The sequence below is a fragment of the Streptomyces sp. NPDC032161 genome (assembly GCF_040636995.1).
Classification (GTDB): domain Bacteria; phylum Actinomycetota; class Actinomycetes; order Streptomycetales; family Streptomycetaceae; genus Streptomyces.
Genome location: NZ_JBEZVN010000020.1, coordinates 1 through 57,671, shown reverse-complemented (window position 1 = coordinate 57,671; position 57,671 = coordinate 1). Strand labels below are relative to the sequence as shown.

37 protein-coding genes and 2 pseudogenes (1 of these 39 running past the window's edge) are annotated in these 57,671 nt (G+C 69.6%); 23 read left to right on the top strand and 16 right to left on the bottom strand.

The features are described from left to right. Positions 1 to 377, bottom strand: the beginning of a protein-coding gene (locus AB0E67_RS26135; protein ID WP_362031042.1) for an acyltransferase domain-containing protein. The gene continues 499 nt to the left of window position 1, outside the view; the window shows 377 of its 876 coding nt (coding positions 1–377); it begins with the start codon at positions 375 to 377; its stop codon lies off the left edge, out of view. Positions 378 to 672: 295 nt separating this feature from the next. Here AB0E67_RS26135 and AB0E67_RS26130 point away from each other — a divergent pair, with 295 nt between their 5' ends. Continuing rightward, positions 673 to 3,993 (top strand): BTAD domain-containing putative transcriptional regulator, encoded by a 3,321-nt coding sequence (locus AB0E67_RS26130; protein WP_362031040.1) that lies wholly within the window; start codon positions 673 to 675, stop codon positions 3,991 to 3,993. A 237-nt stretch (positions 3,994 to 4,230) separates the two neighbouring features. On the opposite strand, the gene AB0E67_RS26125 is transcribed toward AB0E67_RS26130, so the two are convergent. Next, the gene (locus AB0E67_RS26125) at positions 4,231 to 5,319 is read right to left on the bottom strand and encodes a LacI family DNA-binding transcriptional regulator (RefSeq protein ID WP_362031038.1); all 1,089 of its coding nucleotides are present in this window, start codon (positions 5,317 to 5,319) and stop codon (positions 4,231 to 4,233) included. Between the two features lie 229 nt (positions 5,320 to 5,548). On the opposite strand from AB0E67_RS26125, the gene AB0E67_RS26120 reads away from it, so the two are divergent. From AB0E67_RS26120 to AB0E67_RS26075, 10 genes and pseudogenes are all read left to right on the top strand, one after another. Next, entirely contained in the window at positions 5,549 to 7,009 is a 1,461-nt protein-coding gene (locus AB0E67_RS26120) for a cytosine permease (RefSeq protein ID WP_362031036.1), read from the top strand. A 49-nt stretch (positions 7,010 to 7,058) separates the two neighbouring features. Next, positions 7,059 to 8,831, top strand: coding sequence for an adenine deaminase C-terminal domain-containing protein (locus AB0E67_RS26115; protein ID WP_362031034.1), 1,773 nt, complete (start codon positions 7,059 to 7,061; stop codon positions 8,829 to 8,831). Between the two features lie 23 nt (positions 8,832 to 8,854). Further along, positions 8,855 to 9,886 carry an adenosine deaminase gene (add, locus tag AB0E67_RS26110; protein ID WP_362031032.1) on the top strand — a complete coding sequence of 344 codons (1,032 nt, stop codon included), beginning with the start codon at positions 8,855 to 8,857 and terminating at the stop codon, positions 9,884 to 9,886. Between the two features lie 648 nt (positions 9,887 to 10,534). Beyond that, a pseudogene (locus tag AB0E67_RS26105) lies at positions 10,535 to 10,663 on the top strand (DNA-binding protein); the annotation flags it as partial. A gap of 20 nt (positions 10,664 to 10,683) precedes the next feature. After that, entirely contained in the window at positions 10,684 to 10,860 is a 177-nt protein-coding gene (locus tag AB0E67_RS26100; RefSeq protein ID WP_362031030.1) for a hypothetical protein, read from the top strand. A 19-nt stretch (positions 10,861 to 10,879) separates the two neighbouring features. Continuing rightward, positions 10,880 to 11,962: a protein kinase family protein gene (locus tag AB0E67_RS26095; RefSeq protein ID WP_362031028.1), complete on the top strand. Its 1,083-nt coding sequence runs from the start codon at positions 10,880 to 10,882 to the stop codon at positions 11,960 to 11,962. A 328-nt stretch (positions 11,963 to 12,290) separates the two neighbouring features. After that, positions 12,291 to 13,277 carry an FtsK/SpoIIIE domain-containing protein gene (locus AB0E67_RS26090; RefSeq protein WP_362031026.1) on the top strand — a complete coding sequence of 329 codons (987 nt, stop codon included), beginning with the start codon at positions 12,291 to 12,293 and terminating at the stop codon, positions 13,275 to 13,277. 218 nt (positions 13,278 to 13,495) lie between these two features. Next, positions 13,496 to 14,750 (top strand): annotated as a pseudogene (locus AB0E67_RS26085) (replication initiator). Beyond that, positions 14,743 to 14,928, top strand: coding sequence for a helix-turn-helix domain-containing protein (locus AB0E67_RS26080; RefSeq protein ID WP_362031025.1), 186 nt, complete (start codon positions 14,743 to 14,745; stop codon positions 14,926 to 14,928). Before AB0E67_RS26085 ends, AB0E67_RS26080 begins: the two are co-directional and overlap by 8 nt. Next, positions 14,925 to 16,193, top strand: a complete 1,269-nt coding sequence (locus AB0E67_RS26075; protein WP_362031023.1) for a tyrosine-type recombinase/integrase — start codon at positions 14,925 to 14,927, stop codon at positions 16,191 to 16,193. The genes AB0E67_RS26080 and AB0E67_RS26075 overlap by 4 nt, the downstream gene beginning before the upstream one ends. Positions 16,194 to 16,345: 152 nt before the next feature. Here AB0E67_RS26075 and AB0E67_RS26070 read toward each other — a convergent pair whose 3' ends face one another. Both AB0E67_RS26070 and AB0E67_RS26065 read right to left on the bottom strand, forming a co-directional pair. Continuing rightward, positions 16,346 to 16,606: a hypothetical protein gene (locus AB0E67_RS26070; protein ID WP_362031021.1), complete on the bottom strand. Its 261-nt coding sequence runs from the start codon at positions 16,604 to 16,606 to the stop codon at positions 16,346 to 16,348. Positions 16,607 to 16,692: 86 nt separating this feature from the next. Then, on the bottom strand, positions 16,693 to 23,451 hold the full coding sequence (locus AB0E67_RS26065; RefSeq protein ID WP_362031074.1) for a polymorphic toxin-type HINT domain-containing protein: 6,759 nt from the start codon (positions 23,449 to 23,451) through the stop codon (positions 16,693 to 16,695). 1,215 nt (positions 23,452 to 24,666) lie between these two features. Here AB0E67_RS26065 and AB0E67_RS26060 point away from each other — a divergent pair. Beyond that, a complete protein-coding gene (locus AB0E67_RS26060) occupies positions 24,667 to 28,899 on the top strand; it encodes a LamG-like jellyroll fold domain-containing protein (protein ID WP_362031019.1) in 4,233 nt (1,410 codons plus the stop codon). 65 nt (positions 28,900 to 28,964) lie between these two features. Here AB0E67_RS26060 and car read toward each other — a convergent pair whose 3' ends face one another. From car to AB0E67_RS26045, 3 genes are all read right to left on the bottom strand, one after another. Beyond that, positions 28,965 to 32,369 carry a carboxylic acid reductase gene (car, locus tag AB0E67_RS26055; RefSeq protein ID WP_362031017.1) on the bottom strand — a complete coding sequence of 1,135 codons (3,405 nt, stop codon included), beginning with the start codon at positions 32,367 to 32,369 and terminating at the stop codon, positions 28,965 to 28,967. Positions 32,370 to 32,589: 220 nt separating this feature from the next. Continuing rightward, positions 32,590 to 33,789, bottom strand: coding sequence for a cytochrome P450 (locus tag AB0E67_RS26050; protein ID WP_362031015.1), 1,200 nt, complete (start codon positions 33,787 to 33,789; stop codon positions 32,590 to 32,592). 259 nt (positions 33,790 to 34,048) lie between these two features. Further along, positions 34,049 to 34,822: an SDR family oxidoreductase gene (locus AB0E67_RS26045; protein ID WP_362031013.1), complete on the bottom strand. Its 774-nt coding sequence runs from the start codon at positions 34,820 to 34,822 to the stop codon at positions 34,049 to 34,051. 633 nt (positions 34,823 to 35,455) lie between these two features. Between AB0E67_RS26045 and AB0E67_RS26040 the strand changes: the two genes are divergently transcribed. Then, the gene (locus AB0E67_RS26040; protein WP_362031011.1) at positions 35,456 to 36,544 is read left to right on the top strand and encodes an NADH:flavin oxidoreductase; all 1,089 of its coding nucleotides are present in this window, start codon (positions 35,456 to 35,458) and stop codon (positions 36,542 to 36,544) included. Between the two features lie 114 nt (positions 36,545 to 36,658). On the opposite strand, the gene AB0E67_RS26035 is transcribed toward AB0E67_RS26040, so the two are convergent. Both AB0E67_RS26035 and AB0E67_RS26030 read right to left on the bottom strand, forming a co-directional pair. Next, complete coding sequence (locus AB0E67_RS26035) at positions 36,659 to 37,588, bottom strand: LysR family transcriptional regulator (RefSeq protein WP_362031009.1); 930 nt, start codon at positions 37,586 to 37,588, stop codon at positions 36,659 to 36,661. A gap of 719 nt (positions 37,589 to 38,307) precedes the next feature. After that, complete coding sequence (locus AB0E67_RS26030) at positions 38,308 to 38,649, bottom strand: DUF6086 family protein (RefSeq protein WP_362031007.1); 342 nt, start codon at positions 38,647 to 38,649, stop codon at positions 38,308 to 38,310. Between AB0E67_RS26030 and AB0E67_RS26025 the strand changes: the two genes are divergently transcribed. Next, entirely contained in the window at positions 38,648 to 39,442 is a 795-nt protein-coding gene (locus AB0E67_RS26025; RefSeq protein ID WP_362031005.1) for a class I SAM-dependent methyltransferase, read from the top strand. The two genes, AB0E67_RS26030 and AB0E67_RS26025, sit on opposite strands and share 2 nt — an antisense overlap. Positions 39,443 to 39,883: 441 nt before the next feature. Further along, positions 39,884 to 42,316, top strand: a complete 2,433-nt coding sequence (locus AB0E67_RS26020) for a SpoIIE family protein phosphatase (RefSeq protein ID WP_362031003.1) — start codon at positions 39,884 to 39,886, stop codon at positions 42,314 to 42,316. 94 nt (positions 42,317 to 42,410) lie between these two features. Here the strand turns inward: AB0E67_RS26020 and AB0E67_RS26015 are convergent, their stop codons facing one another. The 3 genes from AB0E67_RS26015 to AB0E67_RS26005 form a co-directional block, all read right to left on the bottom strand. Further along, complete coding sequence (locus tag AB0E67_RS26015) at positions 42,411 to 43,256, bottom strand: alpha/beta hydrolase (RefSeq protein WP_362031001.1); 846 nt, start codon at positions 43,254 to 43,256, stop codon at positions 42,411 to 42,413. Next, on the bottom strand, positions 43,256 to 44,188 hold the full coding sequence (locus tag AB0E67_RS26010; protein WP_362030999.1) for a VOC family protein: 933 nt from the start codon (positions 44,186 to 44,188) through the stop codon (positions 43,256 to 43,258). Before AB0E67_RS26010 ends, AB0E67_RS26015 begins: the two co-directional genes overlap by 1 nt. Positions 44,189 to 44,259: 71 nt before the next feature. Further along, positions 44,260 to 45,756, bottom strand: a complete 1,497-nt coding sequence (locus tag AB0E67_RS26005; RefSeq protein ID WP_362030997.1) for a bifunctional 3-(3-hydroxy-phenyl)propionate/3-hydroxycinnamic acid hydroxylase — start codon at positions 45,754 to 45,756, stop codon at positions 44,260 to 44,262. Positions 45,757 to 46,046: 290 nt separating this feature from the next. Here AB0E67_RS26005 and AB0E67_RS26000 point away from each other — a divergent pair, with 290 nt between their 5' ends. Further along, the gene (locus tag AB0E67_RS26000; RefSeq protein ID WP_362030995.1) at positions 46,047 to 46,697 is read left to right on the top strand and encodes a TetR/AcrR family transcriptional regulator; all 651 of its coding nucleotides are present in this window, start codon (positions 46,047 to 46,049) and stop codon (positions 46,695 to 46,697) included. A gap of 26 nt (positions 46,698 to 46,723) precedes the next feature. Here AB0E67_RS26000 and dmpG read toward each other — a convergent pair whose 3' ends face one another. The 3 genes from dmpG to AB0E67_RS25985 are packed head-to-tail and all read right to left on the bottom strand — an operon-like array spanning position 46,724 to position 49,514. Then, positions 46,724 to 47,749, bottom strand: a complete 1,026-nt coding sequence (dmpG, locus tag AB0E67_RS25995) for a 4-hydroxy-2-oxovalerate aldolase (protein ID WP_362030993.1) — start codon at positions 47,747 to 47,749, stop codon at positions 46,724 to 46,726. Further along, entirely contained in the window at positions 47,749 to 48,693 is a 945-nt protein-coding gene (locus AB0E67_RS25990; RefSeq protein WP_362030991.1) for an acetaldehyde dehydrogenase (acetylating), read from the bottom strand. The genes dmpG and AB0E67_RS25990 overlap by 1 nt, the downstream gene beginning before the upstream one ends. After that, positions 48,690 to 49,514, bottom strand: coding sequence for a fumarylacetoacetate hydrolase family protein (locus tag AB0E67_RS25985; protein ID WP_362030989.1), 825 nt, complete (start codon positions 49,512 to 49,514; stop codon positions 48,690 to 48,692). The genes AB0E67_RS25990 and AB0E67_RS25985 overlap by 4 nt, the downstream gene beginning before the upstream one ends. A gap of 69 nt (positions 49,515 to 49,583) precedes the next feature. On the opposite strand from AB0E67_RS25985, the gene AB0E67_RS25980 reads away from it, so the two are divergent. Then, positions 49,584 to 50,351 carry an IclR family transcriptional regulator gene (locus tag AB0E67_RS25980; RefSeq protein WP_362030987.1) on the top strand — a complete coding sequence of 256 codons (768 nt, stop codon included), beginning with the start codon at positions 49,584 to 49,586 and terminating at the stop codon, positions 50,349 to 50,351. 111 nt (positions 50,352 to 50,462) lie between these two features. On the opposite strand, the gene AB0E67_RS25975 is transcribed toward AB0E67_RS25980, so the two are convergent. Continuing rightward, entirely contained in the window at positions 50,463 to 51,227 is a 765-nt protein-coding gene (locus tag AB0E67_RS25975) for an IclR family transcriptional regulator (protein WP_362030985.1), read from the bottom strand. A 78-nt stretch (positions 51,228 to 51,305) separates the two neighbouring features. Between AB0E67_RS25975 and AB0E67_RS25970 the strand changes: the two genes are divergently transcribed. From AB0E67_RS25970 to AB0E67_RS25945, 6 genes are all read left to right on the top strand, one after another. Beyond that, on the top strand, positions 51,306 to 52,460 hold the full coding sequence (locus AB0E67_RS25970) for a cupin domain-containing protein (RefSeq protein ID WP_362030983.1): 1,155 nt from the start codon (positions 51,306 to 51,308) through the stop codon (positions 52,458 to 52,460). Next, a complete protein-coding gene (locus AB0E67_RS25965; RefSeq protein ID WP_362030981.1) occupies positions 52,457 to 53,290 on the top strand; it encodes a fumarylacetoacetate hydrolase family protein in 834 nt (277 codons plus the stop codon). Before AB0E67_RS25970 ends, AB0E67_RS25965 begins: the two co-directional genes overlap by 4 nt. Next, on the top strand, positions 53,290 to 53,934 hold the full coding sequence (locus AB0E67_RS25960; RefSeq protein WP_362030979.1) for a maleylpyruvate isomerase family mycothiol-dependent enzyme: 645 nt from the start codon (positions 53,290 to 53,292) through the stop codon (positions 53,932 to 53,934). The genes AB0E67_RS25965 and AB0E67_RS25960 overlap by 1 nt, the downstream gene beginning before the upstream one ends. A gap of 17 nt (positions 53,935 to 53,951) precedes the next feature. Next, complete coding sequence (locus tag AB0E67_RS25955) at positions 53,952 to 55,217, top strand: FAD-dependent monooxygenase (protein ID WP_362030977.1); 1,266 nt, start codon at positions 53,952 to 53,954, stop codon at positions 55,215 to 55,217. A 179-nt stretch (positions 55,218 to 55,396) separates the two neighbouring features. Continuing rightward, positions 55,397 to 56,059, top strand: a complete 663-nt coding sequence (locus AB0E67_RS25950) for a lysophospholipid acyltransferase family protein (protein WP_362030975.1) — start codon at positions 55,397 to 55,399, stop codon at positions 56,057 to 56,059. Positions 56,060 to 56,564: 505 nt separating this feature from the next. Further along, positions 56,565 to 57,671: Hsp70 family protein (locus AB0E67_RS25945; protein ID WP_362030973.1), on the top strand; the 1,107-nt coding region annotated here is incomplete at its 3' end.

The window sequence follows — 57,671 nt, the reverse complement described above, 5'->3', positions numbered from 1 at the left end:
GCCGTCATCCCGCCGCCGGTGGCCGCGGCCATGAGTTCGCCGCGCCGCTTGACGAGTCTCAGCCCCGTCTCGAAGTCGAAGACCCCGGCGGCGAGGAGCGCGTTGTACTCCCCGAGGCTGTGTCCGAGGTAGCAGTCGGCGGGCGGCTCCTCGCGCCGCTCGCGCTCGAACGCGTGCAGCGCGTTGACGGTGTAGAGCGCGGGCTGTGTGCACTCCGTGCGGGAGAGCATGTCGTCCGGATTGTCGCGGCAGAGCGCGACGAGGTCGTAGTCGAGGAGGTCGCAGGCGTACCGCGTGAGGCCGGGGTAGCGACCGAAGACGTCCGCGCCCATGCCGCGGAACTGCGAGCCCTGCCCCGGGAAGAGAACCGCCAACACCGTTGTGCCTCCCTGGTCCGCGCCGGATGGCCCACGCCACCGGCGGCGCCGTGCCCATGCTGCGCCACCCCCCTTGCCGCGCGCTGGCCGGAATTCTGTTGCCGGTCCCCGGTGCCCTCCGCTTCCCTTGCCATTCGCTTGCGGATCACTTGCCGGTTCCCCGGATATATCCGGGAAACGGCCGCCTGATCGCTTACCGGCCATTCACCGGGCGCGATTCACCGGAAGCAACATCCGCTGTTCTAGGATCAATTCACCGGGCGCGTCTCAAGCGTGAGAACGAATGGGGCCGAGTATGTCTGCACGTCGGATAGGGATCACAGCGACGCCCCCGCGCCCGCCCGCCCCCGACGGGCCGGTGCTCCAGGTCCTGGGGCCGATGTCGGCGCGGTACGCGGGACACGAGGTGCCGCTCGGACCGCCGCGCCGCCGGGCGCTGCTGGCCCTGCTGCTCATCAGACTGGGCCGGGTCGTCCCGACGTCCGCCTTGGTCGAGGGGCTCTGGCGGGACGATCCCCCGCTGCGGGCGGTCGCCACGCTGCAGAGCCATGTCTCCCATCTGCGCCGGTCGTTGGCCCCGGCGGGGGGTCCCGGTGGTGCCTCGGTGCTGCGCTACCAGGCCCCGGGATACGTGCTCCAGCTGCCGCCGGATCAGGTCGACGCCCAGCGCTTCGAGCAACTCGCGGCTTCCGGGCGGCAGTTGCTGGCGCGTGACCCGCTCGCCGCCCGTGACCGTCTCACCCGGGCGCTCTCCCTGTGGCGCGGCGCCCCGTACGCCGAGTTCGCCGCCCACCAGCCGCTCGCCGACGAGAGCACCCGGCTCGAACAGGTCCGCCTCACCACCCTGGAGGCATCCGCCGAGGCCGCGCTCGCGCTGGGGAGGCCCGCCGAGGTGGTGACCGAACTGGAGCGCGAGGCGCGCCAGCACCCGACGCGGGAACGTCTGGTGGGGCATCTGATGACCGCCCTGTTCCGGACGGGCCGCCAGGCGGAGGCGCTGAAGGTGTACGAGTGGACGCGGGGCCATCTGGTGGAGGAGTACGGCGTGGACACGACCGCCGAGCTCCAACGGCTGCACGTGGCACTCCTTCGGCAGGAGCTCGGTGACGAGGAGCCGGCCGGGGCGCCGGGGCGGTGGGCCGCGTCCGGGAGCGCGGGGGTCTCTGTCGGGGCCCCGCCGGTGTCCGGGGCGGCGCCCCGGGCGGTGGCGACCACGGCCCGTTCCTGTGCCGTCGGCCCGGCGGCCCGGAGCCGCGCCCCCCGGGTCCGGCCCATCCCCTACGAACCTTCCCCGCGCAAGCCCGGTACGGCGCCGCCGATGACGGGCCGGGACCGGGAGCTGCGACGCCTGGTCGTGGCGACGGCCGGTGCCGCCGACGGCCGCGGCCATCTCTCCTGCGTGTTCGGATCCTCGGGGCTCGGCAAGACCCATCTCGTGATGGAACTGGCCCAGCGGATCCGGGACGGGGACAGCGACATCGAGACGGTGCGGGGCAGTTCCTTCTCCGGGGAGGGCGTCCCGCCGTACTGGCTCTGGACGCAGGTGCTGCGCCTGCTGTCGACCTCCCGGCCCGACGCCTTCCAGGAAGCCGCGGCGCCCTTCGGAACGCTGCTCGCCCCCTTGCTGCCCGGCTGGCGCGGGGCCGGGACGAGCGGTGGGCAGGGCTGCGAACCGGAGGGTTCCCGGGACCCGTTCCGGGTGCACGACGCCGTCTGCGAGATCCTGTTCGCCCTGGCCGCGCGTCGTCCGCTGGTGCTCCTGCTGGAGGACGTGCACTGGGCGGACACCGCGTCCCTGGAGGTTCTGCGGCTGCTCGCCACGCGCCGTCAGGGACAGTGCCTCAGCATCGTCCTGACCGGCTGGGACCTGGAGGCCTGGCCGGACGCCTCCCGGTTCCGGTTGATGACCGAGGTGCTCAAGGGCCCCCGTACGGAGATCCTCCGGCTCAGCGGACTGGCCCGGTCCGACGTCGCCGCGCTGGTCCACGCCCAGGCCGGACCGGGTGTCGACGAGCGGCTGGTGGACGCGTTGCACCGCCAGGGCACGGGCAGCCCGTACTTCGTCCTCCAGATGCTCTCCTACCTCGGCGGCGCGAGGGACCTGCGCGATTCAGGCGCCACGGACGAACTGCTCGGCCTCGTCACGGCGTACGCGCGCAAGGTCCTGCGCCAGGAATTCGCCATGCTGCCGGAGCCGTTCCTGCTGCTGCTCCGCCTGTGCGCGGTCGTCGCCCCCGACATCGAGGTGGACGCGTTGTGCCGTGCCTCCGACGGCAGTTCGGCCATCGCGCTGGTGGAATCGGCGATCCGGTACGGTCTGCTGGCCCCGGACCCGAACCGCCCCGGACGATTACGTCTCGGCTGTCCCCAGGCCCAGGAGGTGCTCACCGCCGAACTGACCGACGAGGCACGCGAACGATTGCACGCCCGGTACGCCGAGGCCCTGTCCTCGCGGCTGGATGCGGAGAGCGCCCCCGAGGAGGCCGACCGCGTCGCCCACCACGCCTGGCACGCCAGGGGCGCCATGCCCGCGCAGCGCGTCCTGCCCTGGCTGCTGCGCGCCGCCGCGAACGCGGAGCCGCGTCTGGCATCGGACGACCGCGAGACATGGCTGCGCCGTGCGATGCGGATCGTCCGCCTGCTCCCGGACGACGCCTCGGCCCGCGAGCTGGAACACCGACTGCATCTGGAACTCGGCCAACTGCTTGCGCATGTACGCGGGTTCGGGGACACGGAGGCCGAGGCTGAGTTCAACCGGGGCCGCGCCGCGGAGGCGGGCACCGCCGACGACCCTGCGGCCCTGTCGATGCTCGGCGCCTCGCTCCTCGTCCGCGGCCGCTACGACGAGTCCCGTCAACTGGCTCTCCTGCTGCGGGACATCGCGGAGCGGACCGACGAACCGACGGCCCGGCTCGGTGCGGCGTACGGCGAGGCGACCGTACTGTTCGTCCGCGGCCGGCTGTCCGAGGCGCTGGCGGAGCTGGAGCACGGCGTCGGGCTGGCCGACCGCTACTCCCGCGAGGGACGGCTTCCGGAGCGGATGTACCAGTCCGACCCGCGCGTCTACTTCCGGTGCTACGAGGTGCTGGCCCGCTGGCTGACCGGCGACCGGGACACGGTGGCCGAGCAGCGCCGCGGCCTGCTGCGGCTGACGCGGTACGACAGCAGGCCCTGGGACCGGATCCACGCCCTCTACGCCCATGCGGTGGTGGCCACCTGGGAGGGCGATGTCGAGACGGCGCGGTCCTCCTGCGCCGAGGGCATCGGGCTGGCCGTCGAGCACGGTCTGTACTACTGGAAGATGATGCTCCGCCTGCCGCTGGGGTGGGCGCTGGCCCACTCCGGGCGGGGCGAGGGGATCGCCGAGATGAAGGACGCGCTCGCGGAACTGCGCCTGAGCGGCACACGCATCCGCCAGCCCCTCCACCTGGGCCTGCTCGCCCAGGCCCAGCACCACGTGGGACAGGCGGAGGAAGCGGTGGACACGCTGCGCACCCTGCTCGCGGTCGTCGAGCTCCGGAGCGAGTACGTGTACCTCCACTCCGCCCTGCCCGCCACGCGCCTGCTGCGCGACCTCCTGGGCGGGGGCGTCGCCGAGCCGTCCCTGCGCGAGTGAGCCGCGGGCGACCGGAGGAGCGGTGCGCGCCGGAGCCGGGCCCCTGAGCCCACTCGGCGTCCACCCCTGCGGCGCCTCGGAGACAAACGTCCGGCTGGACGCCCGCACGGCCCGGCGGGGACCGCCGGGCCGTGCGGGAGCGCCGTCGAGGCGGGGGCCGGGGATCCGTCGGCGCCAGGACCGCCCCGGTCCGGGCCCTGCCGCCGCACCGGGTGTCCTCGGGCGCCGTCCGGAGCCTCAGTGCTCCGTGCGCACCGGCCGGGTGGAGGCGCGCGGCAGCAGCCTGGCCGGGACGAGACGGTGTTCGGGCCGGGCTCCGGCCGGCGGTGGCCGCCGTATCACGTCGATCAGCAGCTCGGCCGCCTGTCTGCCGATCTCCTCCGGGGCAAGGTCGAGCGCCGTGAGCTCGGGGCGCGCGCTGCGCGCGAACTCCCCGTCCGCGCCCACCACGATCTGCACGTCGTCGGGAACGCCCAGGCCGAGTTCGCGGCAGACGGCGAGGGTGGCGAAGCCGAACTTCTCCATCACGACGTACAGCGCGTCGGGCCGGTCCGGGCGGGCGAGCAGGCGGTGCGCGGCGGCGGTGGAATCGGTCCCGGACTCGGCCCGGTCCATGAGCACGGGACGGCCGGTTCGCCCGCACCAGTCGCGGTAGGCGTCGGCCGCGTCCTCGTCGTAGGACTGGCCGGTCGATCCGGTCAGCAGTCCGATGCGGCGGGCGCCGGTGGCGGCGAGATGGTCGAGGGCGGCGACGGCGCAGGTGGACAGCTCGTTGTCGACCCAGGGGAAGGCGTCCTTGCGGGACAGGTCACGCCCGGTGGTGACGACGGGGACGCCCATGCCGGAGAGACGGCCGAGCAGCGGATCGTCGGTGAGCGGGTCGATGACGATGGTGCCGTCCAGCGGCAGCGAGTCGAAGGGGCGCCCGTCCAGGGACGGCGGGACGAGCACGAGGGAGTAGTCGTGCGCCATCGCCGTCCACGTCGCCGCGTTCACGATCTTGACGAAGTACTCGATGTCGGTGATGCCGCCCTCGACGGCCGTGCGGTGGGTCAGACCGAGCAGCCCGGTACGGGCGCCGCGCAGCCCGCGCGCGTTGGGATTGGCGCGGTAGCCGATCTCCGCGGCGACGGCGAGGACCCGCTCACGGGTGTCGGCTCCGACCCGGCCGACCCCGTTGAGCGCGTGCGAGGCGGTGGTGACGGAGACACCGGCCCGGCGGGCGACCTCGCGCAGCCCGCCCCCCTTGGGCGCGCCCGGCGTGCGGGAGGCGGCACGCGCGTTCCGGGGCCGGCCGAGCCCCGTCGGCTCTGTGACATCTGACATGGCGTCGAGCTTACCGTTTGACTGCCAAAACGTTTAGGCAGTACCGTCCGCTGCGTTGCCAAAACGTTTGGGCAAGCCTCCGTGAATACCCGGGGCGCGCCCAGCGGACTGCCGACCCCCTCGCACACCGTCGTGCGCCCCGTGTTCCGGCCTCGCCGGACCTCCCCGTACATCCCCCGTCCCGTCCCCCCAGGCCGGGACGCGAGTCCGCAAAGGACGCCTGCCGACCATGGCCGAGGCCACCACCGCCGCTCCGCCCGGATCCACCGGGACCACCCCGCCCACCGCCTCCACCGCGTCCGTCTTCACGGTCGAACAGCGCGGCATCGACGCCGTACCCGCCGAGGAGCGCCAGGGCGGGCCCAGCCGGCTCCTCGGGCTCTGGGCCGGGACGAACACCACCGTCTTCACGGTCGTCTACGGAGCGCTCGTCGTCTCCTTCGGCCTGTCCTTCTGGTACGCGGTCGCGCTGATCGTCGCCGGCAACGTGCTGGGCTTCGCCGTCACCGGTCTGACCAGCCTCCAGGGCCCGCGCACCGGCACCTCCACGCACTCGATCTCGCGGGCCGCCTTCGGTCCGCGCGGCGGAAAGCTCCCCGCCCTGCTGAGCTGGGTGATGCTCGTCGGGTTCGAGGCGGGGGGCATGGTGCTGATCGTGCTCGCCGGGCTCGCGCTGCTCGACCAGGCCGGAGTCACCGCCGGTACACCCGTCAAGCTGCTGGTCATCGCTGTCGCGGCAGGTCTGCAGATGCTGCTGCCGCTGGCCGGCTACCACCTGATCATGAAGGTGCAGAAGTACTTCGCCTGGATCTTCGCCGCGATGTTCGCGGTGATGGCGTTCCTCGTCTTTCCCAAGGCGGACTTCGCGGGCCACGGCGAGGCGCCCTCCCTCGTCACCGTCTCCCTGGTCCTCGCCATGGTCACCGCGTCGGGCGGCCTGTCCTGGGCCGACATGGGCAGCGACTACTCGCGCTACCTGCCCGCCGACTCGGCGCCCCGCAAGGTGTTCGCCTGCGCCGCGCTCGGCGGCATGGTGCCCAACATCCTGCTCCAGATCCTCGGCGCCGCCGTGGCCACCGCGACCACCAACGCCGCCGACCCGATCTCCGGCCTGCCGGAGATCCTGCCCGGCTGGTTCAGCACGCCGTACCTGCTGCTCGCGATCGTCTCGCTGCTCGCCGTGAACACCACGGACATGTACTCCTCCGGCCTGAACCTCCTGGCCGTCGGCCTGCCGATCAAGCGCTGGATGGTCGTCTTCATCGACCTGACGCTGTGCACCGGCATCACGCTGTGGGCGGTCTTCTCCGCCGACTTCTACACCCTGCTGTCGAACTTCCTGAGCCTGATCGTGCTGTGGCTCGGCCCGTGGGCCGCCGTCTACCTGACCGACTGGGCGCTGCGCCGGGGCCGCTACGACGTGCCGTCCCTGTTCCCCGGGGAGACCGGCCGCCGGGGCATCTACTGGCACCGGGGCGGCGTCCGCCCGGCCGGTCTGCTCGCGGTGCTGCTGGGTCTGGCCGCCGCCGTGCTCTGGGTCGACTCCACCGTCTTCGTCGGCCCGCTCTCCCGCGCCGCGGGCGGCCTGGATCTCTCGGTGTTCGCCGGGGCCCTCGTCGCCGGCGTCGCGTACTGGCTGCTCGCCCGCCGCGACGTCCGGGCCGAGGCCGAACTGTCCCCCGCCGCCTGATCCCTCACGCCTTCCTCTCCGCCCTCGTACCACTTCTGGAGCCAACCGCATGAACCAGCCCAGCCTCCGCGCGCTCATCGACGCCTCCGAGGGCGTCGTCAAGGCCGACCGCGTCATCAGGGGCGGACAGCTCGTCAACGTCTGCACCGGCGAGATCTACCCGGCCGACGTCGCCATCACGGGCGACCGGATCGCCGCGACCGGCGACGTCTCGGCGTACGAGGGCCCGGACACCGAGATCGTCGACGCGACCGGCAAGTACCTGACGCCGGGGCTCATCGACGGACACCTGCACCTGGAGTGCTCGAAGCTGTCGGTGACGATGTTCGCCGACGCCGCCGTCCGCCACGGCACCACCTCGGTCGTCTCCGGGCTCGACCAGTTCCTCGTCGTCGCAGGCCTGGACGGGGTGCGTGAGGCGCTGCGCGAGGCGGATGCGAGCCCCATGAAGATCTTCTGGGGGGCGCCGTTCAAGACGCCGTACACGCTGCCCGAGACGACGGTCGGCTTCTCCTTCGGGCCGGACGAGCACGCCGAGACGCAGGACTGGGCGGACTGCTTCGGCGTGTGGGAGACCGTCGCCGAGTTCGTCCTCAACCGTGACGAGAAGGTGCTGCGCGCCCTCGAACTCGCCCACCGCAACCGTCTGCCGATCTTCGGCTGCGCGCCCATGGCCGCCACCACCACGATCAACGCGCTCTCGGCCGCGGGCGTCCGGCTCGACCACGAGAGCTACACCGCCGAGGAGGCACTGGAGAAGCTGCGCGCGGGCATGTCGCTGCTGATCCGTGAATCGTCGGTGGCGCACTTCATGAACGAGAACGTGCGCACGGTCACCGAGTTCGGCGCCCAGTCGCGGCGCGTCGGCTTCTGCACGGACGACATGCACGTCGCCGACATCCTGCGCGAGGGCCACCTGGACAAGCTGGTGCGCATGGCGATCGCGGCGGGCGTGCGGCCGGTCGAGGCGATCCAGATGGCGACGCTCAACTGCGCGGAGATGTACCGCGTCGACCACCTCGTCGGCTCGATCACGCCGGGCCGCTACGCGGACGTGCTGATCGTCGACTCCCCCGAGTCGTTCCAGGTGGAGCGGGTGTTCGCGCGCGGCAAGCTGGTCGCCGAGGGCGGCCGGACCATCGAGGCGCCGCGGGCCCCGGAGCGCTCCGCCGCCCTCTCCCCCGCCTTCCGGGTCGCCCCGGTCACCGAGGACTCGATCGGTGTCGCGACCGAGGGCGACGAGGCCCGGGTCCTGGTCGTCGAGATGGACCGCACCGTGCCGTTCGTGCGCAAGGGCGTGGAGATGACGCTGCCGGTCGTCGACGGCAGGGTCCGCGCCGACCTCGCGCAGGACGCCCTGTACGTCACGGTGTCGGAGCGCTACGGGAAGAACGGCGGCGGCACCGTCACCGCGATGATCAACGGCTTCGGCCTGCGCTCCGGCGCGATCGCCTCGTCCGCCGCCCCCGACGACAACAACATCGTCTGCGTCGGTGCCGACCGCGCCGACATGGCCCTGGCCGTGAACCACCTGGCCGAGCACGGTGGCGGCCAGGTCGTCGTGGACGGCGGTGAGATCAAGGAGTTCCTGCCGCTGCCGGTGGCCGGCATCGTCGCCGACCTCGCCCCCGAGGAGATGGCCGCCGCGGAGGACCGTCTGGAGGCCGCCGCTCGCGCGCTCGGCTGTGAACTCCCCTCCGCCTTCGGCTACCTGATCTTCCTGGAGATCACCGCCATCCCGGAGTACGCCGTGACCGACCTGGGTGTCGTCAACTACCACACCCAGGACGTCGTCGACATCCTGAACCCTGCCGCCAACTGACGTATCCAGTCGAGGAGTTCACCATGACCACCGAACCCGCCCGCGTGGACGCGTTCATCGCCGGCCTGCCCAAGTGCGAGCTGCACCTGCACATCGAGGGCACCCTCGAACCCGGCCTGAAGTTCGCCCTGGCGCAGCGCAACGGCATCGAGCTGCCGTACGCCGACGAGACCGCGCTGCGCGCCGCGTACGACTTCCACGACCTGCCCGGCTTCCTCTCCGTCTACTACGAGGGGATGTCCGTGCTCCGCACCGAGCAGGACTTCTACGACCTCGCGGCGGCCTACGCGGCCAAGGCGCACTCCCAGAACGTGCGCTACGCGGAGATCTTCTTCGACCCGCAGGCGCACACCGCGCGCGGCATCGCCTTCGACACCGTCATCCGCGGTCTGACCCGCGCCCTCGACGACGCCGAGCGCGCCACCGGTTTCCGGGGCCGCCTCGTGATGTGCTTCCTGCGCGACTTCCAGGCCGAGTTCGCGATGACCACGCTGGTGCAGGCGCTTCCCTACAAGGAGTGGATCACCGGCGTCGGCCTGGACTCGGACGAGGCGGGCAACCCTCCGGTGAAGTTCCGCGAGGTCTTCGCCCGGGCGCGCGCCGAGGGCTTCCGGCTGACGATGCACTGCGACGTCGACCAGAAGAACTCGACGGAGCACATCCGCCAGGTCATCGAGGAGATCGGCGTCGACCGCATCGACCACGGGGTGAACGCCCTGGAGGACCCGTCGCTGATCGAGCGGATCCGCGAGCGCGGCCTCGGCCTGACGGTGTGCCCGATCTCCAACGCGCATGTCACCGACGGCATGAAGGCCGCCGAGATCCGCGCCCTGCTCGACCAGGACGTCAAGGTGACGGTCAACTCCGACGACCCCGCGTACTTCCCGGGCTACGTCGCGGAGAACCTGGCCGCCCTGCGCGAGCCCGCGTCCCTCTCCGACGCCGACCTGGTGCGCCTCCAGCGCAACGCGATCGAGATCTCCTGGGCCGCCCCCGCCGTCCGCGAGGAGTTCCTCGCCGAGCTGACGGCCTACGCGGAGCACGGCGGGGTCTGACCCACCGTCGGCCGGTCGGCCGGTTCGCCGGAGATCCCGGCGGACCGGCCCTCGACTGCGAGCGTATGCACCGCCCGGGTGCCGACCACTCTGTTTGGCTCGGCACCCGGGCGGTGCAGTCGACGAGCCGCTCGGACAGCGGTGGGTCGACGTGTCCTCCCGGATGGCCAGAACACCGGCCTGGTCCACTTCCACGGCGTCATCCGGCTCGACGGCTCCGACGGCAGACGCAGCCCCCAGCCACCTGTGCCGCCACCTCACAGGGCCGCGTTCGGTCGAGTCGGACGCGAGCGGTGAGCGCGAACTCGCCTGGAACGTACAGCTCGACATCCGACAGATCGCCGCCTTCGGCACCAACGCCGGACTCACCGATCAAGCGGAGTCCGCCTCCGCGGCCAAGTACGCGGACGCCTCCCACACCCCCTCGACCGTTCCCTGTTCTGCCGCCTCCGCCAGGGCCGTGGCGCCATCCTTCTGCCCCACCGCGCCCCGCTCTCCTGTATCACGTGCGACGGAACCGGCCCGGCCCCTGCCCGCCTGGCCGTCGCCTGGCACGTGCGGCAGGGTCATCCGCACCTGCTGCTCGCCGCCACAGTCTGGCACCGCAGAGAACTCGCACGGCAGTTCATCGCGGAAGGAGGGCTGCTGATGACCGCACATGAACCGGTCCCGCCCCGCCAGCCGGAGAGTGCGCCGGAGGAACTGCTGACGGTGCCACAGGTCATGGCCCGCCTCCAGCTCGGCCGCTCCGCCGTCTACGACCTCCTCCGCACCCGCCTCAACGAGCAAGCCGCCTGATGACCACGCCCCGAGACACCAACCCCTCCCGCCGCGTGCGCGGCAACGGCGACGGAACAGTCTACCGGCGCAAGGACGGCCGCTGGGAAGCCGTGGCGCTTCAAGGGGAGTACGTTGGCGACGACTTCCGGAGTCACGTCGGTTTGCCTGCCGTGATCGACAACAGTCAGTTGTGATGTCAGTCTGGAGCTGCTCATGGATGTGATCGAGTCAGGGCATGCCGCGCGAGTGTTCGCGTATGCGGATGTGGGCGCACGGCTGTCCCTGATCAGTGACCGGCGGCTGGAGGATGCCGTAGCTGCCGCAGCGAGTATCGGCTCTGGCATCGGCGGCAGGTCGGCTGAGATGCAGGTGACGGGGAGGCGCGTCTTCGTCAAGCGGATCCCGCTGACCGACATGGAGTTGCAGCCAGAGCACGTACGGTCGACCGCTAACCTCTTCGATCTTCCCCTTTTCTATCAGTACGGGGTGGGATCGGCGGGGTTCGGTGCCTGGCGTGAGCTGGCAGCGCACATCCTGACAACAGGCTGGGTGCTGAAGGACGAATACGCGGGATTCCCGCTGCTGTATCACTGGCGGGTCTTGCCGGACAGTCCCCCCACCAGCTTCGCCGACGAGTTCGGGGGCGTTGAGGGGGCCGTGGCGCATTGGGACGGGTCGCCAGCGGTGCGCCGCAGGCTGGAAGCCATCGGACGGTCATCCTTCAGCCTGGCGCTCTTCCTGGAGCATGTGCCCCAGACACTCGGCGCGTGGCTCGGCGAGGCACGGAACGTGGGCTGGCAAGAACGGGGAGGCCAGTCGCCCTACCTATGGGTCGAGGATGCGCTGCGGCGGGGAACGGAGTTCATGGGTGCGCGCGGGATGGTCCACTTCGACGCGCACTTCTCCAACCTGCTCACCGACGGCCGGCAGGTGTACTTCGCTGACTTCGGGCTGGCCCTGAGCCGCGACTTCGAACTCTCGGCGGAAGAGGACACCTTCCTGGCCGATCACCTCGTGTACGACCGTTGTTACGCACCGGGCCACCTGCTTCGCCATCACCTTCCCGACAGCGTGCGTGGTGGCGCCGACCACGGGACCTTCCTGCGCGAATGGGTCGCAGGCCACCAACCCTCCGGCGTTCCGGAAGACATCTGCGCGATCATCGGCCGTCACGCACGGCACGCGATCGTCCTGGACGACTTCCACCACCGCCTGATCACACAAAGCAAGGGCACCCCCTTCCCCGCAGCCGAGGTCCAGCGAGCGCTGAGCGGCGCATCGTCGTTGGGAAGGTGAGAGCCTGCCGCACCGCTCTGGTCAGCTGGCCCTGGCGCGTTCGGCTTCCCTTCGCGTTCGGCCAGAGTCTAAGAGCAGTTCTGTCTTGCAGTCGTCGAGCTCCGTATAGCTTCCGCCCGGGGCTTCTGCCATCAGTGAGGGACGGGGCCGGCGCGGTGGGGGTGAGCGGCGACGAATGTCTCGTTTCGGTCGCGGCGCGGAGGCGCGGGCAGGGGCTGTCCTCGCTGGCGGGAGGAAGGCGATCCATCCTTTGGGGCGACCGAGGCCGTAGGTCGGGGCTTGCACGTCCTCCTCGCGGTAGGTGGCGGCGATGCGCAGGAGGCGGGCCGTGGCCTCGGCGGAGTCCCTCGTCCAGCCGTGCTCGGTGGTGCGGCGCATCCGGATCAGCCAGCCCAAGCCCGGAGTGATCGTCGCCCGGGGATTTCGGCGGGAGCCGCTGGAGGCTGTGATCCGCTCACCACTGCTCGGTCCCGACGGCTCCCCGGTGTGCCGACCGGGGCAGTTCGTCTCCACCGATGACGTGCTCCTCGGCTGGCACGAGGACGGCACCCCGATCGTGCTCAACCTCGCCTACTCCGCGCACGCCCTGGTCGCCGGCCTCACCCGCTCCGGCAAGTCGATCACGGTCAACACCCTGCTCGCCTACGCATCCCTGATGGGAGACATGCGTCTGATCACGATCGACCCCAACCTCGGCGCGGTCGCGCCCTGGTGGCGTACCGCCTTCAAGGTCTCCGACGCCATCCACCCAGACGAGCCGACCGAGATCCTGCGCTGGGTCCGCGAGGAGACGCAGCGCGGCGAGCGGCTGTTCTGGCCCGGTCGTACCGACCGCATCACCGAGTTCAGCCCCGAGCTGCCGCTGCTGCTCGTGGTGATCGACGAGGTGGCGAACTGCACCCGGCACCCGGACCGCAAGGCCCGCGAACGCTTCGAGGCCGAGCTGCTGGCCATCGTCAGCCAGGGCGCCAAGTTCGGCATACGGCTGTGGCTGCTCGCCCAGAAGCCCTCCGCCGACGTGCTCACCACCGCCGTGCGCACCAACCTGTCCGCCCGGATCTGCCACGGCGTCGACACCGTCGAGGACTTCCTGCACCTCTTCCCCGACGGCCGGGAACTGGACATCACCGCCGCCGACCGCACCATGCCGCAAGGCGTGTCCATCGCCTCCGTCGGCGACATGCGCACCCCCGTCCGACTGCGCTCGGTCTACCTGCCCACCGAAGCCTGCTGGCAGATCAACGACCTCATGTGCGCCGAAGGGCTCAAGGTCCGCGACCTGCCCGACCACATCGACTTGGACAAAGCCGCGTGACCGCCGCCTCCTGGTCCCGCTACGCAGTGATCCCCGGCAAGGGCGTGTAGTCGCCAAACCCTCGCCCTCGCCGGGGCCTCCCTCCCATCCATCCACGGCACACGCGTGCCGCAGTCCAGAGAGGTCCCGCCAGCATGCCACCGCACACCCCGACCACCACAATCCCCCGCCCCGACCCGGCCGCACCCGCGCTGCCCACGTTCACCGGGTACCGGAACCTGCTCGGCGTGGTACGGCAGCTGTCCACCTTGGGTGGCTGCGCCCAGCCGCTCCGGCTCGAAGGTCAGCGCACCGAGATCGACGCCTTCACCGGCGAGATCCTGCGCGAACTGAAGTCCAAGGAGCTGCCCGCCGGGCACCTGCTGGTCCGCTGCGGCAACCGCCGCACCACCCGCTGCCCCTCCTGTGCCGAGCTCTACCGCCAGGACACCTACCACCTCATCGCCGCCGGCCTGCGCGGCGGCAAGACCATCCCCGACCAGGTAGCCGCCCGCCCCCGCGTCTTCGCCACCCTCACCGCACCCTCGTACGGCCCCGTCCACGGGCGACGCACCTGCGGCTCCGCCCGCTGCCGCTGCGGACGCACCCACACCAAGGACGACCCGCTCCTCGGCACCCCGCTCGCCCCCGAGCGGTACGACTACACCGGCGCCGTCCTGTGGAACGCCCACGTCCCGGCCCTGTGGGCCCGCTTCATGCTCCACCTGCGCCGCACCATCGCCGCCGCAGCCGGCCTCCCGCAACGACTGCTCTCCAGGGTCGCCCGCGTCTCGTATGCCAAGGTCGCGGAGTACCAGCAGCGCGGACTGATCCACTTCCTCGCCGTGATCCGCCTCGACGGCCCCGCAGGCCTCTACACCCCGCCGCCCGCCTGGGCCACCCCCGAACTCCTCGCCGACGCCATCCGGATCGCAGCCACCCGCGCCCACATCGACGGGCCCGAGGTCAACGGCCGCGCTCGCTCCTTCGACTTCGGCGAGCAGATCGACACCAGGGTCATCCGGTCCTCCGCTTTCCAGGGCGGGACCACGATCACCGAGGGCAAGGTCGCCGGATACGTCGCCAAGCACGCCGCCAAGTACGCCGAAGCCGCCACCGGAACCCTCGACCACCGCCTGAAGAAGATCACCGACCTCTGGTTCGAGTCCGTACCTGAGCACGCCGCCCGGATGATCCGCACCGCATGGGCCCTCGGCCCCGCGACGACCTCAAGCACCTGAACCTGCGCAAGTGGGCCCACATGCTCGGCTTCCGCGGCCACTTCTCCACCAAGACCCGCACCTACTCCACCACCCTCGGCGCCCTCCGGGCCGCCCGAGCCGCATGGCAACGCCGCCACAGCCCTCACCGACCACCCTCGTCCTCGCCCACTGGGCCTACGACGGCACCGGCCTCACCCCCGACCTCGAACGCCTCGCCGCACTCATCAACGGCGGCCCGACACGCGAACAGGCGGTGACAGCCGGTGCGTGACGACGAACTCCTCACCGTCCCCGAGGCTATGGCCCGCCTCAAGATCGGCCGCTCGGCCCTCTACGACCTTCTGCGCACCCGCCGCCTGGCCTCGCTGGCCATCGGCCGCGCCCGCCGCATCCCCACTCACGCCCTCGCTGACTACGTACGGCGCCACCTGGAAGAGGCCGCCCGATGACCGCCCCCAAGCGCAAGAAGGCCCGCGCCAACGAAGAAGGCACCATCTACCAGCGAAGAGACGGCCGCTGGGAAGCCGCCGGCTACGTCCTCGCCGCCAACGGCACCCGCAAACGCGTCCGCGTCTACGGCACCACCCGCAGAGAGGCCGCCGATAAACTCGTTGAGAAGATCGCCGACAGCAACCGCGGGCTGCCGGTCGCCACCGCCGACAGCACGCTCGGTGACTACCTGACGTACTGGCTCAGCAGTGTCGCCTTTCACCGGCTTCGCGAGAACACCCACACCCGCTACGCCGCCTGCGTCCGCCTCCACCTCATCCCCGGCCTCGGCACCAAGAAAGTCGCGCGGCTCACCGCCAAGGACGTACGCACCTTCCTCGACCGGCTCCGCACCACCTGCCAGTGCTGCGCCCAAGGACTCGACGCTGTGCGGAAGAGGTGCTGCGCGGTCGGCGAGTGCTGCCAGAAGCGGTTGTCCGCTTCGACCGTGACCTACGTGCACTCGGTGCTCAAGTCGGCGCTGGAACACGCGGTCCGCGAAGACGAGCTGCCCCGGAACGTCGCGCGCAACGTCAAGACCACCACGCACCAGCCCAGGCGCTTCAGTCCGCTCACCGCAGCCGAGGCCCGCCAGTTCCTCGACGCGGCCCGCGCCGACCGGCTCCACGCCCTGTACGAACTCGCGCTGCGCACCGGCCTCCGCAAGGGCGAACTCCTCGGCCTCCACTGGGAAGACCTCGACCTCACCACCGGAACAGCCAGCATCCACCGCTCGCTCCAACGCACCCGAACCGGCGGCCTCACCCACCTGCCCACCAAGACCCGCGCCTCCGAACGCCGCATCGCCCTCCCTACCGAATGCCTCCACTCCCTCAAGGAGCACAAGGAACGGCAGGACAGGGAGCGGAGGCAGGCCGGGTTGGTTTGGAGCGACAGCGGCCTCGTCTTCACTACCCCGACTGGCCGGCCTCTCGACCCGGCCAACCTCACCCGCCGCTTCCGCAGCTTCATCGACCGGGCCGGTCTCCGACACATCCGCTTTCACGACCTCCGCCACTCGACCGCCACCCTTCTCCTGGAGCAGGGTGGCGACCTCGTCGTAATCAAGGAGTTGTTGGGTCACGCCCACATCGGCGTCACCGCCGGCGTCTACGCCCACGTCCGACTCCGACTCCAACGCCAAGCCATCAACGCCCTCGGCAACGCGCTCAGCTCACCACAGAGATGCACCGACGAACCGTCCGCCCCAATGGCCGTCCACTGACGTTGCCGTCACCGTTGCCGTCAAGGCGGAGCGGAAGTTGACGTATCAGAGACACCGAAGGCCCCGAGACTGCAGATGCAAATTCTCGGGGCCTTCGGTGCGTCTATCAACACAGGCTGCGGTCAGTCGAAAAGGATGTGAGTCGAAGAGGCTTAGTCTGCCATCCGCTCCAGGATCAGATCAATCTCGGATTCGATCTCTTGGTCAGCAGTAAGATGGACATGCATCCCATTGCTTACGCCTTCCTGCGCAAGCGTAAGAAGGTGTCGCGCCAATGAAGTGAGCCCCGCACGGTTGGCCTTAATGAGCACTTCCGATCGAGTCGCAGAGACCACGATCTCAAATCCCTCATCCCACGAGAAGCGCAGCCCTTCATCAGGCCGGTAATCGGGGGTGACAATCACTTGCTCCATCGAGTGCTCCTAACTTACTGACTAGCGACTTTGCTGCCCGAGGGCGAGTATTAACCCCCTCGGGCAGCAAATCAACTGGAATTGACCTACTCGAGATAGATGTGTCGATTCTCGACGACCATCATTTTTCCAGGCTTCTTCGGATTGGGGGCGAGTCGCTCAAAGTTCATATGCGGGCCACCGCCATGCTGTCCAGTGATATCCGATTCACCCATTCTTGCAACACGTGTACCGTCCCTCGAAACGTACCGCCCGCTACCCGGAACAGTCTCCTTGTATCCAGAACCAAGCCACTTCTCTGCCGAATCGAGCGCATCGTTCGTCGGTGTGCGGGTTCCGTCCACCGGGTGGCCATCGCCGTCGTACTTACGCACCGAGGTCCATGGACAATTTGCATTGTGAACGAGGACCGGTGTCTCGCCCGCCAGCACATAGTACGTGTGCAGGTCGTCCACGGTCAGATTGTAGGTGCGCGCATGCCTCGTGAAGCTCCGATTGGCCGTCACGATGACTGTGTGGCCGTCGTCCGACCGCAGGGTCATACCCGGCTTGAGTCGCCCAGCCTCGATCCAATCGGCCTCAGAAGGGGACCAGAATGGGTGCTCGTGAGTAGCAGTGAGCTTCTCGACGCCGTCGCCTGTGGCGATGGACAGCTCATTGAACTGCTTGTCGTCATCCGTGACGATGAGCCGAGTTACTTTCCTTGCCCCGGTCTTACCTGTTTCCGGATCAGTTGCGAGAACCTTGTCGCCGAGTTCGATTTCCTCAATCTTCTTGGGCGCCCCGTCAGCCATTTCGACGCGGGTGCCTGCTGGGAAGCACTTGCAACCAGATCCTGATTTCTTGAGCTTGAGCCGAGGACCGATCGGCCCGACGAACCGCGGACCATCTCCGTACTGAACGGCGAACCCAAAAGCCTCGCTCAGCTGCTCACCAAAGCTTTGCACCGGGCCACATTCGACTCCCTTTTGCTTACAAAGGAAGTCCAGCACGACGACCTGCACAGTGCCGTCCCATGGGATTTTGTTACAGCCCGCAGATCCAATTCGACAGGAGTCATTGAACTCGAAATTATGCGATGCGGGTTTGAAGATGTTCTTCGTCTGAGGGTTCTTGAGAAGCGCGTCGACGGCTTGGACATAGTCGTTCGTGGTCGCTTTGACGTAGCTCGTTCCCACACGATGACGCACTGGCTTCGCGGTGCCGGCCACGTATTTCCGCGCCTTGTCCCGGTTCTCGGCAGGCTTGTTGCTCCCGCCGCCGCTGTCGACTCCATGGTTGTCGTGCATGCCCTCGGGGATCCACAGGCCCGAGGGATCACTGGAAGTGACCGGGGTGTTCTTGGCGTAGGTGTAGCCATTCATCTGCTGGGGGTCGGTCATGTCGAAGACCGGGTCCACGGAGATGAATCGACCGAGGTTCGGGTCGTACTCGCGGGCGCCCAGGTGGGTGAGGCCGGTGTCCTTCGTGTCGTCGGTGCCTCCCACGAAACCTCTGGTGCCCGGCCAGGCCGCCGGGTTCTGGCCACGTATCCCGCCGAAGGGAAGCGTGCGGCGCTGCGTCAGCGCCAGGTCTGACGCACTGACGGCAAGTTCACCGGTGCCGTGGTGATCGGCGATGGTGAAGGAGAAGGTTCCATCATCTGCACGGACAGCCATCTGTCCGCCGCCGAGGTCGAAGTAGCGAGTGGCCTTGGACTTCGTCGCCCCGGTGGGCAGCGTGACTTCGGTGTGGCCCAGATACAGCGTCGCTTCGGTGTCGGTGCGCTTGATAAGCCGGTTGCCTGCCGCGTCGTACACGTAAGTGGTGGTCTTGCCATCCTCGGTCACCGAGGCGAGGTGGCCTTCGGCGTCCCAGGACAGAGCTTGACCGGGGCGAGACGTGGTGTTGCCGCTCGGATCGTATGCGTAGGCGTCGGTCGTGGTACCCGACGCAGTCGCTGTGGTGATGGATGTGAGGGAATGGGCAAGCGGCTTGCCCGGGCCGGGATAGTTGTAGCTCCGCTTGATGTCCTGGGTCACGTTCCCTGAGGTGTCGTGCTGCACTTCGGTGACGCGATTGCCCGACTTGTCGTAGGCGAAGCTCTGCCAGTACGGCGCGGGTCCGCCGATCTGGCTGGAGACGGGCTGCTCCGCACACGTGGTGGTGGGCTGGGTCCATGCCTCGGTGAGGCGGCCGAGGTAGTCATTGATGAAGCACTGGTTGTCGGTGCCGCTGCGCGACACGTCGGTCATCGACCGGACGTACCCGGCTTCGTCGTACCTGTAGGTGACGTGGCGGTCGACACCGGGCTGGTCCTGGCGGTCCACACGAGAAGTCGCCAGTCGCTGCGTACCCCACTCGTAGGTGTTGGTGACCTGCGTGATCTTGCCGCCGGTCGTCAGACCCATCGTGTACTGCAGGGGCTTACCCGTCAGGCTGTAAACGGTGCTGGACGTCATACCCTCGCCGAAGACACCGATCCGACGCAGGGTTTCGTCCTCGTAGGTGTAGTTCGAAGACCCACCGGGCAACGATCCCGCTGCGGAGTAGCTGACAGTGCTCGGCAGCCCGGACGGCAAATAGGCCGTACCCGACTGATAGGTGCCCTGTAGATTCCCCTCGGCCACCGGTATGACAACAGCGGTCTTGATGGCTCGGTAGAGCCGGTCGTAGGCCGTGACCTTGGTGGTGTACGCGTTCCCGTCAACGTATCGCGTGGACTCGGCAAGCTGGCCCTTCGCACCAGTGATCGTGTCGTACACCTGCTTGGTTCGCAGCGTGCCCGTGGCCGACCCCTCACGCACCTCGGTCTGTCGGCCGAGGCCGTCGTAGAGGTAGGTCAGGCCCGGGACATCGGTACGCGAGCCCTTGCTGAAGGTCAACTGTCCGCGGTCGTCGTAGCTGCTGGACGTGGTGCCCTTGTCCGGATCGTTGACCTTGATCTGACGTCCGAGTTGGTCGTACTCGTAGCTCCAACTCATGCCTCCGGGGCCGGTGACCTTTTCCAGCTCGTCACGAGGCGTGTATACGTAGCTGGTCGTGTCGAAGGGGGCATCGGCGGAGCGGCTGTGGTGCTGTTGCAGTTCGGTGATGTTCCCGCGGACGTCCTTGACGGTGGTTGTCGCGGTGCCGCCCACCGGCGGAATGACAGTGGTGCGATCCCCGCCGTATATGGTCCTGGTGGTGTTGAGAACCTGCCCGCCGTCGCCGTTGCCCGCGATCTGCCGGGTTTCGACAGCTCGGTTCAGACCATCGAATGTGGTGCGGGTCTGCGTCTCCACTGACAGAGCATCAGCCGGCTTGAAGAGAACACTGCTCGGCTTGCCTGTCGTGTAGTACGGCTCGAACGTCTTGGCGGGGAGGCCACGCTCGTCGTAGAAGACGTCCGTGATGACGCTGCCGCCGTCCGGCCCCGGGGACTGGGTCTGCCGCTCGCGCTGGAATCCGTCATAGAGCGCGTACGACGTGATCTGGCCGCCCTTGTTGTTCAGGGTCTTCGTCGCGACGGCGACCGTCGCATCGGTGACGGTGTAGGCGAACTCCTGGTTGGGAACCTGGGTGTTACGGCGGTCCGGCAACCAGACCTTCATGGAGCGCCCAAGTGCGTCGTAGGTCAGTTCGCTCACATTGCCGTTGGTGTCCGTCTCCTTGACAGCCGTACCGCGCAATGGGTCGACGGTGGTGACGGTGGTCTGGGCCGTAGTGGCATCCGTGGAGTCGGCGGGAGGCGTGGTCACCTTGATCTCGGTGACCAGCCCCGTGGCAGGGACATACGTGGTGGTCGTCGTACGACCGTCCGCTCGAACAGTACGGACCGGGGAACCGGTCCCCGTGACCACGACATCGGCGACCAGGTCCGTCGTCTTCACCTGGCGTCCGTAGCCGTCGTAGGTGATACCTGATTCGACGTACGTCGCCTTGCTGCCGTCGTGGCTCTTGAGCTTGGCCATCGCGGTCGGATCACCCTTGACCGGAGCCGCACCGTAGGCGCCGCCATCGTAGGCGGTGCGCACGTCCGAGAGGACGTCCTTGGAACGGTCGGTCTGGGCAGCGCACGACTTGGTGACCGTCTCCTTGCGGGAGAAGAGGTGGATCAGGTTGGCATCTGTCACCTCCGGGTACGTGGTGCGGGTGCACCGATCGTCCGCCGGCGTGGCATCGTTCCCGAAATCGTCGATCTGGGTGACCCGTCCAGCGACGGTGTCGTGCGTGAAAGCCGACGACGTGGTCCGCCATTTGGCGCCCGCGCCGTTGTCGAGCGAGTCCCAGCCCTTGACACTGGAGGTACCGGTGAAGTTGGCCGTCACCGTGCCCCAGTCGCGGACCTTCTTCGCCGTTTCATGGTGCCAGGGCCTGCTGACGGACTTGTTGAGTACCTTCCCGCCCGGTTGGTCGAACTGAACAGACTTGTAGACGAATCCCGCCGCGGATTCGTGGTCGGGAATGGGGTCGCCCTCACCCTCGGCCAGCGATACGGAAACCGTCTTCGTACCCCCGGTTGCGTTCTTCCGGTCGCCGTCCATGCCGCGGAGGAAGTAGGAGTCCTGCTGTGTCTTCATGGCGGCGTCGCCGCCCTGACCGCCGGTCCGGACCCGGACCTGGCCGTAGCCGCGCCACTGTGACCAGGTCTTCTCCTTCTCCTTGGTCAGGCCGTCGTCGTCGTCGAAATGCCAGGCAGCCCCTCCCAGGTAGTCGTATCGCGTGACCTGGTCGGGCGAGCCGCCGATGCGGTCGGTCGCCGTAACAGAGGTAGTCACATACTTGTTGAACCAGTGGCGTTCGGCGGGGTCGGAGTCACTGCCACCGATGTACTGGGGAAAGCACCGCGTGGTGTTCGTCTCAGGCGTCGGAAGAGAACTCCAGTTGCAGTCCGCGGCCGAGTAGTTGGCACTGAGCTCACCCCCGTACTCGTCCGCCACTGAGGAGAGCCGAGACTTGATGAAGGGCGCGAACCCGTCGCCAGTCTTGTCGAGTCGGTTCGCCAGTTGCTCGTAGGCGAACGTGGTCTTGGGCAACGTAATGGCGGGTGCCGCGGACTCGCCCGTGTGCTGAATGCTGTCCAGCAGGAGTTGGTAATCCGTGTCAGCCATGCCCCAACGGTGGTTGAACGCCCAGGAGTCGACCTTGCCGTACGTGCCGTCGGACTTGAGGACCTGGGTCGCAATTCCGGTCAGGCGCTTACGGGTCCAGAAGGAGGGGGACAACCTGTTGTTGTCACAGCTGGTGCCGGCCTTGCAGTTCAGGTCCCACGGCGTGTCGTACCAGTAGAAGGCCTTGGTGTCGATGGTGTCGGCTGCGCAGGTCACATCAGTGGTCGGCAGGCATCGTTCCGCGTTGCTGAAGACCACCTGGGCAAGGGGCTTGGTCGCATACAAGTCAGTCGACTTCTGCCCGTAGTCGATCCGCTCAAGGTAGCCACCACGCGTGTAGGGGGTGTCGTCCTCCGATTTGAGGTTGCGCCCGTAGGAGTTGGTCTCCTTTTTGTAGTGGTAGCTGATCGTGTTCCCGTGGGCATCGACGGCATAGTCGAGGTTCCATCGCCATGCCTGTTGGCACCAGGAGTCCGCGAACGTCGCCGCGTGGCACTTCTCACCGGCATTGTTGCCGTAGACCGGCATGGTCCAAGTGGAGTCCGTAGTGGCCTTGCCCGCAGTCCAGCCGGGCAGCCGGTTGTACCCGAAGTAGTACGTGATGCCGTCCGGTGCGGTCAGCCGCCAGTACTCACCGTCGTTGTCCCCATTGCCCCGGTCGGTGGATTCCAGGCGCTTGATCCGCGTGCCGTCGTCGTTCTTCAGCCTGAATTCGTCCTTGCCGGTGGGAACGAGTTCACCGCTCGCTCCGTTGAAGGAGATGAGAGCGTTGTCGTAGGCCCAGCACATGTCTCCGGGCTTACTGCCGTCAGCGTTCTTCACACCGTCGTCCGCGCACGGCTTGTAACGGCGTTCGATGTGCCCGGGCCAGAGGTCGAACCCATCGCCTACCCAGGAGCCCTGATTGTTCGTCCCGCCGGTCCGTCCGTCGATGGCTCCGGAGGTGTACGACAGGCCGACGGTCGGTTTCAGGCCTCCCGCGACATCGGGTGTCGGGATCCCGTACGACCAGATGAAGTCCCCGGTGTTGAGGTTGGTTTTCCAGGTGGACGAAGGTGCCAGCGGCGTGGCCTTGTAGTCCCCCTTGTCGCCAGCGGCCGAGGCCGTCACGGCCAGCACGGTCGGCCTCGAGGGCCGAAGGCTCACCGACTTCGCTGTCAGTGTGTGCTCTGCCGTGCTGTTGATGGCGGCAACGGGTCTGGCCTCACGGCAGCCCTTCTTGTCGGGCGTCGTGAGTGCGCAGGCCGGTAGTTCGACCAACCGCATGCGGGAAGCGAAGGAGCCGCCGAAGAGCTCCGCGTAGGGTGCGTAGTCGACGGTCAGCGCGATCGATTCGCGTGCCCCACCGAGGGCAGACGACTTGGAATCGAGAGTGAACAAGGAGCCCTTCACCCCGACACGCTCGGCCTGCTCGCGGCTCAAGACCTGCGCGGTCACAGTGTTCGGAGTGCGGGTGCTGTTGACACCGTGGCCCTCGGGCGTCGCACTGTCCCGAGCCGGGCCGATCCCGATCGATTGTCCTCGGGGAACGGCGAAGCGCTTCGTGCCCTTCGTCTGGCCATCCGGAACCGTGATCGTGACCGCACCGGCGGAGGGCAGATCCGCCTTCGGCGCTCGTTGCGGAGTCCTGGTCCCCGAATTCCGCTTACGCGGTTTGACCTTGGCCCCCTTGCTTCCTTCGACGGGCTTTTCAGCCTTCGGAAGTCCGGGCAGATTCGAGACCGCAGCCGTGGACGGCTGAACTCCCGCGGCCTGGAGCAGCGTGGCGACCATAACCGCGGAGACGGCCAGCGGAAGTCGGCGGCGCACTCTGCTCCTCAAGAGGCCCCCTGCAGTATGTCTCATATGTGATCTCCATCGATGCCGGGCGCCGCAGACCCTCCACGGGGCTCGCGGCGCGGAATGGAAGGGGACGGCGTTTCCCGGCCCTGGCGGCCGCATGACATCGGTCGACCAACGGGTTGGTCGGACGCCATCAACCACGCCATCAGGAAGTCGAGCTCAGCAGGCGCGGCATCGCACGAACCGAATGCCGTGCAGTGGATGCCGGTGGTGACTTCGCCCATGAACCCGCGAAGTCCCGAACCGAGTTGTCCGAGACAGTGACGAGCCCAGCTCGCGCGATGTCATCCAACACGGCTGCCAGGCACGCCGATAGGACGGCGCCCTGGCATGCACTCACCCAGCGGAACATGTATCGAATGAGGGCCGGACGGTGGCACGGGGAGGAATGGCTGAACCCAACGCCCGAGTCGGCATCGACCGGAAGCTCGCTGTCCCCGGCTAACGATCCGCGGATCCCGAACTGCTGCACACCCACGGGCCAGGTGGCTTCGCCCCGCACAGATGACGGACAGGTTCGCCGACGCTGGACGGGCAACGCCATCAGCCGACACCACCGTCCGATGACCAACCCCACTCCGCCTCCAAGAAGATGAAGATCCGCCGAGAAGTGGGATCTTGAAGGACTCTATGTAGAGACCACGTGAATATCCAGAGGGATCTATCGCACCATCCTGGCGAAACGGAACAAGCACGGCGCATCTCAGGGCGCTTGACCGCACACGGATCGTGCGGCTGATACCGAAACCCTCAAGTCCGAAGTGCCCCAGAAGCAACGTGCGGCACACGCCACTGATGTGAGCAGCGGCTCTTCCAGGGCGTGCGCGGCCGGCCTCGCCATGACGAGACGTCACGTCTTGCTTTTCAAGCAGATGACCCGCTACTGAGAGGGCGGCTCAGCAGCCCCCACACAGGCGTCCGAGCTGGAGTCGACACCCCGGAAACCCAAGTGACGCGCCATCAAGCCATGCGTTCACACCTCGACCGAGCATGCCTGATGACGGCCCGTTTCGGACCACATGACGACCTTGACCCACACTCCAACAGCAGGTTGACTCTTCGCGTTTATGCACTTCCTGTGAGGTTGGGGTGGGATTGGTGAACAAGGTGCGAGTGCACCGTGGTACTCATGCATGGAGACGGGCGGTGGGACGGCACTGGGTTGAGCCCACGGTCCTCGCCTCCGCGCTGGCCGTCGCGCTGACGGTCGGTCTTGTGCCGATGGCACTGCCCGCGTCGGCCCAGCAGGTACGCGCTGTGCGGAGTAGTGACAACAGCCCTCCCGCAGCAGTGACGACTGACGAGGCCCTTGCCGAGGCGAAACGTTCCGGCAAGAGTGTCGAGATCACGTCGATGCGCGGAGAGAGCAGTGACGTGTACGCCACGCCCGATGGGAATCTGGAGGCACGGGAATTTCTCCGGCCGGTCCGGGCTCGGGTAGGCGAGCAGTGGAAGCCGGTGGACACACAACTGGCGAAGGCATCGGACGGTTCGGTCGCTCCGCAGGTGACCACTGTCGGTCTGAAGTTCTCCGGAGGCGGCGACGCGCCGCTCGTTCAAATGACCAAGGCCGGTCGTGAGTTGGCGCTTTCGTGGCCCGATCCGCTCCCCGTCCCGCAGTTGGACGGCGCAACGGCAACCTACCGGAACGTACTGCCGGATGTGGATCTGCGCATGGGAGCGCAGGAGGACGGCTTCACCCAGCTGCTGGTGGTCAAGTCGGCCGAGGCGGCAGCCAGCGAGGAACTGGCAGAAGTGCGGATGCGACTCGCCGCGGATGGCATGGATGTCCGGGCCACCACACAGGGCGGGCTCCAGGCCATCGACCACGGAGCCAGGAGTGCCGTGTTCGAAGCCCCTCAGCCTGTGATGTGGGACTCCAGCCTCAGCGAGAACGGGGCGGCGTCCCCTGGCCAACCGCAGTCGGCCCCTGCGGGAGCCATGGCCGACGATGAACCCGCACCCGGTGACTCGGCCAAGCTCGCTCCGGTGGGCGTCGCTGTTCCGGAGGGCGGCAAGGAGTTGGTGCTCACCCCGGACGCCGATGTCCTGAAAGGCAAGGGCACCACGTATCCGGTGTTCATCGATCCGCAGTGGTACTCCCCCAGGGCATCGGCCTGGACGATGGCATCGAAATACTGGGCGTCCTCGCCGCAATGGAAGTTCAACGGCAAGCCGGACGCCGGCATGGGGTACTGCAACTGGGCATACTGCCAGCCGAACGACACCAAGCGTCTCTTCTACCGCATCCCCACCTCGAAGTTCGCGGGCAAGTCGATCCTGTCGGCGGAGTTCGTGGTCCGCAATGTGTGGTCGGCGTCCTGCAGTGCGCGCGAGGTGCAGCTGTGGCGTACCAAGGACATCTCCTCGTCCACCACGTGGAACTCCCAGAACGCCGACGGTTTCTGGATCGAGCAGCTCAAGAAGGCATCGTTCGCGTACGGCTACGAAGGCTGCGCCGCCAAGGACGCTGAGTTCGATGTGAAGTCCGCGGTCCAACAGGCCGCGAACGGCAAGTGGGCGAACATGACATTCGGGCTCCGGGCCTCCAGCGAGACCGACGGATACGCCTGGAAGCGCTTCTCGGACAAGGCGTTCCTTCGGGTGAAGTACAACCGCCCGCCCTCACAGATCAAGATGTCACAGCTGACCATGGAGTACGGCGGCACGTGCAAGAAGCCTGCCAGCGCACCGCACGTACGCACGCTCGGCAAGATCTACGCGAACAGTGTGACCGACCCAGACGGTGACAACATCGCGGTGCAGTTCCAGGCCGACTGGGACGCGGGCGATGGGAAGGGCACGATCCCCCGGTGGAAGCCGGCACTGACGACGTACAAGAAGTCGGGGTCGAGCTTCTCGATCTCACTACCGTCTTCGGTACCGACGAACAAGACCGTGCACTGGTACGCACGATCGTACGACGGGGCGCAGTACTCGCCCTGGTCCTACGCCGGTGACGACCCCACCTCCTGCTACTTCGTCTACGACACCACGGTGCCGGCAGCCCCGGCGGTCTCATCCGGCGAGTATCCGGAGTCGGACCCGAGCGATCCGGAGGCTCCATGGTTCGACGGGGTGGGCAAATACGGCTCCTTCGAGTTGAAGGCTGCCGACGGCGATGTGACGAAGTACTGGTTCGGCGTCAACGGCGACCCCACGTCGAAGAACACCCTGGCAACCTCTTCTGGCGCTGCGAAGACCGCAAGGGTCCTGCCGGCGAAACCCGGGCTGAATTTCGTCACCGCCCAGGCATTCGACCAGTCGGGCAATGGCTCGGAGGTTCGGACCTATTGGTTCCGGGTCAAGGCCGGGCAGCCCGAGCGTGCCATGTGGCAGATGGACGAGGAAGCCGGGGTGGCCGAGGCGCGGGGCAGCGCCGGTGCACGCGTCGCCACTCTGCACGGCGGAGCCGCCACGGGTGCGGCGGGCAAGAAGGGCACGGCCCTGCACCTCGACGGCACGAGCGGCTACGCGGCGACCGACATCCCGACGGTCAACACCTCCATCGGCTTCAGCGTGTCGGCCTGGGTGAAACTCGACAAGATGCCCACCAAGGCCGCCGTCATCGCGGCCCAGCCGGGCAACTACTCTCCTGGCTTCGAGTTGTACTACTCCCTGGCCTATGACCGGTGGGTATTCAACCAGTACACCTCCGACAGTCCGGGAGCCTCCATCGCCCGCGCCATGGCCCCGCAGGCCGGCGGCGTGACCGCGAACGAGTGGACCCATCTGGTGGGTGTCTACAGCGGAGGCGCGAAGGAGCTCCAGCTCTACGTCAACGGGGCCCTGGTCGGCTCCACGCCGTACACCACCGCGTGGGACGCCCGCCGCGGTCTGCAGATCGGAGCCGGCAACCTCAACGGCAGGGTCACGAACTACTTCCCGGGCGCCATCGATGAGCTGCGCCTCTTCGACAAGCCGGTGAGCGCGACAGAGATCGGCCATCTGTACCGCGAGGAACCGATCGGCAACGGCCGTACTGCCCGCGCCGTGTTCCCGATGGACGAGCCGGAGGGCGCCACCGAGGTCGTCGGGTACGCCGACACCCAGCCATTGAAACTCGAAGGCGGTGCCCGACTCGGCGCACCGGGTGTCGCAGGGCGCGCGCTTGCCCTGAACGGCACCGATGCCTTCGCGCACACCACCGCGCCGCACTCCGACACCCAGCGTCCCTTCACGGTGTCGGCCTGGGCCAAACTCGACCGCATACCGGATCAGGCCGCCACGGTCGTCGCCCAACTGGGCAAGAACCGGCCGGGATTCGAGCTGTACTACTCGAAGACGTACAACCGCTGGGGCTTCACCCAGTACTCGGCCGACGTTCCGAACGCGACCCAGATCCGCGCCGTGCAGCCGGAGGGCACCACCGCACGGGTCGGAGACTGGGTGCATCTCGTCGGCGTTCACGATGCGGTGGCCCAGACTCTGACCTTGTACGTCAACGGAACCAAGGCCGCCAGCGTCGCGCAAACGAGTCCCTGGTACGCCGGTGGCAGGGTCCAGGTCGGCGCGCTGAGCATCGACGGCGGCAACCTCATCCAGTACTTCCCCGGCCAGATCGACGACGTGCGACTCTACGACCGGCCGGTGTCGGACGACGAGGTGCGCCAGATGTTCCAGCAGCGTCCTCTGGTCAGCGCGCGTTGGAAGCTGGACACGGCCGACGCCGGATCCACATCACCGGACGACTCCGGGCAGGCAGCGCCCATGTCCCTGCGGGACGGTGCTCAGATCGGTCTCGGGTACATGGACGGCGGGCTGGAGTTGAACGGCACGACCGGCTACGCGTCGACACCGGCGGTGCCGGTCGACACGAGCTCCAGCTTCACCGTCACCGCATGGGCCCAGGCGGCCTCCGTCCCCACCGCGAACGCCACGGTGGTGAGTGCGGAGGGTTCCGCACAGACCCCCTTCTCCATCCGCTTCGTCCCGGACCCCAATGAGCCCGAAGGACTCGGAACATGGGAGATCTCGCTGCCCGACAAGGACGGCACCGACGCGACGATCCGGCGCATGGCCAACAGTGAATTCAGCTATGTCACGGACTGGACCCACCTGGCCCTGGTCTACGACGGGTTCGCCAGACAGGCCCGCCTGTACGTCAACGGAATCCTCCAGGAGGTCGCCTGCGGCGATGGCGACGCCAACGGCAGCGCCTGCGAGGGCCTGATGGCCTGGGGCGACGACGTCCTGACCACGAAGGCCGCGAGATCCCTCCAGATCGGACGTACGAAGATCGGCGCCGTCGGAAGCGAGTACTTCCCCGGCTTGATCGACGACGTATGGGCCTTCCAGGGCGCCCTGAACGACAGCCAGGTCGAGCAAATGGCGGGTACGTGGTTCGACCTGCCCACCGAAGTCCCCGCCGGCAGCTGACGTCGCGGGGTGTGACCTCGCCCGTTGGCCGGTCCGGCGGAATCCCGGCGGACCGGCCGACGAAGTCAGCGGAGCAGGCCGAGGCCGCGCAGGTCGGTGACGTACTTGCGGATGAGGGCGGCCGACAGATGGGGGATGTCCTTGTCGGGGCCGATGCCGGCGGAGCGGACGGCGGCGTGGAAGCGTTCGGTCGGGAGTGCCGCACCGGGGGTGCCCTCGTCGGGGTGCGCGAAGGCGTGCAGCAGGGGCAGCAGCGAGTACTGGCGCTGCTTCTCCGGCAGGGCCCGCATCGCGGCCGTGACGCGGGCGAGCCATGTGTCGTAGTCGTCGATCCGCCGGATCGGGTGGCCGGACTCGATGAGCCAGTCGACGAAGGTGTCCAGCGAGATGCCGTCGTCGTGCGGGTTCAGCGCGTTGAAGGTGCGGTAGCCGTCGGAGGGCCGCGCGCCGAGTGCGGTGATCGCCTCGGCGGTGAAGTCGACCGGCAGACCGTCGTAGTGCGCGCGGGTGCCGGTCCGGTGGAACGAGGCCGGCGCGATGCCGGTGGCGACCAGGCTGAGCAGCAGCCGGGTGAACACGTCGGGCACGTTCAGCTGTCCCCGGTACCTGCTGTGCGCGAGGATCATGTCGGACCGGAACGTGGTGACCGGCAGGCCGCACAGTTCGTGCGCCTCCCGGAGCAGGACCTCCCCTGCCCATTTGCTGGTGGCGTACCCGTTGGCGTAGCTCTGGTCGAGGCTCCGCACCGGGCTGGTGACGCGGATGTCGGCGTCCTCGTCGAGGGTCGCGGCTCCGGCACCGGCCTGGACGGCGACGGTGGACACGTAGGTGAAGGGCTTGATCCGCGCGGTGAGCGCCAGCCGGATCAGTTCGGCCGTGCCGACGACGTTGGGCCCGAACAACTCCGGGTAGGGCAGTACGTGGTTGACCAGGGCGGCCGGGTGGACGATCCGGTCCACGGTGCTTGCCAGCCTGTCCCAGGTGTCCTGGTCCAGGCCCAGGCGCGGCTCGCCGATGTCTCCCGCGAGGACCTCCAGGGTTCCGTCGGCCAGTTCCCGGTATCGCCGCAGCAGTTCGGCGTCGCCGCTGTCGAAGGCCCCCTCCAGCCGTTTCGCCGCCGTGGCTGCGTCGCTGCCGCGTACGACGCAGATCAGCCGGCCGCCCGAGGGCCCCAGCCGCTCCAGCCATTCCAGGCAGAGGAACCGGCCGAGGTAGCCGCCGGCGCCGGTCAGCAGGACGGTCCGCGCGGTGCCGTCGCTGCGGGGCAGCGCCGGGGCGGCGGCGAGCGTCGGCGCGTCGATGAAGGCGTCCAGGGTGAGATCGCCCGCACGGACCTCGGAGCCGTTCTCGCCGTGCACCAGGGCGCATGTGGGGCGCTTCGTGCCGGACTCGCGTTCCGCCTCGATGTACCGCGCCACCCGTGCCAGGTCGTTGACGGGGCTGATCACCACCCCGACCGGAACCTCGACGCGGAAGATCTCCTTCATGAGCTGGCAGAAGGACAGCGCGGACAGGGAGTCCCCGCCCAGGTCGGTGAAGTGCGCGTCGGCACTCAGATCGGTGTCCGAACGGCCCAGCAGGGCCTGGGCTGCCTGGGCGACCGTTTCCGCCACCGGCTGGTCCGGCCCCGCCTGTCGCAGCTCGCGCAAGCGCTCGGCCTGCCCGTCGGCGAGCCGCGCGTACAGCCGCTCCAGCGCCTCGCCGTACCGTTCCCTGAGCCGGGGGCGCAGCAGTTTGTGGCTCTCGGCGAGCAGGCCGTTCTCGGCGCTGAAGGGTTCGGTCTCGATCAGGAAGTCGCGCGGGATCTCGTACGGGTTGAGCTCCGCCTCCCTGGCGGCGTCCTGGAGCGATGCGCTGAGCAGCGCCTTGAGCGACTCGACGTCCCCGCCGCTCCTGGCCAGTGCGGCCGGTGTGGGCACCACCACCGCGAGCAGGTGGGCGCGCTCGCTGTTGCCGTACACGAAGATCTGCTGGACGAGGGGGCTGCCGACGAAGACGGTCTCCAGGCGGGAGACGGCCACGAACTCGCCCTGGGACAGTTTCAGCGTGTCCTTGGTGCGGTCGACGTGGACGAGCCGGTCGGGGCCGAGTTCGGCGAAGACGTCGCCGGTCCGGTAGTAGCCGTCCTCGTCGAAGACCGCGGCGGTGACATCGGGGCGCTTGTAGTACCCGGGGATGATGGATTCGGTCTTGAGCAGCAGTTCCCCGCGCGGGTGGGGCACGTCCGTGCGGAAGTAGCCCAGCTCCGGGACGTCGACCAGCTTGTAGTCGATCACCGGTGGGCGCTGCACCACCGTGTCGAGCAGCACCCCGCCCGCTTCGGTGGAGCCGTACCCGGTGTACAGGTGGAGACCCAGGCAGGACTCGACGAAGGCGGCCACCTCGGCGGAGAGCGGGGCGGTCCCGCAGAACGCCTTGGTGACGCGCCCGCCCAGGAAGTTCTCACGGAGTTCGGTTCTGATCGCCGTCTCGACGTCGCCCGGCTCGCCCGCACGCCGGTCCAGTTCGCTCTGGTACTGCTGGAAGAGCATGTCGCACAGACGCGGGACCATGGTCAGTTCGGTGGGCCGGGTCAGCGCGATGTCCTCGAACAGGGTGGACAGGTCGCTCCTGGCGGTGAAGTGGCCGACACCGCCCCGGACGAGCGAGCCCATGAGCGCGTAGCGGCCCGCGAGGTGGCTCTGCGGCATGTAGAGGATGCTCACCGGGAGCACGTCCGACGCCCCGTAGCTGAACCCGTACCACGCGGTGCCGACCAGCCGCTGTGTGTACATGGCTCCCTTGGGGGTCCCGGTGCTGCCGGAGGTGTAAATGAGCAGGGCCAGCGGGTCGTCGCCCGGATCGGCGGTGAACAGGGGGGCGGGCGGGAGCCCGGTTCCCTTCGCGATCAGCGCGGCCAGCGTGTCCACGACCACCGGACTGCCCGCTTCGGCGAGACGGCGTCGGGCCGCCTCGAGGGCGTCGCGGTGGTCCGCGGCTTCGGGGCGGTGGTCGAACACGATCAGGCGCTCGACCGAGGTGTTCTCGAGCACGGCCTCGACGGCGATGCCGAGGCGCTCGGTGCTCGCCGCGAGGACGCGCGGCTCGGTCTCCGCGATGATCGGCATCAGCTGGGACAGCGGCGCGCTGGACTGCAGGGGCACGGCGACGACACCCACATGGATGCACGCGAGGTCGAGCGTCGCGTAGTCGGTACTGGTGAAGCCCAGGGTGCAGATGCGGTCGCCCGGGCTCAGCGGGTGGCGCGGGTCGTGGTACCACGTGCCGGCGACCGCCCGGACGCGTGCCCACAGCTCGCGGTAACTGATGGTGTCGAACCGCGGGAGAAGGCGCGCCGTCCCGGGTTCCCTGGCGCGTTCACCGAGGGCCGGGCGGTCCCCGTAGCCCTCCATGATGATCGCCATGACCTCGGCCAGTCCCTTGTCCGGATCATGCGCCGCAGCGGCGATCGTCTCCAGTGGTTCGGCCATGACCAGCCCTCCCGTAGCGTCCCTGTTGTGCCGGTGAGTGGTTCGTTACGAACGACCGGGGCACCGGAACGGAACGCCCGATCCAAGCATCCGGCGGCGCCTGACCCGACCCTGATCCCGGCCCTGGTCCCGGCTCCAGCTCCAGCTCCAGCTCCAGCTCCAGCTCCAGCTCCAGCTCCAGCGGACCGTCCGAGGCCGCGACCTCGACGCCGGTGCGACCTCACCAGCTGACCGGCAGTGTCTCCGCCCCGCGGATCAGACGCTCGGTCCGCCACGGCACCTCGTCGGCCGCTACCGCGAGGCGCAGGCCGGGCAGACGGGAGACGAGGGCTTCGAGAACGGTGCGCAGTTCCATCCTGGCCAGCTGCGCGCCGAGGCAGTGGTGCACGCCGTGCCCGAAGGTGACGTGCGGGACGCTCCCCCGGTGGAAGTCGATCTCACCGGGGCGGTCGAACACCTCGGGATCCCGGTTGGCCATACCCAGTTCGGCGACCACCGCGTCACCGGCGCACACGGTCTGCCCGCCCAGCTCCACCTCCTCGGTGGCGATGCGGGTGAAGCCGGCGGTGGCGCTGATCGGGACGATCCGGGAGAGTTCCTCGACTGCGTCGGGGATCAGCCCGGGATCGGCGACCAGTTCCCGCCAGAGATCGGGGTTGGTCAGCAGTGTGTAGACGAAGTTGCCGATCTGGTTGGCGGTGGCCTCCTGCCCGGCGGACAACAGGCTGACCCCGAGGCTGACCAGTTCCTCCTCGCGCAACGGGTCCTCCTCCTCGGCCTGCGCGGTGACCAGTTCGCCGAGCAGGTCACTGGTGGGGGTGGTGCGACGGAGCGCGACCAGACCGGCGAGGTAGTCGTTGAGGTGCTCGCGCGCCTGTGCGGACTGTTCCGGATCGGACAGCATCAGCAGACCGTCCACCCAGACGTTGAACCGGTCGCGGTCGGCGACGGGCACACCGAGCAGTTCGCAGATCACCGTGATCGGCAGCGGCCAGGTCAGCGCCTTGGTGAGGTCGGCGGGCGGTCCTGCGGCGATCATGTTGTCGAGCAGGCCGTCCACGATCCGCCGGACGTACGGGCGCAGCGCCTCGACGCGTCGTACGGTGAACGCGTTGGCCACCCGGCGCCGCAGCCGGCTGTGCTCCGGCGGGTCCATGCTCAGCATGGAGGTGCTGGGCAGCCCGGCGGAGACCGTGCGCGGCACGTGGTCGCCCACGGCGGCGGCGCGGCTGAACCGGGAGTCGGCCAGCACCGTCTTGACGTCCGCGTGCCGTGTGACGAGCCAGGCGTCGCCGCCGAAGGGAAGGCTCACACGGAGTACGGGCTGTTCGCCGCTCAGCTCGGCCAGCCGCGGATCCACTTCGAGCCGGTCGACCGGACCGAACGGATAGGGCCGGGCCCCGTCCCCTGTGGTGGTCATCGTGTCAGTCCTTCCAGTCCTGGCGGACGGTCACTCGTTCACAACATGAACAACTGCTCACTGACGCGGCTGCGGTTCCTGTGCTGCCCGGACCGCCGGTCCGTCGCCGCGGTCGGCGGGTCTGTCGGGCCTGCTGGGGTTCGGTGTGCGGACCGCCCGTGTCGGACGTGCTGGGGTTCGGTGCGCGGGGCCGCCGTGTCGGAGGTGCTGGGAATCGGTGCGCGGGGCCGCCGTGTCGGCGTCCGCACCGAGCCCCTGGTCACATGGCCGCGATCCGCCCGCCGTCGATGACGAGCGTGCTGCCGGTGATCCACGAGGCCCGGTCGGAGACCAGGAAGCCGACCGCCTCGGCGATGTCCTGCGACCGGCCGAGACGCCCCAGCGGAATCTCGTCCGCCCATGACACCTCGTCGCTGCCGAGGTAGTCGACGATCTGCTCGCGCGCCTCGTCCGCCCCCGGTGTCGCCACGTTCCCCAGGGAGACGGCGACGACGCGGATGCCCTGCGGCGCCAACTCGGCCGCGAGCCCCTTGTTGTAGGTCTCGAGCGCGGACTTGGCGGCGGCGTAGTGCAGGATCATCGGGTAGGACGCGATGGTGGCGATGGAAGAGACGTGCAGGACGACCCCGCCTCCGCTCTCACGCATGGACGGCACGAGCGCGCGGTTGAGCCGGACGGCGGCGAGGAAGTTGATGTCCATCGTGTACTGCCAGTCGTTCTCGATCTCCAGCGCGCTCTGGAGGGCCCGGCAGCCTCCCGCGTTGTTGACGACGATGTCGACCCCGCCGAGGTCTTCCAGCGCGGCGTCCGCGAACTGGCGTACGCCGCCGGGGGTGCTGAGGTCCGCCCTGACGAACTTGGCTGCGGACGGGGTGTGTTCGGTCGAGCTGCGGGCCGAGGTGACGACGGTTGCGCCCGCGTCGAGCAGGTTCTGCACGATCGCGGCGCCAATGCCGCGGCTGCCGCCGGTGACTACGGCTCGCTTGCCTTCCAGCTCGTTGGAGACCTGCGCGGTAGAGCGACTTCGGCTCACCCTTGGTTCCACCCCCTCGATTTCCTCGGAAACCTTGTGTCCGCGACACGAATCGGCGACAGAAGCAATTTCTCGGGCTGCGATTCGGAATGAGAGTTTTTGATCCGACTGATCATGGCGGCGCGGAATCACCGGGACCACTATCGGTGATCTCATTGACACGGTCAAGATGATTATTTCGATGCACTGGATCGCATCTTGCGATGCATCGAAGATGTCTGCGCCGGGTTGTTTCCACGCATGACATCGGGTGTCCACCCGATCGTTTCTTTCCGCGACACCCGGGCGACGAGGACGCATCGCCGGTCCCGGCTCCCCATCGCCGTTCTTCGTGGTCGGCAATCAAGACATCGGCGGGGCCGCCGCCGGGTGCGCACGAGGTGGCGCGCACGGGCCGCAAGAGCAAGGCACGAAGGGGATCCGCACAGTCCGGTGCGGGAAGGAAATGAGCCGCCGGAAGGTCCGCGCCGTCGCGGCCGTCTGGACACCGTGATCCCGCGTTGCGGATAATCGTGCGCCGTCGATGTGCGGCCGTCGCGTTTCGTACCGGCCGGAATTCCTTCGCCGGACCGGAAAAGAACAGGCGCACAACGGATGGTACGTACATGTGGTGCCGACAACTCGGGAGGAATAATGGCCAGCCTGGGCGAGCCGTTCGTCGTGGGTGATTTGACGGTCGCCAACCGGATCGTCATGGCCCCGATGACCAGAATGCTGTCCCCCGGCGGTGTGCCGGGCCAGGACGTGGCGGACTACTACGCCCGCCGCGCGGCCAACCAGGTCGGGCTGATCATCACCGAGGGCACCTACGTCGACCGCGCCGCCGCCGGCGCGTACGAGAACGTGCCCCACTTCTACGGCGAGCGGGCCCTCGACGGCTGGGCCCATGTCGTGCGACGGGTGCACCGGGCCGGGGGCAGGATCATTCCGCAGCTGTGGCACACCGGGGTCGTGCGCGCGGCGACCGAGCCGCCCGCCGAGGGCCCGTCCGGGCTCGGTCTGGACGGCGCCCCCGCCGGGAAGGCCATGACCCAGCAGGACATCGACGACACCGTGGCGGCATTCGCGCAGGCGGCCGTCGCCGCCGAGCGGCTCGGCTTCGACGGCGTCGAACTGCACGGCGCGCACGGCTACTTGATCGACGACTTCCTGTGGAGCGACACCAACCGGCGCACCGACCGCTACGGGGGCGACCCGGCCTCCCGCGCCCGTTTCGCCGCGGAGATCGTCCAGGCGGTCCGCGCGGTGGTCGGTCCGGGGTTCCCGGTCTTCTTCCGGCTCTCCCAGTGGAAGGTCAACCGGTACGACGCCCGGATCGCGGAAGGCCCGGACGAGTTGGCGCAGCTGCTCACTCCGCTGACCGACGCCGGTGTCGACGCGTTCCACGCCTCCACCCGCCGCTACTGGCAGCCCGAGTTCGACGGCAGTGGGCTCAACCTGGCCGGCTGGGTGCGCAAGCTCACCGGCAGGGCCACCGTCACGGTCGGCTCCGTCGGCCTGGACCGGCAGTACGGCGAAGGCGAATTCGCCCAGGGTTACACCCGGCAGGCCGGGCTGACCGGCATCGAGGAGCTGCTGGCCCGCCTGGAGCGCGACGAGTTCGACCTCGTCGCCGTGGGCAGGACGTTGCTGGCCAACCCGGACTGGGCGGCGAAGGCGCTCAGCGGAGAACTGTCCCTGACCGTCCCCTACGACCCCGCCGTGCTCAGGACGCTGGCCTGACGACGATCCCCGCGACGAGCGGGCCGCGCCGCACGGGCCACGACGGCCCGCCGCGGTGCCCGCCCCTCGTCGCTGCGGGGAGTGACGCGGCGGAGCGCGGCGAGGGCTTCCGGGTCACGCCGACGTACGCGCGGCGTAGCTGATCGCGACCGCCGATCTGAGGACGTCCAGGAAGGCTCTGCCGCGTCCGCTCATGATCAGGTCCGGCATCATGGCCACACCGAGGGACAGAGAAGGCAGGTCCCCGGCGATCTCGACCGCTCGCACCCTCCCGCCGTCCAAAGTCGTCATGTTCGACGTGCGTTGATACATCAACGCGAACCCGGAACCGGCGGCCACGAGCCCGCGCATCGTCTCGGGACCGGCTGTCGTCATCACACGCGGCATGGGAACACCGGCACCGGCGAACAACTTCTCGAAGTGCCGGAGCACGGTCGGGGCGTTCAGGGTGACGAGCGGCCGAGCGGCCAACTCGTCCAGGCCGATCGCGCCGGCCCGCCCCATCGGGTCGCCATCGGCCAGCAGGGCGTAAACGGGCAGGTCCACCAAGGGATGGAAGCTGGAATCGCCCGAGAGGAAGTCATAGGTCACGGCCAGTTCGCATCGACCGTCCTGCAGAAAACCCAACAGCCGGTCAGCGAATGCCTCGTGGGGGTTCAGTTGCAACTCCGCATGCCGCTCCCTGAGCATCCGATGGACCAGAGGAAGGAGGAACGGGGCGATCGAGAAGAAGAACCCGACGTCGAGCTGACCGGTGGTGTCACCCGCCAGGGCGTCGCCCCGGGCCTTCAGATTCCTCGCCTGGCCGAGCAGCGCGCGTGCCTCGCGCAGCAGGTGCCGGCCGCTCGGTGTGAGGGTGACCCCGCGGGCATGATGACGGAGAAGCAGTTGCACACCCAGTTGACGTTCCAGCCTCATCACAGCCGACGAGACCGTCGACTGCGACGCACACAGTTTCTCGGCCGCCTCCGATATGTTGCCGAGCTCGGCGGCCACGACGAAATACCGTAACTGGGTGAGGCTGAATCCCAGTCGGTCGTTCATCGCGCACGTCCGCAGGCGTGTCCCCGGTCTCCGACCGTCCGGTTCTCGCCCCGTCGGACGCTGTTCGGCAGGACGCCCGGGACGTCGGTGACCAACGACGGGCAGCACGCTCGCCGGTCCGGGATCCGGTGGGCCGGGGCGCAGGGCACCCTCTCGTCCCGCATCCGGAGCCGGCCCGTTCCGGTCACCGCTGCCGCGCCGGTGCGGCGCCCCCACCCGGCGGGGTGGACCGAGCGAACCGGGCGGGCGTCGGAGCCGCCGTCGCCCGCCGGGGACTCGCCCGCCCCAGAAGCGTTCTCCCCGCGCGAGGAGAGGATGCGAGCGCGACGGCCATCATGAGATTCTCCTCGGCTCCGGTGGGCGACGAGCAGACGGACTCCACTGCCGACAACAACCGGCAGCCCTTCACCGGCACGAACCGTTACAGGCTTGCGATCCTCGGACCATCGAAGCCTCGCTCACGCTCAGGGCCACCGTTCCACACCGCGCTTCCGGTCTCGCCCTCACCCCGAAAGAACCCCTCCACGATACGGCGGCCGCCGCACGGAGCACGCCCCGACATTTGGACAATCGTCAGGTGGCCGAAGGCTCGTCGGTGGAGCGCCCGAGCGCCCGGCCGGATCGGTGCGACGTACGCGGCGGCACTGGCCGGCGGGGCATATGTAGGCCCAACTCCCCCGCCTTCTCCCACGGTTCATTGACACGAGCTCCTGATTCGGTCAGGGCGGACCTCGTGGTGACGGCGAAAACCTGCACGTCCTTGCACGGGCCGCCCGGGTCGGCTTCGAGTTGTGTCGGGTCCCCCTGATTCCGGCGCGCTCCGCAAGCACGAGCACGGTGAAGCCCTCGCAGAGCGCGAGCAATACGGTGTGGTTCGTTCTCCGACGCCGTGCCAGCAGGGCGTGGACGATGCCTCGAAGGCGGCCAGGGCGATCTCGCACTCGTCGTTCTCCACCGGAACGACGCCACCGCCCGCGGACGCGGAGGCCCCCATCGGGAGGTTCACGGCGTATCGGGGACAATGGTCCCAGTGGAACGGCCGCACTCTCAAGGAGCTTCATGGACAAAGCAATCGACAAGGCGGCCTGGCGCTACGGACCTCTGGCCTCACTGGTCTACGAAATCGACAAGCCGATCGGGACGTCGTTCGGGGACGTCGAGTTCTACGCGGACCGGCTCCGGGGCGTGTCCGGCCCGATCCTGGAGCCTGCCGTGGGAACGGGCCGGATCCTGATCCCCCTGCTCGAACAGGGACTGACGGTGCGGGGCTACGACACCTCGCTCCCGATGCTGGAACAGTGCCGGGCCAACTGCGCGAAGCGCGGTCTGTCGGCCGATGTCTTCGAAGCCGACATGACCACGTACCGCGATCCCGGTTCCTGCGCGGCGATCGTGATTCCGACCGGGTCGTTTGCGTTGCTGTCCGACCGGTCCGGCGCGCTGGCCGCGCTGCGCGCCATGCACGAGAGCCTGGCCCCGGGCGGTCGGCTGATGGTCGATCTCGAACCGCCGTCCTTCACGACCGACCCCGGCACGGACCCCGTCCGGCACTGGTGGAACGACGAGCAACTGATCACCCTGACCACGTGGCACAAGGAAGTGGACCCGGTCGCCCAGCGTTCGACCCGCTGGCTGCGCTACGAGTCCTGGAAGGATGGGGCCCTGGAGCGGACAGAACTGCAGATCTTCTCCCTGCTCTGGTTCGGCCTCTCCGAGTTCACCGCGCTTCTGGAACAGGCCGGATTCACCACGGTCACGGCGCACGGCAACTATCGGGCGGGGGTCGCACCGACCGCCTCCGACGACGTGTGGACCTTCGAAGCCACTCGGGGAAGGCCGACGTGGCAGCCATGAATCCGGCGGCGGCGACAGCGGCCGTGGTGATCGCGATACGACGAAGCGTGCGTACTCCTTCTGCCATACACGCAGCGGGAGGAAGAGCTCGCACAAACCCTGCGCCCACTCGGGCCGTCGGCGGGCAGGGACACCCCAGCGCCGGACAAGGCCCACCCGTTCGCATACACGCCCTGCTCCGACCGCACATCGACCGGCCGCACGCGTCCTGCGCTCCCTTCGGAATCGCTGCCCGCCGACCACCGGCCCTCGCCCGTCATCCGTCGCTCATCACCCGCGACCCGCCACCCGTCGCCGGGCCTGCCTTCCACGCGGTCGGGCGGATCATGCGTGGTCCTCTCGCGCGAACGCCGCACCGATGGGCCCTGCGGCCACAGGCCGACGGGCCCATAATGGATGCGTCTCGCTTGTGTGGTGCCCCCACCTGCGACGAGGAGCGAAATGAGCGCCTCCGAGGATCGGCCGGGCGGTCGAGCATCCGCTTTGCCGCCCCTGTCGACCGCAGTGCTCGACAGGGGCGGCACGGTCCTGCGCTGGTCCCGTGCGGCGGCGGAGTTGCTGGGCCGTTCGAGTGAGGAGGTCTGCGGGCGTCCGGTCCGGGACCTGCTCGGAGACGTCCCCTGCGAGGCCCGGGAAGGCGCGCGGCTTCCCGGCGGGATCCCGGAGACGGGCGAGACGCGGCTGCGCCACCGGTCCGGCCGCACGATCGACGTCACCTTCCGGGTGACACCCCTGGACGGGGCGTCCGAGCTCGTGGTCGTGGCAGTCCCCACGCGTCGGCTCACGGACGTGGAGCAGGGCGTGTCCTTCCTGGAGAGCTTGTTCTGCCAGGACCGGATCGCGGTCAGCATCCACGACACCGACCTGAGGATCGTGCGGGCCAATCTCGCCTCGGAGGTGTTCGGCGCGCGGCCCGGACCGACACCCGACCGGCTGCGGGACGTGATGTCCACGCAGGACTCCGAGAGCGTCGAAGCATCCCTCCGCGAGGTGCTGGACACAGGTGTTCCCCTGGTGGGGAAGCACCAGCGGATGCGGTCGCCGCAGGGTGCCTGGCAGCGCCGGTCCCTTTCCCTGTCCGCATTCCGGATGGAGGACGCGACGGGCAGCCCGAGCGGCGCCGCCGCGGTGTTCACGGACTCCACGGAACAGGACCGGTCCCGCCGCCACGTGGAGTTGCTGCATCGGGCGGCGAAGCGCATCGGTACCTCCCTGGACGTCCTGCAGACCGCCCAGGACGTGCTGGACGCGCTGGTTCCCGCCCTCGGGGACGTGGGATGGGTGGAGCTCGCCGACGCCGTGTTCGACGGCGAGGAGCCGCCCAAACTGTTCGGCGCCGGACGGTGGCATCTGCGCCGGGCCGCGGTGGCGGCCGACCCCGGCCCCTGGCCCGCCGCACTGCTGCAACCCCTCGCGTCGTGCCCGCCACTGCCGGACGGCCTCATCATGCGAAACCTCCAGCGCGGCAGGACCGTCACCGGCGGGCTCGCCGAGTACCCCATGGGCCATGTCCCGGAGCTGGCACCGCTGTTCGTTCCCGAACACGGGCACTCGTTCGTGGCGTCGCCGCTCTTCGCGCGCGGGCTGGTGCTCGGTGTCGTCGCGATCTGGCGTGCCGAACAGCCGGATCCCTTCGACCAGGCAGAGGCGGACCTGCTGGAGGAGATCGCCACGCGGGCGGCCCTCGCCGTCGACAACGCCCGCCGGTACACGCACGAGCACCACGCGGCCGTCGCGCTCCAGCAGCGCCTGCTCCCCCGCGCCACCACCGACACCCCGGCGACCGAGACCGCGGGCCTCTACCGACCGGCGGGGGGCGGGGCGGAGATCAGCGGCGACTGGTTCGACGTCGTCCCGCTGCCGTCGTTGCGGACCGCCCTGGTCGTCGGCGACGTCGTCGGTCGCGGACTGCACGCCACGGCCATGATGGGCCGGCTGCGCACCGCCGTCCGCACCCTGGCCGACCTGGAGATCGACCCGGACGAACTGCTCACCCACCTCGACGACCTCGTGCGGCAGCTCGAGGACGAGGCTCCCCCGGGGCACCGGGACACCATCGGCGGCACCTGCCTGTACGCGGTCTACGACCCGGTCACCCGCTGCTGCACCCTGGCCAGCGCAGGGCATCCGCCACCCGTCCTGGTCCACCCCGACGGCACCACCGAGGTGCTGGAGCTGTCCCCCGGCCCGCCCCTCGGCGTCGGCGGCATGCCCTTCGAGGCCACCACGGTCGAGCTGGAGCCGGGAAGCGTCCTGGCCCTGTACACCGACGGTCTGATCGAACGCGGCGACCACGACCCCGCCCGCGGACAGCGGCGGTTGGTGAACGCCCTCGAATCGTTCTGCCGCCCAGACCGCCCCCTGGACGACCTCGGCCGGGACCTGCTCGCGGACATCAGCGAGGACCCGCCCGACGACGACATCGCCCTCCTCCTCGCCCGCGCCCGGGCCATCGCGCCGGAGAACACGGCGAGTTGGGAGTTCCCCACCGATCCCTCCGAGGTCGCCACCGCTCGGGAGACGGCCTCGCGGCAGCTCACCGCCTGGGGGCTCGACGAGCTGGCCTTCACCACCGAGCTGGTGGTCAGCGAGCTGGTCACCAACGCCATCCGCTACGCGGGCGGCCCGGTCGGGCTGCGGCTCATCCGGGAGAGCGTGCTGGTCTGCGAGGTCTCCGACCCGAGCAGCACCCAGCCCCGCCTGCGCCGGGCCCGGACCACGGACGAGGGCGGCCGCGGCCTGTTCCTCGTCGCTCAGCTCACCTCCCGTTGGGGAAGCCGCTACGGCCGGCGCGGGAAGACCATCTGGACCGAGCAGCCTCTCGACACGACGGCCGACGGCCTCACCGACCTGTCGCAGTCCGCGCTCTCCTGACATCGGACCGCTTCGCCGCACGCCCGCCCGTACGGAAGGCGGCGCGGCGGGAACGGTGACGTCCCCGCCGCGCCGCTCGGCCCTGCGGACCGGGTCAGTTGTTGGCGACGAAGTCGATGACCAGCCGGTTGAACTCGTCGGCGTGCTCGATCATCGCCCAGTGCCCGCAGTGGTTGAGCAGCACCAGCCGGCTGTCCGGGATGTTCGCCAGCAGGTGGAGCGAGGTCTCGTACGAGACGACGCGGTCGTCGCGGCCATGGATGAGCAGTGTCGGCACCTGGATCGCCGGGAGGAGAGCCGGGTCGACCCACTTCGGCAACGGCGCGCCCTTCGGCAGGCCGTCCACGTAGTTGCGCAGGTGCTCGGGGCGGGCGAGCGCGGCGTCCGAACGCGCCTTGCACAGCTCGGGGGTGGCGAACCGGGCCTTGTCGTAGACCATGATCTCGACGAGTCGGCGCATGTTCTCCGGGCCGGCGTCGTGGTAGGCCTCGATGAGGACCTTGAGGCCCTCCGAGGGGCCGTCCCCGGCGCCGAAGAGCGTCGGCATCCGGCCGAACGGCGGGCCCATGGTGACCAGGTGCGAGATGCGGTCGGGGTACTCGATGGCCAGTCGCAGCGAGGTCTGGCCGCCCATCGAGTTGCCGACGAACGCGGCCTTCTCGATGCCGAGGGCGTCCAGGAACCGGATCGCCGTGTCCACGTGGTCGAGCTGGTCGACGGTGGCGGCGTCCGACTCTCCCCAGCCGGGCATGTCGACGGCGTACACGTGGAAGTGCTCGGCCAGCGCCTCGATGTTTCCGGCGAAGTTGCTCCAGCCGGTGGCGCCGGGACCGCTGCCGTGCAGCAGGACGACCGGGTGGCCGGAGCCCGCCTCGTAGTAGCGCAGGTTCCAGTCGCCCGCCCGGACGGTGCGCGCGATGTCGTTGGGGTCCAGGGTCATCAGTGGTCCTCTCCACGGGGATTGGGTGCGGCGGCGAGCAGTTCGGCGACGGCGCCCGGGGGCCGGTGGCCCCAGCTGTGCAGCCGGTCGAGCGTCCTCACCTCCCACGTCTCGTCGTCGATGATCAGCCCGCCCCAGCCGTACTCGATGCTGAAGCCCGAGGGCGTGAAGACGTAGAAGCTGAACATGTGGTCGTTGGGGTGCATGCCGAGCGTCATCTCGAACGGCTGCCCGGCGTCCATGCACCGGTCGTAGGCGGCACCGACGTCGCGGATGTCGGTCACCTCGACCATGAAGTGGTGGGTCTTCTTCGGCGACGGCATGTCCCCGAAGGCGACGGTGTGATGACGGCCGTTGCAGTGCAGGAAGATCAGGTCGGCGACGATGCCCGGGGCCAGTTCCTCGACGATGATGTCGCTGACCTCGAACCCGAGCAGGTCGATGTAGAAGCCCAGGTAGTCCTCCCGTGAGACGCCGTGCGCCAGCAGGACCTGATGGCCGGCGCCGCCCGCGCCGGTCACGAAGCCACCGAGCAGTTTCGCGGACTCGAACGGGGTCGCCGCGTCGGCCAGACCGGTGACCAGCTCGACCCGGTTGCCCATCGGGTCCGTGGTGACGAAGATCCGCTCCACCTTGCGGGCCGCGGCGAGACCGGCGTCGCCCTCGACGACCTCGATCCCCGCCTCGCGGACCTTCGCCACCAGTGCGTCGAGCGCGACCGCGTCCGAGACCTCGTAGCCGGAGGCCACGAGGTCGTCGGCCGGTCCTTCGGTGATGATCCAGCGGTGCGCCTTCTCATCGGTGCGCAATGTGAACCCGTCGTGGGTCCGCTCACCGAGCCGCATGCCCAGCAGTTCGACACCGAAGTTCTCCCAATCGGTGGTGCTGCTGACTTCGTAGACGACGTAACCGAGTTCCTTGACCCCGGACATCTGACTCCTCCTCGTCCTTCTCGGGCTTCTTCCCGGACCGGACCGGCCCGGCGGGCGCGGTCCCGCCGGTCTCAGGCGGGTACGGCCAGACCGCCGGCGTCGGCCGCGGCGACGAACTTGTCGGGGCGCACCGCCACGGCGCGGGCGCCGTACCCGCGCAGCCAAGGCAGCAGGACCTCGTCGAGGTCGACCAGTTCGTCGGAGCCCTGGGTGCGCGCCGACTTCGGGCGCACCGCGATGTACCGGGTGCCGAGCACGTCCCAGGCGGCCTTCTCCTCGGCGGTCAGCAGGGTCGCCGGGTCGACGTCGTCGCCGAGCAGGGCGAAGCCGCTGCCGAGCAGTTCGTCCAGGCGTGCCATCCGGCCCGCGGTGTCGCCGACGACCGGCTGCGGGACCATCTGGCCGACGGCGCTGGTCTCGCCGACCGGGCCCCTGAGCCACCCGGCCAGGAGCGCCGGCGGGGCGTTGAGCGGCGGCTCGACCCCGGTGACCTCCTGTTTGATGACCTGGCCCAGCGCGACGGCGAGGTCGGTGTAGAAGGCGGCGTTGGGGCGCCGCTCCGCCTCGTAGGTGTCGAGCCAGCTCTCGGGCAGTTCGCCCTTGATGACACGGGCGAGTTTCCAGCCCAGGTCGTGGGCGTCGCGCATGCCGGTCTGCATTCCGGCTCCGGCCCACGGCGGCATCAGGTGGGCCGCGTCGCCGGCCAGGAAGACCCGGCCGTTGCGCCAGGTGTCGGACATGCGGACGTGGTGCCTGTAGAAGGCGTGCTGGTGGATCTCGACGTCGTCCGGTGTGACGCCGAGGGCTTCGAGCAGCGGCCACACCTCGGCGGCGGTCGGATAGTCCGCCGGGGTCTCGTCGGGCTTGAGCGGGATCTCCCAGCGGTGGTTGCCCGCGGAGAGCGCGATGTCGACGACCGGGCGTTCCTTGTCGGACCAGAACGTCAGGACGTCGCGGTCGGGCCACCAGCGCTTGACGCGGCAGTCGATGACCACCCAGGTGACGTCGCCGGTGTCGCCCAGCAGCCGACAGCCCGCCTGGCCGCGGGTCGCGCTGCTGCCGCCGTCGGCGCCGATCGCGTACCGGGCGCGGACGGTGCGCGTCTCGCCGGTCGCCGTGTCCTCGGAGGTGACCGTGACGCCGTCGGCGTCCTGGTCGATGCCGGTGACCTCGGCGCCGTAGTGCACGGTGACGCGGTCGCCGTACTCCCGCGCCGCTTCGCGCAGTTCGGCCTCCATCGTCGGCTGGTAGATGTTGAAGGCACGGGCGCTGCATCCCAGCGCCGACCGCGGCCGGTCGATGCGCATGATCTGTGTGCCGTCGTAGGTGACCCAGCGCAGGGCCCGCTGCGGCTCGATCTTCTTCTCGACCCGCTCGTCGATGCCGAGGTCCTGGAAGATCCGCATCGTCCAGTCGTCGACGGTCACGGCCCGGGCCCGGGGGTAGAGGTCCTTGTCCCGCTCGATGACGACGGTGGAGACGCCGTTCCTGGCGAGGGTGAGTGCGGCGATCACTCCGGTCGGGCCGTACCCGACGATGGCGACGTCCGCGTCGTAGCTCTGGGTCATCCGATGACTCCGTTGTCCATCACACCGCCATGGGTGCAAAAGTTTTGGACCGATCGGTCCATTTGCGGGGGAGGTTAACAACGCGCGTCGGACGCGTGTCAAGGGTTGATGCGCGATAAAACGACCTGGCCCGCGATCGGAGCGGCGCGGGACGGGTCGGACACGGTGCGACGGCCCGTGTCCGGAAGGCCCGTCCGGGGCCGGTTCCGCCTCCGACGACGCGGCGAGGCGCGGCAGGCGCGGACGGGCGCCCGCCGACGGCGGTCGGGGCAGCCCTTAGACTTCGGTGAGTGCAGAATTCCGCGCAGCAGGCGCACACCGGAAACCGACGCGGCCGACGGTCACGGCAGGAGATCCTCGACGCCACCGCGCGGGTGATGTCCGCGCGCGGTTACGCGGGCACGTCGATGTCGGCACTCGTCAAGGAGACGGGCCTGCCGAAGAGTGCCTTCTACCACCACTTCGACTCCAAGGCGGGGCTGCTGTCGGCCGTCATGGAGCGAGGGGCGCACGACTTCTTCAATGCGATGCGCGACGCCCACCGCGACCCTCCTGAGGGCGGCGGTCCGCGCGAGCGGCTGGGCTGGTACCTCCAGCGGACGGGCGAGGTGCTGAAGCACCGGGAGGATTTCCTGCGCCTGCTGCTGGTGCTGGTGATGAGCCATGAGGCGGCCGAGGCGCCGGAGGCGCTGCGGACCGTGATCACGGTCCGCGACGAGGGGCGCGACTACATGCGCCACGTGATCCGCTCGTCATTCATCGGCGAGGGCGAGGACGCCGCGAACACGGTCGCGGACGCCCTCGCCCACTTCGGCATGGCCGGTTTCGACGGCGCTTTCGTGTCCCTCCAGTCGGAGGACGGCAAGCCGATATCGGAGTACATGCGAGAGCTCACGGACGCCATGACGGCGCTCGGCGAGGCGCTGATCGCTCCCCGCTGAGCGCCGGTCACGGCCCGGGGGACGGATCAGGCGGGCTGCTCCGCGCGCTCGTCCGCGAGCGTGAGGGCGATGTCGACGATCATGTCCTCCTGTCCGCCCACCAGGCGGCGCCGCCCGCACTCCATGAGGATGTCGCGGACATCGACCCCGTACCGCGCGGAGGCGGCCTCGGCGTGGCGCAGGAACGACGAGTAGACGCCCGCGTAGCCGAGGGTCAGGGTCTCCCTGTCGACGCGCACCGGACGGTCCTGGAGCGGCCGCACGATGTCGTCGGCGGCGTCCTGGAGCCGGAACAGGTCGCAGCCGTGCTCGAAGTCCGACAGGTTCGCGACCGCGATGAACGCCTCCAGCGGGCAGTTGCCCGCCCCCGCGCCGTGACCGGCGAGCGAGGCGTCGACGCGGCGGACACCGTTCTGGACCGCGACGACGGAGTTCGCGACCGAGAGCGAGAGGTTCTCGTGGGCGTGGATGCCGATCTCGGTCCCGGCGTCCAGCACGTCCCGGTAGGCGCGGACGCGCGCGGCCACATCGCCCATGGTGAGGCGGCCGCCGGAGTCGGTGACGTACACGCAGTGCGCGCCGTAGGACTCCATGAGCTTGGCCTGCCGGGCCAGTTCCCCGGGCGGCGCCATGTGGGAGAGCATCAGGAAGCCGGACACGTCCATGCCGAGCTCGCGCGCCGCCGCGATGTGCTGCGCGGAGATGTCCGCCTCGGTGCAGTGCGTGGCGACGCGGGCGGAGCGGACCCCGAGGTCGTACGCGCGCTTCAGTTCGTCCACGGTGCCGACGCCGGGCAGCAGCAGTGTGGTGAGCCGGGCGCGCTTCAGCACCGAGGCCGCCGCCTCGATCCACTCCCAGTCGGTGTGCGAGCCGGGGCCGTAGTTGACGGAACCGCCGGCGAGGCCGTCGCCGTGCGCGACCTCGATCGCGTCGACGCCCGCCTCGTCGAGCGCGGTGACGATGCGCTTGACGTCCTCCGGGGTGATCCGGTGGCGAACGGCGTGCATGCCATCGCGCAGCGTGACGTCCTGGACGAAGATCGGGGTGCCCATCAGCTGTCTGCCTTCCCTGCTGCGATGCGCTCCGCGACCTGAAGGGCGGCGGAGGTCATGATGTCGAGGTTCCCGGCGTAGGCCGGGAGGTAGTGCGCGGCGCCCTCGACCTCCAGGAACACCGACACCTGGTGGGTGGGCCGGGTGCCGCCGTCGGCGAGGAGCGTGCCGACCGGCTGGTCCTCGGGGATCTCGGTGATCTGCACCTGCTGCTTGAGCCGGTATCCGGGCACGTACGCGGCGACGTCGGCGGCCATCTTCGTGACGGACCGGCGGATCTCCTCCTGGGCCGCCGGGTCAGGGGCCGTGACGAGGCAGAAGACCGTGTCCCGCATCATCAGCGGCGGCTCCGCGGGGTTGAGGATGATGATCGCCTTGCCGCGGCGCGCCCCGCCGACCCGCTCGATGGCGGCCGAGGTGGTCTCGGTGAACTCGTCGATGTTGGCGCGGGTGCCGGGGCCGGCCGACTTCGAGGCGATCGACGCGACGATCTCCGCGTACTCCACGGGCACGACGCGGCTGACCGCGGCGACGACCGGGATGGTGGCCTGGCCGCCGCAGGTGACCATGTTGACGTCCGGTGCGCCCAGGTGCTCGTCGAGGTTGACGGCGGGAACGACGTAGGGGCCGATGGCGGCCGGGGTGAGGTCGATCAGGCGCTTCCCGAACGGGGCCAGCTTGGCGGCGTTCGCCTCGTGCGCCTTGGCCGAGGTCGCGTCGAAGACGATGTCGATCTCGTCGAAGCCGGGCATCGCGATCAGGCCGTCCACGCCCTCGTGCGTGACCGGGACGCCGAGCCGCGCGGCGCGGGCCAGGCCGTCGGAATCGGGGTCGATGCCGACCATGGCGCCCATCTCCAGGTGCTTCGCCCCGCGCAGCACCTTGATCATCAGGTCGGTGCCGATGTTGCCCGACCCGATGATCGCGACCTTCGTCCTGCTCATGAAGCCTCTCCCTCGCTGAAGCGGACCGTCACGGCACCGAAGCCGGACAGCGTGGCGGTGACGGTGTCGCCGGGGGACACCGGCCGCATCGGACCGAGCGCGCCGGACAGCACGACCTGTCCCGCGCGCAGCGGGTCGCCGAGCTCGCGGGCCGTACGGGCCAGCCAGACGACGGCCTCGACCGGGTCGCCGAGGCAGGCGGCGCCGGTTCCCGTGGAGACCTCCGTGCCGTTGACGCCCATCGACATCACGACGCCCACCGGTTCGGTCTCGTCGAGGGTGCGCCGGTCCGTGCCGAGCACGTAGGCGCCCGCGGACGCGTTGTCCGCCACCGTGTCACCGAGGCTGATGTCCCAGCCGTCGATCCGGCTGCCGCAGATCTCCAGCGCGGCGACGCCGTAGTCGATCGCGTCCCGGACCCGCGCGGCGTCGAGCGGTCCGTCGGCCAGGTCGGCACGGAGGACGAAGGCGATCTCCGCCTCCACCCGGGGCTGGAGGATCCGCCCGGCCGGGACGGCACCGCCGTCCTCGTAGGCCATGTCGTCGAAGAGGACACCGAAGTCGGGCTGGTCGACGCCGAGCTGCTGCTGCACCGCCTCGGAGGTCAGGCCGATCTTGCGGCCGGTGATCCGAGCGCCGCCGGCGAGGCGGCGTTCGGTCAGCGCGGCCTGTACGGCGTACGCGGCGGCCAGGTCGTCCCGGCCGATCAGGTCCCGCACGGGCGCGCAGGGCACACCGGAGGCGGATGCCTCGGCGAGCCGCGAGGCCGCTGCGGCGATGTCGGACTTGCTCGCGGAGGCGAGCCCTTGGTTCTCGGTCACGGCTTCACTGTGTGCCCAGGCCGCACGCCCGAACCAGCACTTCGTCTCGCTCAGCGATACGCTGCATCCATGACGGAATCGGCGTCGGGCGGTCTCGACACGGTGCTGGGCAAGGCCGTGACGATCCTGCGGGCGTTCCGGCCCGACGACCGGGCGGTCAGCCTCGCCGAGCTCGTGCGGCGCACGGGTCTCCACAAGGCGACCGTGCACCGGCTGTCCGGTGCACTGGTCGACAACCGCCTGCTCGACCGGGTCGACGGGGGCTACCGCCCCAGCGGCGGCCTCTTCGAGCTCGGCATGCTCGCGGCGCCCGAGCGGAGCCTGCTGGAGGTGGCGATGCCGTTCCTCCAGGACCTGTACGAACGCACGCACGAGACCGTCCACCTCGGGGTGCGCGAGGGACACGACGTCGTGTACGTCGCCAAGATCGGCGGCCACCGCCAGGCAAGGGCGCCTTCGCGTACCGGGGGGCGGATGCCGCTGCACTGCACCGCCATCGGCAAGGCGCTGCTCGCGCACGCCGACGACGAGCTGCGGCGGGAGGTGCTGTCCGGGCCGCTGGAGCGGCGCACCCCGCGCACGATCGTGGCCCCGGGTGCTCTGCGCCGCCAACTGCGGGACGTCACCGAGACCGGCGTCGCGTTCGAGCGGGAGGAGTCGACCGCCGGGCTCATGTGCGTCGCCGCGCCGGTGCTGGGGCGCGACAACGAGGCGCTCGCCGCGATCAGCGTGGCCGGCCCCACCGGCAGGTTCCGGCCCGAGCGGTTCGTGACGCAGGTGCGGGCGGCGGCCGCCGGGCTCGGCAGCACACTGATCCGGCGCAACCCGCCGAGCTGATCCGCCGCCGCCCTCCCGCTCCTGCCGGATTCAGCCGCCGTGCCGGGATCCGGTTCTCCTGTCGGTTCTGTCGGCGGCCCTCTCCCGTCGGGGCCTGCCACGGCTCCGCGCTCAGAGGGCCTGGGTGATCGCGTCGGCCGCGGACGTCAGCGCGGCCGTGAGCGGCTTGAGCATCCTGGGCGAGTAGCGGACGCCGGGCATCGACACCGACAACGCGGCGGTCGTCGCACCGGCCCGGTCCTTCACCGCGCACCCCACCGCCACCACGCCCCGCTCGGTGCGCTCCAGGTTGAGCGCGACGCCGCTGCGCCGTACCGCCCACAGCTCCCGGCGCAGCTGCACCGGGTCCGGCAGCTGCTCCCCCGGCGCCTGCCGGTCGTCGTCGGCGTACAGCGCCCCGACCTCCTCGTCCGAGAGCGCCGCCAGTTCGATCAGGCCGCCCGTGGCCTGATGGGCCGGGAAGACCGTGCCCTCACGGCTGCCCACCCGCAACGCCTGTGCGCACTCGACCGAGGCGATGATCCGGACGTTCCGCCCGGTCCGGATGCTGAGGTTCGCCGTCTCGTCGATCCGGTCCACCAGGGCACGCATCGGTCCGACGGCCGCCGCACGGAGTGCGCCGAGGCCGGACCGGGCGCTCTCGGCCAGGGCGAGCACGGGGCCCACCCGGTAGGCCCGGTCCTCGTCCTGCACCGCGAAGTCGCGGTGGACCAGCGCGGTCAGCAGCCGGTGGGCGGTGGAGCGGGCGACGCCCAGGCGCTCGGCCGCCGCAGTGACGGTGACCGACCCGTCGAGCTGGAGGATCTGTGCCAGCCGGAGCGCGTGGTCGACGCTGCTCGGCGCATAGGCGGGGGGTGTTTTCATCGGCTTCGCCATGGTCCGATCCTCACACATCCTGTTCCACGGAGCAGAATTCTGTGTTCTGGAACGATGGAATCAGCCGATAGTCGGGCCATGTCTGAAGCCAACGCCGTCACGTCGCCGGTCAGCCTCACGGCCGAGGACCGACCCGGCCAGCCCCCCGTCACCCCGGAACTGAAGCACCTCTACCGAGGCTTCGAGCAGGAGCTGCTCGTTCCGCTGTGGACCGAGATCGGCGACCTCATGCCGGAGCATCCGCGCTCCAGCGCCCAGCCGCACGTGTGGGAGTGGCGCAGGCTGCTCGACCTCGCCGCGCGGGCGGGCGACCTGGTGCCCGTCGGCCGGGGCGGGGAGCGCCGGGCGATCGCACTGGCCAACCCGGGCCTGGGCGGGCGGCCCTACGCGACCCCGACGCTGTGGGCCGCGATCCAGTACCTGATGCCGGGCGAGGACGCCCCCGAGCACCGGCACACCCAGAACGCGTTCCGCTTCGTCGTCGAGGGCGAGGGCGTGTGGACCGTGGTCGAGCGCGACCCGGTACCGATGCGCCGGGGCGACTTCCTCCCCCAGCCCGGTCTGCACTGGCACGCCCACCACAACGCGGCGAAGCAGCCGATGGCCTGGCTCGACGGGCTCGACATCCCGTTCCAGTACGGCATCGAGGCGCAGTTCTTCGACTTCGGCCGGGACGCCCTCGGCGAGGAGGAGCACGCCGGCCCCGCCCTGTCCCGTTCGCAGCGGCTGTGGGGCCACCCCGGTCTGGCGCCCGTCTCACAGATCGGGCACCGCGAGGGCACCCCGCTGCTGTGCTACCGCTGGGTGGACACCGACGCCGCGCTCACCGCCCAGCTGGAACTGGAGCGCGCGGGCCACGCCGGCACGGTCGAACCCGGCCATGCCCTGGTGCGCTGCACCAACCCGACCGACGCCGGCGATGTGCTGCCGACCATCCGGGCCCAGTTCCACCGGATCACGGCCGGCACCGAGACCACGCCGTACCGCGAGACCGGCTCGTCCGTCTACCAGGTCTTCGACGGTTCCGCCCGGGTCACGGTCGGCGAGCGCTCCTGGTCGGTGACGCGCGGCGACCTGTTCGTCGTTCCGTCCTGGCAGCCGCTGTCGATCCGCTCCGAGGCGTCCGCGTCCGACTCCGACTCCGGAGCGCTCGACCTGTTCCAGTTCAGCGACGCCCCGATCCTCACCAAGCTCAACCTGTTCCGCAGCCGGACCGAGAAGGACAACCGATGAAGCTCGCCACCATCCGCCTGGATGACCAGCACACCGCCGCCGTCCGCGTCGACGGCGACCAGCTCGTCGAGGTGGGCCCGCCCGACGTCGGCGCGGTGCTGGCCGCTCCCGGTGGTCTCGCCTCCGCCGCCACCGCGGGCGGCCCGCGCCACCCGCTCGCCGGGGCCGACTTCGCCCCGCTCGTGCCGCGGCCCTCCAAGGTCGTGTGCGTGGGGCTGAACTACCAGAACCACATCAAGGAGATGGGCCGCGACCTCCCGGAACACCCCACGCTCTTCTGCAAGTTCGCGGACACCCTGATCGGCGCGAGCGACGACATCCGCCGCCCCGTCGAGACCGAGCAGTTCGACTGGGAGGCCGAACTCGCCGTCGTCATCGGGCGGCAGGTGCGCCGGGCGGACGAGGAGCAGGCGATCGCCGCGATCGCGGGCTTCACCGTGCTCAACGACATCACCTGCCGCGACTGGCAGTTCCGCACCCGGGAATGGCTCCAGGGCAAGAACTGGGACTCCAGCACCCCCGTCGGCCCGTTCCTGGTCACCGCCGACGAGACCGGGCCGCGCCCGGCGCTCGACATCCGCTGCGAGGTCGACGGCCGGGTCATGCAGTCCGACAACACCGGCGACCTGCTGTTCGACCCGGTCCACCTGGTTCGCTACGTCTCGACGATGGTGCGGCTCAACCCCGGCGACATCATCGCGACCGGCACCCCCGGCGGCGTCGGCCACGCCCGTCGGCCCGCCGTCTTCCTGAAGGGCGGCGAGACGGTCGTCACCGAGATCGAGGGGCTCGGCCGTCTCGAGAACCGCGTCGTCCCCGAAGGCGCGTGATGGGACGCGAACTCGCCACCGCACTCGGGTGGGTCGACGCCGGGACCCGGCTCTGCGCCTCGGCGATCGCCGGACTCCCCGAGGAGGAGTACGCCGCTGCCTCGGCCCTCCCGGGCTGGACGCGCAAGCACGTCGTGGCGCATCTGGCGGCCAACGCCGAGGCGATCGGCAACCTGGTCCACTGGGCGCGCACCGGCGAGAGGACCCCGATGTACGCCTCGCCGCAGGAGCGCGCGGAGGGCATCGAGAAGGGATCCCGGTTCAGCGGGGCGGAGTTGACACGGTGGTTCACCGAGTCCGCCGCGGCACTGGCCGCGGGGATGGCCGCCCTGTCCGACGAGGCGTGGCGGGCCGAGGTGGTCACCGCGCAGGGCCGCACCGTACCGGCGAGCGAGACCCCGTACATGCGCGCCCGCGAGGTCCTGGTCCACGCCGTGGACCTCGCCACCGGGCTCTCCTTCGCCGGTCTGCCCGACGACTTCCTGCGGGAGCTGGAAGCGGACATCCGCGCCCGGCGGGGGCCAGGCGCGGTCCCCGGGCTCGTGGGGACCCGGGCCGATGTCGTCGCCTTTCTGGCGGGACGCCCCACGACCGGGGTGACGACCGCCGACGGAAGCCTCCCCGTTCTGCCCCCGTGGCTGTGAAGAGAAGGACCTGATCCATGGACGACTCCCCCTCCGCACCCATCGACGTGATCATCGTCGGGGGCGGCATCGGCGGCCTCTCCGGCGCGCTCGCCCTCACCCGCCAGGGCCTGAAGGTCCGGGTGTACGAGCAGGCTCCCGCCTTCGGCGAGGTCGGCGCGGGCCTCCAGCTCGCACCCAACTGCACCCGCATCCTCGACCACTACGGTCTGCTGGAGGAGGCGGTGTCCCTGGGAGTGCTGCCGCAGAACATCGTCATGAAGGACGCGGTGGACGCCGACGAGCTGACCCGCCTCGACCTCCGCGACCTGGAGGCCCGCTACGGCTACCCGTACCTGGTGATCCACCGCAGCGACCTGCACGGGATCCTGCTGCGCGGCTGTGAGCGGGCGGGCGTCGACCTGGTGACCGACGCCCACTGCACGGCGTACGAGAACACCGGCGCGGGGGCCCGTGTCCGGTTCTCCGACGGCCGCGCCGACGAGGCGGAAGTGGTGATCGCCGCGGACGGTCTGCACTCGGTCGCCCGGGAGCTGCTGGTCGACGACGAGCCGGTCAGCTCGGCGTACGTCGCCTACCGCGCGGCCGTGCCGTTCGAGACGGTCGCCGGCAACGACGTCCACGGCGAGGACGTCGTCGTGTACGTCGGCCCGCGCTGCCACTTCGTGCAGTACCCGCTGCGGGGCGGCGAGATGTTCAACCAGGTCGCCGTCTTCGAGTCGCCGAAGGCGCTGGCCGGGGAGGACGACTGGGGAACCCCGGACGAGCTGGACTCCGCGTTCGCGCGGACCTGCGACCCGGTCCGCAAGGGCCTGGCCCTGATGTGGCGCGACCGGTGGTGGCGGATGTACGACCGCGACCCCATGAGGACATGGGTGACCGGCCGGATCGCGCTGCTCGGGGACGCCGCGCACCCGCCCCTGCAGTACATGGCCCAGGGCGCGATCATGGCGATCGAGGACGGCTGGGTGCTCGGCGAGCACGTCGCCGCCCAGCGCGCGCGGCGCACCGGCGACGGTTCGGGCGTCGACTGGGACGTGGCACTCACCGCCTACGAGGCGGTACGTCCCGAGCACTGCCGCCGGGTCGTCGAGACCGCCCGGGTCTGGGGCGAGTTGTGGCACCTGGAGGGCGTCCGGAGGATGCAGCGCAACGCCGTGCTGCGTGAACGCGATGTCTACGACTACTCGTTCATCGACTGGATCTACGGCCCGACGGCTCTGACTCCCGACGAGGAACCGGAGATGTTCCGGCCGATCCCTCTGGACTCCGTGGCCGTCTGAGGGCTACGGACCAGGAGAACGGGCTGGGGCGGGGCCGGGATCGGCGGCTCCGCCCCCTGCCCGTGCGCGACGGACGGGAGAGCGTCGGCGCGGCGGGGTGAGTACCGGTACTCACGCGTCCGCCGGGGCCCAGAGCCACGATGGGGTGAACGGATCGACCCCCGAAAGGCCCCGTCCACATGCTCAGCCGCCTCGCCGCCGCCCTGGTACCCGCCGCCGTCGGTCTGAACGTCACCACCGATGACGGCGCTCGTCTCGCACCGGGCAGCATCATCGCCGCCAACCACACCTCACTGGCGGACCCGGCCGTCGTCCTCGCGGCGCTCCGCCGGCTCGGTGTCGAGCCGGTCGTCATGGCCGCCGCGGGGCTGTGGCGCGTCCCGGTGCTCGGCCGTGCGCTCGCCCGGGAAGGGCACATCCCGGTGCACCGCGGCGACCGGCGGGCCGTCGAGGCCCTGCACACCGCGGCCGAGGCCCTGGCGCGGGGCCGCCTGGTCCTGGTCTACGGCGAAGGAGGTCTGCCCCGGCGCAGGGACTCCGGCGAGGCAGGACCTCGGCCCTTCCGCAGCGGCCTCGCACGGCTCACCCGCAGCACCGGCGCGCCCGTCGTCCCCCTGGGTCAGGCCGGGGCCCGGCGGATCGTCTCCGGCAGCCGCCCGAAGCAGTTCGCCGGACTGGTCACGGCACCCCTGCGCCGCCCCGGCGTCCATGTCCACGTCGGCGCCCCCATCGTGCTGACCGGCAGCCACGCCGACCGCACCGCACACGCCCACCGGGCGGTGACCGCGGCCTGGCGGACCGCCGTCGGGCGCCTCGGCGAGCCGGTCGTACCGACCTCCTGAGCGAAGCGGCGACGTACGAACGGGGGCAGACGGACCGGGAGCCGGCGCACGGGCAGCGGGCGCGGCGTGCGCGCGCAGGGCCGCCGGGAGAACACGCGGGCGGCGGCCGCGGTGCTCCCGCCCGGCGAGCAGGCCCTGTTCACAGAGATGTGTCAGAAGGTCGCCGCGTCGATCGATGCCCTGCCGCGTCGGCCGAAAACTCCCCCGAGACCTCCGCCCGCCGGGGACGGAATCACCGCCGCGGCAGGGCGCCGGGCCCGGCGGTCCGGCGTGCTGCCGCGCTGCGTCCGCACCGAACCGGGCTGTAACATATCAACCAAAAGGCGACAAATGTGACGCTTGTTGGCGGTGCCGGGCACGCCACCCGGCGGAACGCGCGACCGCAGAGGTGCGCACACGGGCGTACGGCCGGTGCCCGGACTCGGAGTCCGCCGACGGTTTCGGCGCGGGCCCGTCGACCGCTCGCCCGGCAGGGCATCGGTCCTCGCCGTGAAGGGAGCCAGTCATGGCGCGTGCAGTGGGCATCGACCTGGGGACGACCAACTCCGTGGTGGCGGTGCTGGAGGCCGGAGAGCCGACCGTGATCACGAACACCGAGGGTGCGCGGACCACTCCGTCGGTGGTGGCGTTCGCCAAGAAGGGTGAGGTGCTGGTCGGCGAGGTCGCCAAGCGCCAGGCGGTGACCAACGTCGAGCGCACCGCGCGATCGGTCAAGCGGCACATGGGGGACGCCCAGTGGCGATTCCCCGACTCCGGCGACATCGACGGCAAGCGGTACACGGCGCAGGAGATCTCCGCGCGAGTGCTGCAGAAGCTGAAGCGGGACGCCGAGGCGTACCTGGGGGACGACGTCCAGGACGCGGTGATCACCGTGCCCGCGTACTTCAACGACGCCCAGCGCACCGCGACGAAGGAGGCGGGGCAGATCGCGGGGCTGAACGTCCTGCGCATCATCAACGAGCCGACCGCCGCGGCCCTCGCCTACGGTCTGGACAAGGAGAACGACCAGACGATCCTGGTGTTCGACCTCGGTGGCGGCACCTTCGACGTGTCGCTGCTGGAGATCGGCGAGGGCCTGGTCGAGGTGAAGGCGACCAACGGTGACACGCACCTCGGTGGTGACGACTGGGACCAGCGTGTCGTCGACCACTTGGTCGAGCGCTTCAAGAACGGCTACGGCGTGGACCTGTCCAAGGACAAGATGGCGCTCCAGCGTCTGCGCGAGGCCGCGGAGAAGGCGAAGATCGAGCTGTCGTCGGCGACCGAGACCACGATCAACCTGCCCTACATCTCGGCGTCCGCCGAGGGTCCGCTGCACCTGGACGAGAAGCTCACACGCTCGCAGTTCGAGCAGTTGACGGCGGCTCTGCTGGAGCGTTGCAAGACGCCGTTCCACAACGCGGTCAAGGACGCCGGGGTCAAGGTGTCGGACATCGACCACGTGATCCTGGTGGGTGGTTCGACGAGGATGCCCGCGGTCACCGAACTGGTACGGGAACTGACCGGCAAGGATCCGCACAAGGGTGTGAACCCGGACGAGGTCGTCGCCATCGGCGCCTCGCTCCAGGCCGGTGTCCTCAAGGGCGAGGTCAAGGACGTCCTGCTGCTCGAC

What these genes read in the sequence shown, in the direction of transcription:
- AB0E67_RS26040 (WP_362031011.1), top strand. Translation starts at nt 35,456, where the DNA reads ATGGCCAGCCTGGGCGAGCCGTTCGTCGTGGGTGATTTGACGGTCGCC.
- AB0E67_RS26130 (WP_362031040.1), top strand. Translation starts at nt 673, where the DNA reads ATGTCTGCACGTCGGATAGGGATCACAGCGACGCCCCCGCGCCCGCCC.
- add (WP_362031032.1), top strand. Translation starts at nt 8,855, where the DNA reads ATGACCACCGAACCCGCCCGCGTGGACGCGTTCATCGCCGGCCTGCCC.
- AB0E67_RS26115 (WP_362031034.1), top strand. Translation starts at nt 7,059, where the DNA reads ATGAACCAGCCCAGCCTCCGCGCGCTCATCGACGCCTCCGAGGGCGTC.
- AB0E67_RS26010 (WP_362030999.1), bottom strand. Translation starts at nt 44,188, where the DNA reads ATGTCCGGGGTCAAGGAACTCGGTTACGTCGTCTACGAAGTCAGCAGC.
- AB0E67_RS25970 (WP_362030983.1), top strand. Translation starts at nt 51,306, where the DNA reads ATGTCTGAAGCCAACGCCGTCACGTCGCCGGTCAGCCTCACGGCCGAG.
- AB0E67_RS26005 (WP_362030997.1), bottom strand. Translation starts at nt 45,756, where the DNA reads ATGACCCAGAGCTACGACGCGGACGTCGCCATCGTCGGGTACGGCCCG.
- AB0E67_RS26050 (WP_362031015.1), bottom strand. Translation starts at nt 33,789, where the DNA reads ATGACCACCACAGGGGACGGGGCCCGGCCCTATCCGTTCGGTCCGGTC.
- AB0E67_RS26020 (WP_362031003.1), top strand. Translation starts at nt 39,884, where the DNA reads ATGAGCGCCTCCGAGGATCGGCCGGGCGGTCGAGCATCCGCTTTGCCG.
- AB0E67_RS26070 (WP_362031021.1), bottom strand. Translation starts at nt 16,606, where the DNA reads ATGGAGCAAGTGATTGTCACCCCCGATTACCGGCCTGATGAAGGGCTG.
- car (WP_362031017.1), bottom strand. Translation starts at nt 32,369, where the DNA reads ATGGCCGAACCACTGGAGACGATCGCCGCTGCGGCGCATGATCCGGAC.
- AB0E67_RS26030 (WP_362031007.1), bottom strand. Translation starts at nt 38,649, where the DNA reads ATGAAGCTCCTTGAGAGTGCGGCCGTTCCACTGGGACCATTGTCCCCG.
- AB0E67_RS26035 (WP_362031009.1), bottom strand. Translation starts at nt 37,588, where the DNA reads ATGAACGACCGACTGGGATTCAGCCTCACCCAGTTACGGTATTTCGTC.
- AB0E67_RS25990 (WP_362030991.1), bottom strand. Translation starts at nt 48,693, where the DNA reads ATGAGCAGGACGAAGGTCGCGATCATCGGGTCGGGCAACATCGGCACC.
- AB0E67_RS26065 (WP_362031074.1), bottom strand. Translation starts at nt 23,451, where the DNA reads ATGGTCGCCACGCTGCTCCAGGCCGCGGGAGTTCAGCCGTCCACGGCT.
- AB0E67_RS25960 (WP_362030979.1), top strand. Translation starts at nt 53,290, where the DNA reads ATGGGACGCGAACTCGCCACCGCACTCGGGTGGGTCGACGCCGGGACC.
- AB0E67_RS26015 (WP_362031001.1), bottom strand. Translation starts at nt 43,256, where the DNA reads ATGACCCTGGACCCCAACGACATCGCGCGCACCGTCCGGGCGGGCGAC.
- AB0E67_RS25950 (WP_362030975.1), top strand. Translation starts at nt 55,397, where the DNA reads ATGCTCAGCCGCCTCGCCGCCGCCCTGGTACCCGCCGCCGTCGGTCTG.
- AB0E67_RS26075 (WP_362031023.1), top strand. Translation starts at nt 14,925, where the DNA reads ATGACCGCCCCCAAGCGCAAGAAGGCCCGCGCCAACGAAGAAGGCACC.
- AB0E67_RS26025 (WP_362031005.1), top strand. Translation starts at nt 38,648, where the DNA reads ATGGACAAAGCAATCGACAAGGCGGCCTGGCGCTACGGACCTCTGGCC.
- AB0E67_RS26100 (WP_362031030.1), top strand. Translation starts at nt 10,684, where the DNA reads ATGACCACGCCCCGAGACACCAACCCCTCCCGCCGCGTGCGCGGCAAC.
- AB0E67_RS25975 (WP_362030985.1), bottom strand. Translation starts at nt 51,227, where the DNA reads ATGGCGAAGCCGATGAAAACACCCCCCGCCTATGCGCCGAGCAGCGTC.
- AB0E67_RS26095 (WP_362031028.1), top strand. Translation starts at nt 10,880, where the DNA reads ATGGATGTGATCGAGTCAGGGCATGCCGCGCGAGTGTTCGCGTATGCG.
- AB0E67_RS25965 (WP_362030981.1), top strand. Translation starts at nt 52,457, where the DNA reads ATGAAGCTCGCCACCATCCGCCTGGATGACCAGCACACCGCCGCCGTC.
- AB0E67_RS25955 (WP_362030977.1), top strand. Translation starts at nt 53,952, where the DNA reads ATGGACGACTCCCCCTCCGCACCCATCGACGTGATCATCGTCGGGGGC.
- AB0E67_RS25980 (WP_362030987.1), top strand. Translation starts at nt 49,584, where the DNA reads ATGACGGAATCGGCGTCGGGCGGTCTCGACACGGTGCTGGGCAAGGCC.
- dmpG (WP_362030993.1), bottom strand. Translation starts at nt 47,749, where the DNA reads ATGGGCACCCCGATCTTCGTCCAGGACGTCACGCTGCGCGATGGCATG.
- AB0E67_RS26125 (WP_362031038.1), bottom strand. Translation starts at nt 5,319, where the DNA reads ATGTCAGATGTCACAGAGCCGACGGGGCTCGGCCGGCCCCGGAACGCG.
- AB0E67_RS26120 (WP_362031036.1), top strand. Translation starts at nt 5,549, where the DNA reads ATGGCCGAGGCCACCACCGCCGCTCCGCCCGGATCCACCGGGACCACC.